Source organism: Pseudomonas sp. MCal1 (genome assembly GCF_026341415.1).
Taxonomy (GTDB): domain Bacteria; phylum Pseudomonadota; class Gammaproteobacteria; order Pseudomonadales; family Pseudomonadaceae; genus Aquipseudomonas.
The window spans coordinates 1-55,696 of the sequence record NZ_JAKUMP010000016.1 but is presented as its reverse complement, the minus strand read 5'-3'; the positions used below and the strand labels follow the sequence as shown (position 1 = coordinate 55,696).

The 55,696-nt window shown below is 61.9% G+C and carries 51 protein-coding genes and 1 pseudogene (1 of these 52 cut by a window edge); 17 read left to right on the top strand and 35 right to left on the bottom strand.

Features of this window, described 5'->3' with window-relative positions; all coding sequences use genetic code 11:
* On the bottom strand, window positions 1-1,701 hold the 5' portion of the coding sequence (locus tag MKZ87_RS24215) for an ATP-binding protein (RefSeq protein WP_266202069.1). The gene continues 1,059 nt to the left of window position 1, outside the view; only the first 1,701 of its 2,760 coding nucleotides appear in the window; its start codon is at window positions 1,699-1,701; the stop codon falls past the left edge of the window.
* Window positions 1,698-2,138 (bottom strand): TadE/TadG family type IV pilus assembly protein, encoded by a 441-nt coding sequence (locus tag MKZ87_RS24210; RefSeq protein WP_085703465.1) that lies wholly within the window; start codon window positions 2,136-2,138, stop codon window positions 1,698-1,700. The genes MKZ87_RS24215 and MKZ87_RS24210 overlap by 4 nt, the downstream gene beginning before the upstream one ends.
* A 75-nt stretch (window positions 2,139-2,213) precedes the next feature.
* Between MKZ87_RS24210 and MKZ87_RS24205 the strand changes: the two genes are divergently transcribed.
* Together MKZ87_RS24205 and MKZ87_RS24200 are read left to right on the top strand one after the other, a co-directional pair.
* Window positions 2,214-2,684 (top strand): A24 family peptidase, encoded by a 471-nt coding sequence (locus MKZ87_RS24205; RefSeq protein WP_085703466.1) that lies wholly within the window; start codon window positions 2,214-2,216, stop codon window positions 2,682-2,684.
* Window positions 2,685-2,808: 124 nt separating this feature from the next.
* Window positions 2,809-3,585, top strand: coding sequence for a response regulator transcription factor (locus MKZ87_RS24200; RefSeq protein WP_323873476.1), 777 nt, complete (start codon window positions 2,809-2,811; stop codon window positions 3,583-3,585).
* Window positions 3,586-4,099: 514 nt separating this feature from the next.
* Here MKZ87_RS24200 and MKZ87_RS24195 read toward each other — a convergent pair.
* From MKZ87_RS24195 to cpaB, 9 genes are all read right to left on the bottom strand, one after another.
* On the bottom strand, window positions 4,100-4,474 hold the full coding sequence (locus tag MKZ87_RS24195) for a DUF6124 family protein (RefSeq protein ID WP_266202067.1): 375 nt from the start codon (window positions 4,472-4,474) through the stop codon (window positions 4,100-4,102).
* Window positions 4,475-4,796: 322 nt separating this feature from the next.
* The gene (locus MKZ87_RS24190; RefSeq protein ID WP_266202066.1) at window positions 4,797-5,069 is read right to left on the bottom strand and encodes a DUF3613 domain-containing protein; all 273 of its coding nucleotides are present in this window, start codon (window positions 5,067-5,069) and stop codon (window positions 4,797-4,799) included.
* An 11-nt stretch (window positions 5,070-5,080) separates the two neighbouring features.
* Entirely contained in the window at window positions 5,081-5,770 is a 690-nt protein-coding gene (locus MKZ87_RS24185; protein ID WP_227234344.1) for a tetratricopeptide repeat protein, read from the bottom strand.
* Between the two features lie 10 nt (window positions 5,771-5,780).
* Window positions 5,781-6,671 (bottom strand): type II secretion system F family protein, encoded by an 891-nt coding sequence (locus MKZ87_RS24180; RefSeq protein WP_266202065.1) that lies wholly within the window; start codon window positions 6,669-6,671, stop codon window positions 5,781-5,783.
* Window positions 6,668-7,549, bottom strand: coding sequence for a type II secretion system F family protein (locus MKZ87_RS24175; RefSeq protein ID WP_085703471.1), 882 nt, complete (start codon window positions 7,547-7,549; stop codon window positions 6,668-6,670). Before MKZ87_RS24175 ends, MKZ87_RS24180 begins: the two co-directional genes overlap by 4 nt.
* A 10-nt stretch (window positions 7,550-7,559) precedes the next feature.
* On the bottom strand, window positions 7,560-8,831 hold the full coding sequence (locus MKZ87_RS24170) for a CpaF family protein (protein ID WP_085703472.1): 1,272 nt from the start codon (window positions 8,829-8,831) through the stop codon (window positions 7,560-7,562).
* Window positions 8,828-10,018: a pilus assembly protein gene (locus tag MKZ87_RS24165; RefSeq protein WP_085703473.1), complete on the bottom strand. Its 1,191-nt coding sequence runs from the start codon at window positions 10,016-10,018 to the stop codon at window positions 8,828-8,830. The genes MKZ87_RS24170 and MKZ87_RS24165 overlap by 4 nt, the downstream gene beginning before the upstream one ends.
* Window positions 10,015-11,283, bottom strand: a complete 1,269-nt coding sequence (locus MKZ87_RS24160; protein WP_085703474.1) for a type II and III secretion system protein family protein — start codon at window positions 11,281-11,283, stop codon at window positions 10,015-10,017. Before MKZ87_RS24160 ends, MKZ87_RS24165 begins: the two co-directional genes overlap by 4 nt.
* Before the next feature lie 21 nt (window positions 11,284-11,304).
* Window positions 11,305-12,243, bottom strand: a complete 939-nt coding sequence (gene cpaB, locus MKZ87_RS24155; protein WP_266202064.1) for a Flp pilus assembly protein CpaB — start codon at window positions 12,241-12,243, stop codon at window positions 11,305-11,307.
* A gap of 338 nt (window positions 12,244-12,581) precedes the next feature.
* On the opposite strand from cpaB, the gene MKZ87_RS24150 reads away from it, so the two are divergent.
* The 3 genes from MKZ87_RS24150 to MKZ87_RS24140 all read left to right on the top strand — a co-directional run bounded on the left by MKZ87_RS24150 (window position 12,582) and on the right by MKZ87_RS24140 (window position 16,007).
* Window positions 12,582-12,782 carry a Flp family type IVb pilin gene (locus tag MKZ87_RS24150; RefSeq protein ID WP_085703476.1) on the top strand — a complete coding sequence of 67 codons (201 nt, stop codon included), beginning with the start codon at window positions 12,582-12,584 and terminating at the stop codon, window positions 12,780-12,782.
* 89 nt (window positions 12,783-12,871) lie between these two features.
* Entirely contained in the window at window positions 12,872-13,279 is a 408-nt protein-coding gene (locus tag MKZ87_RS24145) for a response regulator (protein WP_085703477.1), read from the top strand.
* Between the two features lie 334 nt (window positions 13,280-13,613).
* A complete protein-coding gene (locus MKZ87_RS24140) occupies window positions 13,614-16,007 on the top strand; it encodes an autotransporter outer membrane beta-barrel domain-containing protein (RefSeq protein WP_085703478.1) in 2,394 nt (797 codons plus the stop codon).
* Between the two features lie 17 nt (window positions 16,008-16,024).
* On the opposite strand, the gene MKZ87_RS24135 is transcribed toward MKZ87_RS24140, so the two are convergent.
* From MKZ87_RS24135 to MKZ87_RS24120, 4 genes are all read right to left on the bottom strand, one after another.
* Complete coding sequence (locus MKZ87_RS24135; RefSeq protein ID WP_085700957.1) at window positions 16,025-17,695, bottom strand: ShlB/FhaC/HecB family hemolysin secretion/activation protein; 1,671 nt, start codon at window positions 17,693-17,695, stop codon at window positions 16,025-16,027.
* Between the two features lie 133 nt (window positions 17,696-17,828).
* Entirely contained in the window at window positions 17,829-19,376 is a 1,548-nt protein-coding gene (locus MKZ87_RS24130; RefSeq protein ID WP_266202063.1) for a collagen-like triple helix repeat-containing protein, read from the bottom strand.
* A 306-nt stretch (window positions 19,377-19,682) separates the two neighbouring features.
* Complete coding sequence (locus MKZ87_RS24125) at window positions 19,683-20,537, bottom strand: MaoC family dehydratase (RefSeq protein ID WP_234206371.1); 855 nt, start codon at window positions 20,535-20,537, stop codon at window positions 19,683-19,685.
* A gap of 2 nt (window positions 20,538-20,539) precedes the next feature.
* The gene (locus tag MKZ87_RS24120; RefSeq protein ID WP_085703480.1) at window positions 20,540-21,892 is read right to left on the bottom strand and encodes a 3-oxoacyl-ACP reductase; all 1,353 of its coding nucleotides are present in this window, start codon (window positions 21,890-21,892) and stop codon (window positions 20,540-20,542) included.
* 177 nt (window positions 21,893-22,069) lie between these two features.
* Between MKZ87_RS24120 and MKZ87_RS24115 the strand changes: the two genes are divergently transcribed.
* The gene (locus MKZ87_RS24115; protein WP_064379268.1) at window positions 22,070-23,347 is read left to right on the top strand and encodes an acetyl-CoA C-acetyltransferase; all 1,278 of its coding nucleotides are present in this window, start codon (window positions 22,070-22,072) and stop codon (window positions 23,345-23,347) included.
* Between the two features lie 47 nt (window positions 23,348-23,394).
* On the opposite strand, the gene MKZ87_RS29155 is transcribed toward MKZ87_RS24115, so the two are convergent.
* Window positions 23,395-24,123, bottom strand: a complete 729-nt coding sequence (locus MKZ87_RS29155; RefSeq protein ID WP_371320909.1) for a methyl-accepting chemotaxis protein — start codon at window positions 24,121-24,123, stop codon at window positions 23,395-23,397.
* Window positions 24,124-24,252: 129 nt separating this feature from the next.
* Window positions 24,253-25,185, bottom strand: a pseudogene (locus MKZ87_RS29150) (cache domain-containing protein); the annotation flags it as partial.
* Between the two features lie 598 nt (window positions 25,186-25,783).
* Between MKZ87_RS29150 and MKZ87_RS24105 the strand changes: the two are divergent.
* Together MKZ87_RS24105 and MKZ87_RS24100 are read left to right on the top strand one after the other, a co-directional pair.
* Window positions 25,784-26,680 (top strand): PA4780 family RIO1-like protein kinase, encoded by an 897-nt coding sequence (locus tag MKZ87_RS24105; protein ID WP_085700952.1) that lies wholly within the window; start codon window positions 25,784-25,786, stop codon window positions 26,678-26,680.
* A 56-nt stretch (window positions 26,681-26,736) separates the two neighbouring features.
* Entirely contained in the window at window positions 26,737-27,954 is a 1,218-nt protein-coding gene (locus MKZ87_RS24100) for an MFS transporter (protein WP_085703482.1), read from the top strand.
* Here the strand turns inward: MKZ87_RS24100 and cueR are convergent.
* The 3 genes from cueR to MKZ87_RS24085 all read right to left on the bottom strand — a co-directional run bounded on the left by cueR (window position 27,908) and on the right by MKZ87_RS24085 (window position 31,308).
* Complete coding sequence (gene cueR / locus MKZ87_RS24095; protein ID WP_085700950.1) at window positions 27,908-28,321, bottom strand: Cu(I)-responsive transcriptional regulator; 414 nt, start codon at window positions 28,319-28,321, stop codon at window positions 27,908-27,910. The genes MKZ87_RS24100 and cueR overlap by 47 nt on opposite strands.
* Entirely contained in the window at window positions 28,318-30,711 is a 2,394-nt protein-coding gene (locus MKZ87_RS24090) for a heavy metal translocating P-type ATPase (protein WP_266202062.1), read from the bottom strand. Before MKZ87_RS24090 ends, cueR begins: the two co-directional genes overlap by 4 nt.
* A gap of 213 nt (window positions 30,712-30,924) precedes the next feature.
* Window positions 30,925-31,308, bottom strand: coding sequence for a hypothetical protein (locus tag MKZ87_RS24085; RefSeq protein WP_085700948.1), 384 nt, complete (start codon window positions 31,306-31,308; stop codon window positions 30,925-30,927).
* A 148-nt stretch (window positions 31,309-31,456) separates the two neighbouring features.
* On the opposite strand from MKZ87_RS24085, the gene MKZ87_RS24080 reads away from it, so the two are divergent.
* Together MKZ87_RS24080 and MKZ87_RS24075 are read left to right on the top strand one after the other, a co-directional pair.
* The gene (locus MKZ87_RS24080) at window positions 31,457-31,654 is read left to right on the top strand and encodes a heavy-metal-associated domain-containing protein (RefSeq protein WP_085700947.1); all 198 of its coding nucleotides are present in this window, start codon (window positions 31,457-31,459) and stop codon (window positions 31,652-31,654) included.
* A gap of 117 nt (window positions 31,655-31,771) precedes the next feature.
* Window positions 31,772-32,974, top strand: coding sequence for a multidrug effflux MFS transporter (locus MKZ87_RS24075; RefSeq protein WP_266202061.1), 1,203 nt, complete (start codon window positions 31,772-31,774; stop codon window positions 32,972-32,974).
* Window positions 32,975-32,985: 11 nt separating this feature from the next.
* Here the strand turns inward: MKZ87_RS24075 and MKZ87_RS24070 are convergent, their stop codons facing one another.
* The 3 genes from MKZ87_RS24070 to MKZ87_RS24060 all read right to left on the bottom strand — a co-directional run bounded on the left by MKZ87_RS24070 (window position 32,986) and on the right by MKZ87_RS24060 (window position 34,665).
* Window positions 32,986-33,159, bottom strand: coding sequence for a hypothetical protein (locus MKZ87_RS24070; RefSeq protein ID WP_170929797.1), 174 nt, complete (start codon window positions 33,157-33,159; stop codon window positions 32,986-32,988).
* Window positions 33,160-33,325: 166 nt separating this feature from the next.
* Window positions 33,326-34,339, bottom strand: coding sequence for a zinc-binding alcohol dehydrogenase family protein (locus MKZ87_RS24065; RefSeq protein WP_234206376.1), 1,014 nt, complete (start codon window positions 34,337-34,339; stop codon window positions 33,326-33,328).
* Between the two features lie 32 nt (window positions 34,340-34,371).
* Window positions 34,372-34,665, bottom strand: a complete 294-nt coding sequence (locus tag MKZ87_RS24060; RefSeq protein WP_234206378.1) for a putative quinol monooxygenase — start codon at window positions 34,663-34,665, stop codon at window positions 34,372-34,374.
* A 117-nt stretch (window positions 34,666-34,782) separates the two neighbouring features.
* Here MKZ87_RS24060 and MKZ87_RS24055 point away from each other — a divergent pair, with 117 nt between their 5' ends.
* The 3 genes from MKZ87_RS24055 to MKZ87_RS24045 all read left to right on the top strand — a co-directional run bounded on the left by MKZ87_RS24055 (window position 34,783) and on the right by MKZ87_RS24045 (window position 38,258).
* Window positions 34,783-35,712 carry a LysR family transcriptional regulator gene (locus tag MKZ87_RS24055; RefSeq protein ID WP_085700943.1) on the top strand — a complete coding sequence of 310 codons (930 nt, stop codon included), beginning with the start codon at window positions 34,783-34,785 and terminating at the stop codon, window positions 35,710-35,712.
* A gap of 305 nt (window positions 35,713-36,017) precedes the next feature.
* Window positions 36,018-36,752 (top strand): ArsR/SmtB family transcription factor, encoded by a 735-nt coding sequence (locus tag MKZ87_RS24050; RefSeq protein ID WP_085700942.1) that lies wholly within the window; start codon window positions 36,018-36,020, stop codon window positions 36,750-36,752.
* Between the two features lie 126 nt (window positions 36,753-36,878).
* Window positions 36,879-38,258, top strand: coding sequence for an MFS transporter (locus tag MKZ87_RS24045; protein WP_234206380.1), 1,380 nt, complete (start codon window positions 36,879-36,881; stop codon window positions 38,256-38,258).
* Between the two features lie 49 nt (window positions 38,259-38,307).
* Here the strand turns inward: MKZ87_RS24045 and MKZ87_RS24040 are convergent, their stop codons facing one another.
* The 3 genes from MKZ87_RS24040 to MKZ87_RS24030 form a co-directional block, all read right to left on the bottom strand.
* Entirely contained in the window at window positions 38,308-39,261 is a 954-nt protein-coding gene (locus MKZ87_RS24040) for an adenosine deaminase (RefSeq protein ID WP_007958502.1), read from the bottom strand.
* A gap of 80 nt (window positions 39,262-39,341) precedes the next feature.
* A complete protein-coding gene (locus MKZ87_RS24035) occupies window positions 39,342-40,307 on the bottom strand; it encodes an isopenicillin N synthase family dioxygenase (protein ID WP_266202060.1) in 966 nt (321 codons plus the stop codon).
* A gap of 72 nt (window positions 40,308-40,379) precedes the next feature.
* Window positions 40,380-41,453, bottom strand: coding sequence for a BMP family ABC transporter substrate-binding protein (locus MKZ87_RS24030; protein ID WP_266202059.1), 1,074 nt, complete (start codon window positions 41,451-41,453; stop codon window positions 40,380-40,382).
* Window positions 41,454-41,740: 287 nt separating this feature from the next.
* Here MKZ87_RS24030 and MKZ87_RS24025 point away from each other — a divergent pair, with 287 nt between their 5' ends.
* On the top strand, window positions 41,741-42,832 hold the full coding sequence (locus MKZ87_RS24025; RefSeq protein WP_085700937.1) for a calcium:proton antiporter: 1,092 nt from the start codon (window positions 41,741-41,743) through the stop codon (window positions 42,830-42,832).
* 138 nt (window positions 42,833-42,970) lie between these two features.
* Here MKZ87_RS24025 and MKZ87_RS24020 read toward each other — a convergent pair whose 3' ends face one another.
* From MKZ87_RS24020 to MKZ87_RS24010, 3 genes are all read right to left on the bottom strand, one after another.
* Window positions 42,971-44,329: an 8-oxoguanine deaminase gene (locus tag MKZ87_RS24020; RefSeq protein WP_085703492.1), complete on the bottom strand. Its 1,359-nt coding sequence runs from the start codon at window positions 44,327-44,329 to the stop codon at window positions 42,971-42,973.
* A gap of 183 nt (window positions 44,330-44,512) precedes the next feature.
* Window positions 44,513-45,199, bottom strand: coding sequence for an SDR family oxidoreductase (locus MKZ87_RS24015; protein ID WP_085701019.1), 687 nt, complete (start codon window positions 45,197-45,199; stop codon window positions 44,513-44,515).
* Window positions 45,200-45,235: 36 nt separating this feature from the next.
* Window positions 45,236-45,586, bottom strand: coding sequence for a MerR family transcriptional regulator (locus MKZ87_RS24010; protein ID WP_085700934.1), 351 nt, complete (start codon window positions 45,584-45,586; stop codon window positions 45,236-45,238).
* An 83-nt stretch (window positions 45,587-45,669) separates the two neighbouring features.
* On the opposite strand from MKZ87_RS24010, the gene MKZ87_RS24005 reads away from it, so the two are divergent.
* The gene (locus MKZ87_RS24005) at window positions 45,670-46,086 is read left to right on the top strand and encodes a hypothetical protein (protein ID WP_085700933.1); all 417 of its coding nucleotides are present in this window, start codon (window positions 45,670-45,672) and stop codon (window positions 46,084-46,086) included.
* Here the strand turns inward: MKZ87_RS24005 and MKZ87_RS24000 are convergent.
* The 6 genes from MKZ87_RS24000 to MKZ87_RS23975 all read right to left on the bottom strand — a co-directional run bounded on the left by MKZ87_RS24000 (window position 46,083) and on the right by MKZ87_RS23975 (window position 52,471).
* Entirely contained in the window at window positions 46,083-47,009 is a 927-nt protein-coding gene (locus MKZ87_RS24000) for an ABC transporter permease (protein WP_085609257.1), read from the bottom strand. The two genes, MKZ87_RS24005 and MKZ87_RS24000, sit on opposite strands and share 4 nt — an antisense overlap.
* On the bottom strand, window positions 47,009-48,115 hold the full coding sequence (locus MKZ87_RS23995; protein ID WP_266202058.1) for an ABC transporter permease: 1,107 nt from the start codon (window positions 48,113-48,115) through the stop codon (window positions 47,009-47,011). Before MKZ87_RS23995 ends, MKZ87_RS24000 begins: the two co-directional genes overlap by 1 nt.
* Window positions 48,116-48,127: 12 nt before the next feature.
* Window positions 48,128-49,678, bottom strand: a complete 1,551-nt coding sequence (locus MKZ87_RS23990) for an ABC transporter ATP-binding protein (protein WP_266202057.1) — start codon at window positions 49,676-49,678, stop codon at window positions 48,128-48,130.
* 536 nt (window positions 49,679-50,214) lie between these two features.
* Window positions 50,215-50,796, bottom strand: coding sequence for an IMPACT family protein (locus MKZ87_RS23985; RefSeq protein WP_085700930.1), 582 nt, complete (start codon window positions 50,794-50,796; stop codon window positions 50,215-50,217).
* Between the two features lie 8 nt (window positions 50,797-50,804).
* Complete coding sequence (locus MKZ87_RS23980; RefSeq protein ID WP_085700929.1) at window positions 50,805-51,455, bottom strand: TetR/AcrR family transcriptional regulator; 651 nt, start codon at window positions 51,453-51,455, stop codon at window positions 50,805-50,807.
* Between the two features lie 95 nt (window positions 51,456-51,550).
* Entirely contained in the window at window positions 51,551-52,471 is a 921-nt protein-coding gene (locus MKZ87_RS23975) for a LysR family transcriptional regulator (protein WP_085690635.1), read from the bottom strand.
* Window positions 52,472-52,610: 139 nt separating this feature from the next.
* Here MKZ87_RS23975 and MKZ87_RS23970 point away from each other — a divergent pair, with 139 nt between their 5' ends.
* Entirely contained in the window at window positions 52,611-53,960 is a 1,350-nt protein-coding gene (locus tag MKZ87_RS23970; protein ID WP_085700928.1) for an aspartate aminotransferase family protein, read from the top strand.
* A gap of 76 nt (window positions 53,961-54,036) precedes the next feature.
* Complete coding sequence (locus MKZ87_RS23965) at window positions 54,037-55,530, top strand: CoA-acylating methylmalonate-semialdehyde dehydrogenase (protein WP_011332326.1); 1,494 nt, start codon at window positions 54,037-54,039, stop codon at window positions 55,528-55,530.
* The last annotated feature ends 166 nt before the right edge of the window (window positions 55,531-55,696 follow it).

Here is a 55,696-nt window from a genome sequence, read left to right as displayed (position 1 = left end):
GCGGCAGATCATCGCCGGCGAATCTTCGACGAGGATGCGGTAGCGTTCTTCGCTGGTCTTGATCCGCTCGGCAGCGAGGGTCGCGTCGGTGACATCCAGCCACAGTCCGACAGCTTCCACCGGCAGACCGAGGTCGTCGCGCAACAGTTTGGCTTCGTCGAGCAGCCAGTGGACGTTGCCTTGAGTATCGAGCATCCGGTAGCGGGTGCTCACCGAACCCTCGCGCAGCAACTGCCGGGTACGTTCGAAGTACGCCGCACGATCCTCGGGATGCACATGATTCACCAGCCCGCCATCGGCGCAATCGGCGAGGCCCCAGCCCAGCAGCGGTTGCAGGCTGGCGCTGAAAAATGTCGGCTGCAACGCACCTTCGACATAACGCTGCACATAGATCACAGCTGGCGCGCTGGCGATCAGGTTGTCCAGTCGCGCATGGGCGGCGGCGGCCTGTTGCTGCTGGTTCTTGATGTCGCTGATGTCGAGCATGAAGCCCACGAGACGCCGCTCGGCACCGATGCCCAGCGATTGGCCCTGCAAACGGAACCACTGCGGTTGCGCCTGATCGTCGGATTGCAGGCGCACGCAGAGTTCCAGCGGCTGACCTTCATCCTGCAACGCTTGCAGTCGGCTGCGCAGTTCTTCGCGGTCGGCCGGGTGTACACGGGCGAACCAGTCCTGGATCGGCAGGCGCCCGGCGCTCAATCCGAGGCAGGTGGCCAGTGCATCGGCCAGCAGCACTTCGGCGCTGTCGCTGAACACCTCCCACCAACCGGTTCCGAGCAGACTTTGCAGGATTTCCAGACGTTCCAGCTGCAAGTGGTGACGATGTTCACGCAGCCGTTCCAGCAGCGGCGCGGCCACGGCGGCGGCCAGTTGCAGCCAGTCGTGATCGTTCAAGTCCGCGGTGTGTGGCTGCACGCTGAAGCAGCCGAAGAGCAGCCACGCCGCCACGCCATGAGCATCGCGATAGGGCACCGCAAACCCTTCGGCGGGGCCGAACACACTGCTCAGGCGAGGATGCTCGGCGGGCAGCACACGTTGCGGTGCAGCGCCGTTGAGGCTGTCGAGGCCGGTGCCCAGGCGCTGATCGGTGTCCCATAACTGCGGAGCATCGGGCGCGCTGTAATGGTGACGGATCTGCCAGCTCCCGGTCTCTTCATCCAGCAGCGCCACGGCCAGGCTAGGCACCTGAAAACGCTGGCTCAGGCACTGCAACTGTTCGCCCAGCACTTGTGGCAGACGCGCCAGGCCGCAGAGCCGCAAGTGGTCGCGGATGTGTGCGGCGAGCCACTGGCACTGCTCGCGGCTGCGCGCCTGACGCCTTTCCCCCAACAGGTCGCCGATGTCCAGCAGTTGCAGAACCCAGCCATCCCCCTGCGGTTGCACCCAGCCGCGCAAATGCAGTGGCGGGCCGGCGAGGCTGAAAAAATCCAGATCGAGCATTTGTCCCTGCCAGTCCGCGGGCACGCCTTCGATCGAAAGCGCGCTGTGCGGCAGCAGGTAATCGAGCAAATGCAGCGTGTGGGTGGCGGACAGTTGTTGCGCCAGCAGATGGCGCAGCGGCCCGGTCAGGTGGGTGACCTGACCTTCGCCATCCAGATGCAGCTGCAAGCCGACGCCGGGCACCATGGGGTTGTCCACGGATGGTGTGGGCGTTTGACGATTGAGCAGGCGGTCGAACAGCTTGTCTCCGGAACTCAAAATTGCAGGCTCGAGCTGGCGGTCAGGTTGGCAGGCAGATTGGGCACCGCGCCGATACCGGGCAAGACCAGAAACGGTAACGCCTGGTTGAGCTTGTTGGTCGGGTAGTTGATGGTGACGGTCAGCAGGCCTCCCGCGTAGGTAACCGTGGCGTCGGTGGTTGCGTTGAAGTTCAGCGCCGGTGGCAGCCAGGTCAGGCGCCGGGCCAGTTCAGCGCGAGCGACGTTCTGGATCGCGGTGGCGTAGTTGGCGGTCGACGGATCCAGGGCCACGCCACGCCGCACGGCTTCGGACGTCGACTGGGTGAAGGCCTGCATCAGCAACATCGGCAGGCTGTAGCTCACGATCCCGTAAAACACTGCAAAGAAAATGACAAAGACCAAGGCAAATTCGATGGCGGCAGCGCCTTTTTGCTTGCGGGGGAGGCCGGTTTTCATGAGCGCGTCTACCCTGACAGTCACTACGTAGTATCAGCATAGAATCATTCAGCCAAAACGGACGATTTTTACCGGATGCACAGCTTTGCCCTACTGATCTGGCTGTCACTCTGCGCTGTGCAGGATGCCCGCGAACGCCATATCGGCAACGTCCTGACCCTCGGCGTCGGCGCGCTGGCGCTGGTCTGGTTGCTGGTCACCGGCAGCACCTGGCTCGGTGCCGATGCGGCGCAGGGCGGCTGGGCAGTGTTGCTGGCGCTGGCGCTTACGCTGCCGGGTTATCTGTTGGGGCGAATGGGCGGCGGCGATGTGAAACTAATGACAGCCCTAGCCCTTGCGACAGACGGTCAGCACCTGCTCGGCGCGTTTATCGGCGCCGCACTTTGCAGTGCGATCTGGATGCTTCTGGTGCCAAAAGTCTGGCTGCTTGCAAGTCAAGAGGTTAGGGGCCGCCTTCGATATTTGAGCCCAGAACCGTCAAAAAAGCTGCCATTTGCGCCTTTCGTGCTGGTTGGAACAATCCTGACTTTCTGTTGGATCCATTAGTCGCCATTCGCCACTACTGCGATGTACATAGTCGGAAAGTGCGTCTACTTTCAAATAAGGGTTTGTACAGCCACTGGCTGGCAGTACAGGAATGGTCAGCTTTGGCCCGGGCATGGAGTGGCACGTGAACAAGCTTACGTCGGCGGTAAAGGTTCTTGTGGTCGATGATCAGGCGCTGATTGTTGAAGAACTTTGCGAGTTTCTCGAGAGCAGCGGTTATCGCTGCGTTCCTTGTGGGTCCAGTCAGGAGGCGATTGCGCGGTTCAGTGACGATCTGGCGATCGGCCTGGTGCTGTGCGACCTGCACATGCCGGACATGGACGGCATCGAGCTGGTGCAGGCGCTGCAGCGGTTGGCCGGTAAGAGTCGCGCGTTCGAAGCGATCATGCTCACCGGTCGCGCCGACAAGCAGGATGTGATCAAGGCGTTGCGCGCGGGGATTGCCGATTACTACCAGAAGCCGGTGGATCTGGATGAGTTGCTGGACGGCCTGCGGCGTCAGGAAGCAGTGCTGCAGGAGCGGCATAAAACGCTGCAACTGGGGCACCTGAATCAGAAGCTGCAGGATCTTTCTTCGTCGATCGATGATTTGTATCAGGATCTGGACAAGGCGCGGCGCGGGCCTGGGCCGGCAGCCCAGTCATTGCCTGAGGGTGACAGTGTGGAGATGCCGGCGATTTTCGAGCAGTTGTCGCCACGACAGCTCGATGTGGCCCGGCTGGTAGGCAAGGGGCAGACCAATTATCAGATTGCCTGTGAGTTGGGGATTACCGAGAACACGGTGAAGTTGTATGTGTCGCAGGTTTTGCGGTTGACGCATATGCATAATCGGACGCAGCTTGCATTGGCTTTGGCACCGGGGAGTTCTTTATCTGTTCGGCGGGGGGTTACGGCGCATTGACCTTGGCGGCCTTTGGGCCGGCCAGGCTTTGGGTTGGTTTGGGTGAATATCCGTTTTTGCGGGTGCCTCTGCTGGCGGTTTCGCCCTTACGGCGAGTCACTTTTGCAGACGCCCAAAAGTAACCAAAACGCTGGGCCCCTGCGTTCGGCACCTCGCCTGGGCTCGGTGTTCCTTCGTTCCGGGATTGATCCGGGGGCATCGCCTACGGTTTGCTTCGCTGCACCTCCTCTCGATGTGTTTGGCTTCGCCAAACGGTCGCTTCGCTCCCACCCCCGGATCAATCCCTCCACTCAGCCTTCCGATGGGGCCGGCAAGTCAAAAGCGGTACTCGAGCTAACGCTCATCGTGGTGAGTGGTGAGTGGTGAGATGTGGAGGGTGGAGGGCGAAAGGCGAACTGTTTTTGCTTGATCGTTCCCACGCTCCGCGTGGGAATGCAGCCCGGGACGCTCTGCGTCCCAATCGATCTGCCAGCGAATGCAGCCGGCGCTGGCAGGTCGGTTTTGTCGGAACGGCTTAGCAGGGGGTCGGGTAACGCTGTACTTCGACGTTATCCAGCACGCGGTTCACCGCCAGTTCGGCGAGCATGATGACTTGTTGTATCCCCAGGATCCGGTGCCGTTGCGGTGAGTCGACATAGGCTGCCACGTCACTGGCCATGACGCTGGCCGAGGCCAGGGATTCGCAGGCGTGGGCCAGCAGGCTTTCATCGTCCATGTCCGGTGAAATCTGGAACATTTCGCTCGGTTTACGGCCGGGGCATTTTTTCGGGAGGGGGTTCAGGTAGTGATCGAGGGCGCGCTCGGCGGCGTCGTGGAGTTTCTTTGAATCGGTAGATTCGTAGGGCGAGGTGTTGTCGGTTTCGGGTGGATTCGGCGTTGGTTTTTTCATGGTGAAGCTCCATTCGGAATATGGAGTTCGCCGCGCTCTGCGACCAAGCAGTCGGGTGGCGAACCGTACGCGGGTTGGTCGACCAGGGAATGGAAACCCGGCAGGGCCGGAGCCCTCCCACGCACAGTTCGCCATTAAGCATGCTGAAAAGTGCGCCATTCTAAACCCGGACGACCAAGCCCGTTCGCTGAATTTGCAGCGACCCCCAAAGCCTATCCACCCCGTTTCCGAGGGACAACCGACGCGAGGTGTCGGAAACATCCTCCAGAATCACGCCATCTGTAGGAACAAACACGTTTGGAAGTGTGTGCTTGCGCCCCGATTACCCTCCCGACCCACTGTCCACAGTTCCTCCCTGCTTCTGATCAAAAAATTCCGGAATCTCGTGTGTGTAGCTCTTCAACCAGCGTTGCATGCTCAGTTCGCGTTCGGTGGGGGTGCTGGTCTGGGGGCTGGCGGAGGCGGCTTTGTTGCGGCTTTGCAGGAGCAGCCAGCCTTCGGTTTCCTGTTGTTGCGCCGAGGAGGGGCCGGGGTCGATGGCGTGGGTGGTCAGAGGCAAGGCGAGGAGGGTGAGGCAGAGCGCGGTGGCTTTCATGGCGGGGCTCCTTATTTGAGCATCGCGGTGGTGGCTGCGGTGACGGGGCTTGGGGTCTTGAGTTTCTGGGCGCGGGCCTGGGCTTCGCTGAATTGTTCGGGGCTGAGGTTCAGGCGGCTGACGAGTTCAGCGGCCCGGGTCCAGTCGTCCTGGTAGAGCAGCAGCGTGACCAGGTTCAGGGCGGCCAGCGAGTCGCTTTGCTTGAGTTCCATGGCGGTGAGGAATTCGAAGCGAGCGTCTTCGATGCGCAGTTGGTTGAGGTACACCACGCCCAGGTCGTTGCGGATTTTTTCATCAGTGGGGGCCAGGCGCGCGGCGCGTTGCAGGTGGGCCTGGGCCTGGCCGTAGTCGGCGCGGGCGGCGGCGAGTTGGCCGAGGCCGTGTTCGGCTTCGGCGGCCAGGCAACTGCCGAGCAGGCCGCGATACAACGGCTCGGCTTCGTTGCGCCCCAGCAGGCGATAGACCTTGGCCTTGCGCAGGCGGACCTCGGCGAGGTTGTCCGGCAGGCTTTGCAGGTTGGCCAGGCTGGCATGCAGTTTGCCGTCTTTGGCCATGTCGTCGGCCAGGGTCATCGACAGTTGTTGTTCCTGGCTCAATGGGCCGCAACCGGCGTTTTGTGTCAGGGCGTTCCAGGACGCCTGGCCATTGCTGGCGCAGCCGCCGAGCATCAATAGGGTCAAACAGGCAATCATTGCTTTCATGGCGATTCCTTTATGAGCCCAGCGCCCGTGCCAGGGCACTGAAGCCCGGGCCGGCGAGGACGATCAACAGCGCCGGGAAGAGAAACATCATCATCACGACGGACATTTTGGCGGACATTTTCGAGATGTATTCCTGCAGCCTTGTCAGGCGCCGGTCATCGAGCAGTTGCTTGAGCGCCAGCAGCGATTTCATCGCGCCGCCGCCCTGTTGCAGCAGTTGCTGAAGGATCACGCAGGTGTCGGTGAATTCGTCCACCGCCAGCAGGCGCGTGGCCTTGTTCAGTTCTTCGCCCAGTTCCAGGCCCGAATCGACCCGGGCCAGCACCAGGCGCAATTCCTGGGTCAGCACCGGCAGCAGCGTCTGACCTTCGTGGCTGAGCACGCGCAACGCCTGCTCGACGGCCATGCCGGCTTCGAACAGGATGCGCAGCAAAGGGATGAAGGTGGAGATTTCCGTGGCCAGTTGTTTTTGCCGGCGGGTGGCGGCCATCGCCAGCAGGCGTTTGGGCAACAGGTAGCCGATGCCGAGGGCGAACATCGGGGCGATCCATGGCCTTTCGATATGAGGAAACAACACGCCTTGCAGCAATACCGCAATAGTCAGCAAGAGCAGCGGCGAGGCGATCTGGCAGGCGGCGAACAGCGAGCGCTGGCGGGCGCTGCGCCAGCCGAGGCGGTTGAGCAGGGTCTGGGTTTCGTTGTCGAGTTTGACCGCGCGCTGGCCGAGGGCACTGCCGCCGAGCACTTGCAGCAGGTTGTCGAAACGATTGTCGCGCAGCAGCGCACCTTCCAGCCGCCGCGTGACCTGACGGGCGCGACGACGGCGCTCAAGCAGGGCGCTGATCAGTAACAGTGCGGCGCCCAGCATTAACAGGGCGCTAATCATCAGGGGCATTGTCATAGGCTGCGCAACATCCGCCAGAGCAACAGGCTGCCTATCACCTGCAGGCCGAAGGCGCTGGCGAGCATCATCTGGCCGGAATGGTCGTTCCACATGGCGATCAGGTACTTGGGATTGGACAGCAGAAAGTACCCGGCCAGCCCCACCGGCAGCAGGCCGAGCACCCAGGCGGTGATGCGGGTTTCGCCGGTCATGGCGCGCAACTGGCGGGACGCCTGGTCGCGTTCGCGGATCATCCGGATCAGGTTTTCCAGCAGTTCGCTGGCGTTGCCGCCGTAGCGGTGATTGACCTTGAGGCCGACGGCGAACAGGCGCAGTTCGTCCTTTTCATACAGCTCGGCCACATCGCCCACAGCCTCCGGCAGGCTTACCCCCAATTGCACGTTGCGCTGCACCCGGCCCATGGCGTTTTTCAACGGGTCTTCGCTGGCGTCAATGGCGCCCAGTACCGCGTCGGCCAAAGTGCGTCCGGATTTCAGGCTGCGCACCGTGTGATCGAGCAGTTGCGGCAGTTGTTCGATCATTCGCCGCAGGCGTCGCTGATAGCGCCAGCTGACGTAGAGACGCAACGCCAGCAATGGCAATACCAGCAGCAACAGAAAGCCGATCCAGCCACCGATTGCCAGGCCGATTACGCTGCCGAAGGCCCACAGCAGCAACCACAATTCGAGGCGATCCGGGCGGCCAAGACCGGCGCGCAAAAAGGTTCGTTCCAGTCCGGCCCAGCGCGGTTTCTCAGCCAATAGCTGTGGTTGTCCCTGATTCAAGCGATCCAGCACCCGTTCCGTGCCACCCTGGCGCCAGCCGTTATAGAACAGGCGCAGCGACAGCCCGAGCAGCGCCAGACAGATGAGGATCAGCACCAGGGGTTTGAGCATGCCGTGATCCTCACTGTGGCAGCGCCGGTTCACGGCGCAATTTGTCACCGGCCGGGTTGACCGCTTCGCGCAGAAAACCGAAACCGGTGCGGCGGTCGAGACGGAACAGAGTGTTGGTGACGTAAACGTCGTCGCGTACCCCGACCACTTCCACCACTTCGCTGACGCAGCGGCGGCCGTCGGGCATGCGCGTCAGTTGAATGATCACGTCGAGTGCCGCGCAGATCATCTGGCGCAGGGTGCGTTCAGCAATGGTACGGCCGGTCAGGCCAACCAGGGTTTCCAGGCGCAGCAGCGCGTCCTGGGCATTGTTGGCGTGGACCGTGCTCATCGAACCGTCGTGGCCGGTGTTCATTGCAGTCAGCACGTCGACCACTTCGACCCCGCGAATCTCGCCGAGGATGATCCGGTCAGGACGCATCCGCAGGGCGTTGCGGATCAGGTCGCTGGCCTTCACTTCGCCGTGACCCTCGGCATTCGGCGGGCGGGTTTCCAGGCGCACCACGTGAGGATGGCCGAGTTGCAGTTCGGCGACATCTTCGATGGTTACCAGACGTTCATGGGGGTTGATCAGCTGGCTGAGGATGTTCAGCAGGGTGGTCTTGCCGGTGCCGGTGCCGCCGCTGATGAGGATGTTGCAGCGCTTGCCGACGGCCTCGGCGATGAAGTCGAAAATCGCCTGATCGATGGTCTGCATCGCCATCAGATCGGTGCTTTTGAGCATGTCCTTGCGGAATTTTCGGATCGACAGGCACGGGCCGTCGAGGGCGATCGGCGGGATGATCGCGTTGACCCGGCTGCCATCGGGCAGGCGCGCATCGACCATCGGCGACGACTCGTCGAGGCGCCGGCCTAGCGGGGCGAGGATGCGTTGCATCACCCGTTCGACGTGGTGCGCGTCGATGAAACGCAAGTCGCTCAAATGCAGCATGCCATCGCGTTCGATGAACACCCGGTGCGGGCCGTTGACCAGAATCTCGGTCACCGCGCTGTCGCGCAGCAGCACTTCCAGCGGGCCGAAGCCGGTCAGTTCATCGACGATTTCTTCAGCCAGACGCTCCATTTCATAGCGGGAAATCGCCAGGTGCAGGCGGGCGATGTACTCAGCGACCTTGTCGATGACGAACTGCGACAGCACTTGCCGCGAGCCTTCCAGCAGGTTTTTCCCCGATTCTTCGATGGCGTCGATGATGTAGCGATGCAGCACCAGCTTCAGGCCGTCGTGGTCGGTGTTGCCGGTGGCGTTGCGCTGTGGCCCGCCGAACAATTGCTCGCTGCTCATGAGCTGCCTCGCAAGCGATCGAACCAGGTGACTTTGGGTTTGGCCAGGCCTTCGGAGCGCTTGGCCAGCCGTTCGCCGAGGGTGCGCAGGCTCTGGCTGATGGCTTCGCGCGGTGCCAGTTCGAACAGGGTTACGCCCTGGTTTTTGGCGTTGAGGCGCAGTTCCGGGCTGTACGCGAGCACCGCAATGACTTCCAGGCCGAAGGTCCGGCCGAGGGTGTCGGAGTCCGGCGCGACATTGCGCAGATAGCGATCCACCAGCAGCCGGCCGTGGTCGAGCTTCATGCCTTTTTCGCGCCACAGATTGAGTATTGCGAGGTTGCGCCGGCAGTCGAGCACATTCTGGTCGGTGTACCACAGCAACTTGTCGCAATGGCTGACGAAGGTGCGCAGCGCTTCGCTGTCGGGCTGGCCGGTGAGGTTCACCACGATGTGCTGGAAGTGCTGGCGCAAGGCGCTGAGTAACATGTAAAGCTCGGCGGCGCTGGTGCGTTCCAGCGGTTCGTCGCCGGGGGCGTAGGCGAGGATGCGCAACCCGGCCTCGGCGCTGGTGAAGGCGCTGTCGATCAGGGTCGCGTCGAGGCGGCGCAAGTGGCGCAAGGCGTCGCCGAAATGAAAAGAACTCTCCAGCCCCAGCAGGGCGAGGCTGTCGCCGCGCGGCAGGCCGAGGTCGAGCAGCAAGGTCTGCTGACCGCTCTTCTGCACCACCAGCGCCATGTGATTGGCCAGCAGCGCACCGTCAGCGTTGCTCTGGACTCCGTACAGTACGGTCAAACCGCCGAGTTGGGCGTTCGGCGTTACCGCCGGCAGGCGTTTGCTCAGCCGTCGCACCAGACCGGCGACCTCGCTGGAACGCGACCCATAGGCCACGAAATCCCTTGCGCCGGCACGCATCGCATTGAGCACCAACTGATTGTCCATGCCGTCGCCGAGAGCGACGATCGCCAGCATCGGTTTGGCTTCGAGCACGCCTTCGATCAACGCACTCTGGGCCACCAGATGTTCACGGTCGAGGCCGACGAACACCAGGCTGGCGAAGGTCACGTCGACCAGCGCCAGCAGTTCGTCGAGACTGCCGCCTCCGGCGCTGACCACCTGGCCCAAGGGCGCCAGCGCGCCTTGCAGCCACTCGAGATCAGTGGTGTTGCGGGTGATGGCGAGGAACGTCTGGCTCAGGCTCTGGCTCATTGCGATAACCCGCTGCGTTTATCGAAGTTGCCGTTTTCCAGGAAGTACAGGCGATACCAGTTCGGATCGTAGTTGCGCAGTTTCTCGCCGGGCAACGACGGCAATGGCGCGTTGACGGCCAGCGGTTGCACCAGGTGCGGGGTGACGATCATCAGCAGTTCGCGTTCCTCGCGGTTGATTGACGAGTTGCGGAAAAACGCGCCAAGCACCGGGATGTCGCCCAGCCCCGGAAACTTGTTCACCTCCGAGGCATTGCGGGTGCTGATCAAGCCGCTGATGACGAAGCTTTCGCCGTCGGCCAGGGAGATGCTGGTGTCGGTACGTCGAATGGTGAACGCCGGTACTTTGGTACCGCCGATGGTCACGCCGTTGTTGTAGTCCAGCTCGCTGACTTCCGGGGCGACCTTGATGGCGATCCGGTCGTTGCTGACCACGGTCGGGGTCAGGGTCAGGCGGATGCCGAACTCCTTGTACTCGATGGAATAGCTGTTGCTGTTGGCGCTGGGTACCGGGATCGGAACCTCGCCACCGGCCAGGAAACTTGCACTCTGACCGCTCAGCGCAACCAGACTCGGCCGCGCCAGAGTGTAGGCAAAACCGCTGCCTTCCAGTGCGTTGACGATGCCGAGGAACTTGCTGCTGCCACCGCCCCAGACGATGTTGAACATGTCGTTGGCCAACGGGATGCTTGGCGAGGCAATACGAGGATCAATGTTCAGCAGCGGCACCACACCCGGCGTGACCCCGGTGTTCGGCACGGTGCCCGGCGCACCGAACAGAAAGTTGTTGGAGCCCTTGCCGTAGATCGACGTACCGGCCTCCTTGAGTTTGGTGCGGCTGACTTCGACGAAACGGATGTCGGTCTGCACCTGCGAGGGCAGGTTCGGTTCGCTGCTGGACGGCAGCGCCGCCGCGCTCATCGCCGCGCTGGCCTTGCCCTGCACGAACACCATGCTCTGACGCGGTGTGCTGGCGCAGGCCGTCCAGATCATCAACGTGGTGGCGCCGGGGCCGACGCCGGTGAGCAGCACGCCCTGATCGCCGGTCACGCGCACGTCGGCGATCTTCGGATCGCCCACTGCCACCCGGGTGATCGCCACCGGTGATTGCACGGCCTGTTGCAGGCCTTCGCCGATTTCCAGCACGGCCGGCAGCGGCGCGAGCGCGGCGCAATTGCCGGTGGCGGCGGCCGCGCTGCCGATCGAAGCCACGCTCAGCAAGATAAACCGCAGCCAGTGGAACAGGGGCGTAAAGCGTTTGCGCATGAATGTGCGTCCTTGCTCGATTCAGGGGTTGGGTTCGGCGGATTCGGTGCCGCGAATCACTTCCACGGCCGGCTTTCTGGGGGCCGTCTGACTGGCGATCGCCAGGGGTTTGGGTGGTGGCGTCAATGACAGTTGGCTGAAATCGATCAATTCGCGCCGAGGGCTGTCGAGGCCGGCGGCAACGTTGTTGTCGCCGGCCCAATAGCGGGCCAGTTGCTGCTCGTCGGCACTGCGCACGGCCAGCCGCAAGACGCCGGCGCTGGAGGCCAGCATCAGGCGGTTGAGCAACGGTTCAGGCACCGCGAGCACCACGCTGCGGGCGGCGGCGCGCAGTTGTTCCTGTTTGAGTTTTTCTTCTTCGCTGTGAGCTGGACTCGCGGGCTGGCCGCTGTTGGTCAGGCCCATCTGATTACCCACGCCCAGCACCCGCACGGCAGGCACCACCAGTTGGGCGGTCGGCTGCGGGTTGTTTTCATCCTTGCGCAAGAACAGCAGCACATCGACGTAATCCCCCGGCGCCAGTTGGCCGCCGGCATTGATCACTTCATCCACGGCCACTGCGAGTGCACGTTCGCCGGGACGGATCATCCGCGCCAGCGGGCTGCCGGCCTCAAAGCTTTCCTGGGTCAGCCAGGTTCCGGCGGACAGGGCACGCCATGGCGTGCGGCCGACCACCTGATCGACGCTGGCCAGGCTGCCGGCGGGGGCGGTGCGCAGTTTTTCCACGGCGACATCGGCGGCGGTGATGGTTACGAACGGAGCGATGTCGCGCACTAGCACCACCACCGGTTGGCGAGTCGGATCTTCCACCGGTACCGGGGTGGCGGCGGGGGTATCAGGGGCGGCAACCACGGGTTCGGAGGCCGGGGTCTGACGACTCAATGTGAGCCCCCAGTAACCGGCGATGATGGCACCTAGCAGCAAGATGCTGGCCAAGCCCAGGGTGACGCGACTGTTCATGACGGCTCTCCCTTTCCCGCTGCGCTATGTCTCTTGCAACAACCCGTGACTTTCGACGAGATAAATTCGCAAACAGGCAGCTATGAACCAGTAACTATTTCGCTATTTGACGGTAGCGCAGCCAAAACAAAACGCCATTACGCGGGCCGAAATATCTACCGAAAGTAGGGGTCTAAAGCGCCAAAAATGGTTTTTTGCCGTTATTCGGGCCGTTACTACTTTGGTGTTAATTCGTTCTTACAGTTGTAGGTCCGGGCATTGCCGACAATGCTGATGCTGGCACGGGGGAATCATGTTGCGAACGCCGCAACACCCCATGCCTTCAAGGAGAATCAGTCATGTCCTTTGCAAAAAAAGCGGTGCAGACAATCAAATCCCAGGTCGCCTTCTACAAAGGCTTGGCCAGGGACACCGAAGGGGCATCCGGTATCGAATATGCGATCATCGCCGGGATGGTGGCGGTGGCGCTGGCGGCATTCGTGACTCCCATTTCCGGTGCTATTACCACGATGTTCAACACCATTCAGGCTGCACTCTGAGAGAAGGTTGAAGATCCGTGGACGGCAACTTGCGAATGCGCCCAAGGGGTTCTAACGTCAGCGCTCAGTCCATCGCAAGGTAATGCCTTATGTCTTCCTCCCCGACTCCCCGCCAACAATTGCTTCTGGTCGATGACGAGGAGGACGCGTTGTTGGAGCTGGCGGAGTTGCTGGAGGGAGAGGGCTTTGTCTGTCATACCGCGACGTCGGTGAAGCTGGCCCTGCATCATCTGACCCGGCATCCGGACATTGCGCTGGTGATTACCGATCTGCGCATGCCGGAGGAAAGTGGCATGTCGTTGATCAAGCGGCTACGGGAACATACTTCGCGTCAGCATTTGCCGGTGATTGTGACTTCCGGACATGCGGACATGGAGGATGTGAGTGACATGCTGCGGTTGCAGGTGCTGGATTTGTTTCGCAAGCCGATTTATCACGTTCGGTTGCTTGAGACTTTGGATAATCTGTTTCCCAAACCTCGGGTGAATGTTTCCTGATTTTTTTGGTGGAGCGCCGCTGCACCTCCTCTCGATGTGTTTGGCTTCGCCAAACGGTCGCTGCGCTCCCACCCCCGGATGAATCCCTCTACTCAGCCTGCCGACGTCTCCCGAAGATCCAAAGCGTTACTCGAGCTAACGCTCATTATTTGATTTGAGGTGGTGGGAGTGCGTGTTTTTATTTGGCGTCAGTGGTTTGACTTTTGGGTGGTGTCGAAATGATGGCTCGTGTAAATTCCGCGCGCCCGGTCAGTTGCTGACGGGTCGGTAGGGAGGCCTGTTTCGAGTGTAGAGCCCTGCTGGAACAATTTTGTGTTTTGGAAGGGACTCTGGTTTGAACATTTCCTGCGTGCGCCGCTCGTTGCTGGCGCTGTCTGTTGCTGCCGCCTCTTTGCAGGCGTCTTCTGTCTTTGCTGCCAATCTGAATTACGACCTGAGTGGCGGGCCGTTGAGCAGTAATCTGCAAACCTGGAATCTGGTCGATTTGAGTGGCAACGGGACATTTGCGCCAGTTACGCCGTCGACGGTGACTTATGGCGTTCAGTTCATGGGGCTGACAGCGGATCAGTTGCGCAACAACGGCACGATCAGGATTGATGGAGCCAGTTCGGGCGTGGGCCTTATGCTGGGTTCCTCAGGTGTGACGCCCAGCAAGATTGCCTACAGCCTGATCAACAAGGGCTCGATCACGGTCAACGGTCTGGCCGGTTCGGGCAGTTCCAGTGGTATTGCCGATATCGGCAGCACGCTGGGCGGTTCGTTGATCAACGAAGGCCTTATTGAGGTCAGCGGGGCGCGGGCTGCCGGCGTGTCGCTGGTGCATACCACGCTGAACGGGGTATCCAACGATGGCACGATCAGTGTCAGTGGGACCGACGCGTTGGGGTTGTTTCTGGATGGTACGACGCTCAAGGGAGTACTGAACAACAACGGCACGATTCGCGTAACCGGGGCAAATGCCGAGGCTTTGACGCTGGAGGGTGTGAAATACAGTGCCTCGGCAGGAGCGGGTACTTTCGCGCTGTTCAACCAGGGTACGATTTCCGGTGAATCCATCGGCGTGCATGTCAGCGATCAGCCGGCCGGTGGCCTGCCGTTTGTGATCTATCAGCAGCAAGGTCTGATCGAGGGTGGTCAGGCGGCGATTCAGGTGGATGACGGAGTCAGCTACTTTCATTTCTATGGCGGCGAGGTCAAAGGTGATCTGCTCGGGTTGTCCGGCGTGATCATCGACGGTGACGCAATCTTCGACGGTTCGACCATCAAGTCCGGTTACGTGACCATCGAGGACGGGACGCTGACGCTGGTGAAACCGCACACCACGATCATCGGTGACTTCGACATGGAAGAGTCCGATTCGGTGCTGGAAATGTACCTGGGCAATGACACCAATCCGGCGTTGCCGGTGTTGAAAGTCACGGGCACTGCCGATATCGCGCCGGGTGCGACGTTGCGGCTGCTGGCGCGCTCCAGTGATTTCCGGGTTACGCCGGGTGGTACGAAATACACCCTGATCAGCTCGGGCAGTCTCGTCGGTGGCAATAACCTCAACGTGACGTCTTCGTCTGCGTTGCTGGATGTGAAGAGCTTCGGGGTCGTGGGCAACGACATTACGTCGGTGGTGACCAACAAATCCGATGAGGTGTTGGCGCAGAACACCCTTGTGGCGGGCGGCAGTCGCAATGCGGCAACGGCGGTGGGCCGTGTGTCGAGTCTGTTGTCGCGGCTCGATGAGCAGGATCCGGTGTTCCAGGCGTTCGCTAACGCCAGCACCGATGCACAACTGGCCAGGTTGTCCGAAACACTCAGTCCGGATGTTAGCCGTGGCGTGATTCACGCGGCCATCAACAGTCAGACGTTGGTGTCGGATGTCATCAATGAGCGCTCCAGTCGCGTCCGTACCGGAGGCGTTGGCGCGGGCAAAGGTGTCTGGCTGCAAGCCTTGAGCAGCGATGCCAGCCAGGATGAGCGTCACGGTGTCAGTGGTTATGACGCCGACAGTCACGGTATCGCGGTAGGTGCCGATGGTCAGTTTAATGCCGATACCGCAATCGGGCTGGCGTACAGCTACCTCGACACCAATGTGAAGTCTGATCGCGGCAGCAAGACTCAGGTCACCGTCCATGCGCTGACCTTTTACGGCAACTGGACCCATGAAAACTGGTTCGTCGATTCGTCGCTGATGTATGGCTGGAACGACAACGAGTCCCGCCGTTACATCGCCGGCACTCGGGCCAAGGGGGATTACGACAGCAACGTGTTCGGCGTCAGCGCGCTGGCTGGTTACACCGCGCACCTGATGACGGATGTGGTGCTTGAGCCGCAGGTCGGGGCGCGTTACGCCAACGTAGGCATGGACAGCTATCGCGAGAAGGGCAGTTCGGCCTCGTTGAATGTCGGCAGCCAACGCTACGAGGTCGGCGAAGTAGGTGTGGGGGCACGTCTGGCCGCCGCGTTCGATGTGGGCACCGGGAGCCTGGAACCTGAAGCGAAGTTGATGGCCTGGCATGACGCCATTGGCGATAAGACCGGTACCACGTCGTCGTTTGTGCTGGGGGGCGATTCGTTCACCAGCCGTGGTACCACACCCGTTCGCGACAGCTATGAGCTGCGCCTGGGTGCCAACTACCGGTTCGGCGCGTGGAGTGTTGGCGGGTCGTACAACTACGTGACCGCCAGCGGTTTTGACGCTGACGGGTTCACGGCAAAAGTCCGCTACGCCTTCTGATTCATCGGCCGGTCGAGCTACAACTGATAGCTGAAACTGATGCTGTAGCGCGGCCGGCGATTGAAGGTGTCCAGCGCTTCATCCGACATCGCCTTGGCCGCTTCCAGGGCAATGTTGTAGTACTTCGCATCGCCGAATCGCAGGCCGACCGCCGCCGATGACAGGTTGTTGGCCTGCACCGGCAATTCGTTGAACCAGCTGCGCGAGCGGTCGAGCACGAAGTACGGTTGCAGGATGCGCACCCAGTTGCCGTCGCGGTTGAAGCTGTAGTTGATCTCGTAAGCCACGCCCCAGCCCTTGTCGCCCGACGCCTGATCGTCGGGATAACCGCGGCCGAAATTCTGCCCGCCGAACACCGCACGTTCGCTGTCGGGCAGGGTGTCGCGGCTCCAGTACAACGCAGCCGACAGCACCCCTTGCCAATTGTCGAAGAACTTGTCGCTCTGCACCCCCGACAGACGCACCCGAAAGAAGTCGAGGTCGATGGCGTTGTTGTTGGTGTGTGCTCCCATGCTGTCGAAGCCCTGGTACACGCCACCACTGAGAATGCGCAGTTGTCGGGCATCGACCTTGCGCCAGTCGCTTTCGAAGGCGAGGGCGCGGATGTCGGTGCGTTCTTCGACGCTCAGGGGGTAGCCGATCACCTTGTAGCGGGTCTTGTCGTTGACGGCGTACAAGCGCGATCCGGCAGTCAGCAGTTCATCCGAAGCGGCAATCAGCGGCAGGGTGAAACCGAGCGAATAACGGTCGTTTTCACGGTGCGGCTTGAGCTCCAGTCCATTGCTCAACTGCACATTGGTGCCGGGATCGGCCCGGTAGCGCGAGGCCGAAAGGTTCAATTGCGCACCTTCGTCATTGATGAACTGGTTGTAGTCCAGCCGGTAGTAATGCTCGTGATCATCTCCCGGCGGAAACAACCCGCTGAGGCTCAGCTGTTCGCCCATCGACGTTTGTGAATTGCTGCTGACGCCGAGCAATGCCTGGGTGCCGTTGCGGTTGTCTTCGGTGGTGCTCAGGGTGCTGGTGAACGGTTTGCGGCTGGCCTGGGCCACCAGCGTCGTTGCGCCGTCGGTGGTGCCGGGTGGTGGCACCTGGGCCTGGATCGTCACGCCGGGAATGCGGGTCATCAGCGTGGTGTAGCGCTCGAACGTCTTGCGCGTCAGCGGGCGTTCGGCCTGGAGCTTGGCGGCCAGTCGCTCGAGCAGGGCTTTGACCCGTCCGACGTCGCCCGCGATCTGCACGTCGCGGACGTAGCCTTCCACCAGCACCACGCGCGCCACACCGTCATCGAAAGTCTGCTGTGGCAGGAAAGCGTAGGACAGCAGATAACCGTCCTGTTGATAACGACGGGTGATGTTGCGAGTGGCCTCGATCAGGTCGGCGAGACTGCTCTGGCGGCCGATCAGGGGTTTGTAGATTTCGGCCAGTTCGTTCAGCGGATAAAGCGTGCCGCCTTCGATCTGCACGGTCCTGAGGTTGATCCTGGTACTCATCAGCAACGGCTGGGCGGCCGTGGCGCCGGGCTCCGGCACTTGCAGCGGCGCGGCGTTCGGCCGGTAGGCGTCGGCGGGCAGGTTCGGCACCGGCAGATTGCGTATGGTTTCGTTGCTGTTGAGAAAGCTGGGCAGGGTATCGGCGAGGGCTGTGGAACTGAGACTGACAAACAGCAGGGATGCCATAACGCGCATAGGACACTCCATGTTCAACCCCCAGCACCGGGCGGGTTTCTCCTAAGAAAAAAGCGGAAGACTCGTGGGAATCTTCCGCCCTCAACCAAGCGTAGGCGCTGTAGGTTCGGCCGTCGAATCGGCCAGGTGCAAATCAGCGTTTGTTGCCGCCCAGGGCACCGGTCAGGCCGCCGAGGACGCCACCCAGTCCGCCGCCGGTTCCGGTGGTGGTACCGCCGTTGACCAGCCCGCCCACCGCAGTGACGGTGTTGCCCACTGTGGTGACGGTGTTGCCGACCGCCGCCACTACCGGGTTGCTGTTGGTGCCGGCAATCGTGTTGCCGAGGTTGCCGACGGCACCTCCGACCTGGCCGGTGAGGCCGGCGACCGGGGTACCCAGCCCGGTGGCGGCGCCGACATTCTGGGTCAGGCTGGTGACCGCCGTGGTGACCGGAGCAAGTCCGGCACCCACGTTGTTGCCCAGAGTGGCCAGGGGAGTGGTCGGGCTGGTGATCGGCGTGCCCGAACCGCCGAGCACAGTGTTGAGCGAGGCCACGGTATTACCCGCCGCCGCCAGTACACCACCCGGTGCGGCGAGGCTGCCGTTGCCGCTGCTCAACCCGGCGCCGACATTCACGACCGCGCCACCAACGGTTTGCAGCAAGCCATTGTTGACCAGACCGCCACCGACGCCGGTTCCCGAACCGGTCCCGTTGTCCACCAGTCCGCCAGCCTTGCCGACAGCGGTGCCGACGTTGCTCAAGGCCCCGCCGACCGTGTTGGTCAGTGCATTGCCGTTGCCGGCGCCAGTGACTTTGTCGCCCACGCCATCGACCGTGGTGCCGACTTTCTGCAGCAGGCCGTTCACGGGAGCACCCAGCCCCGTGGCACTGCCGAGTTTGTCCGTGGTGCTTTCGACCATGGCGATCACCGGCACCAGTTTGCTGCCGACCTCTTTGGTCACCGAGCCGAGTGGGCCGGTGGTGGTAGCGGTGCTGAGGGTGTCGCCGAGCATGGTGACTTTTTCGCCGACGCCATTGAGCACCGGTGCCACACGGGTGACGACGCCGCCGACCACCGGAACGCTGCCCGTGGCCGTCGCCAGTTTGCCGCTCAGGTCGGACACGCCGTTGCCCACATCCTGCACCACGCCGCCGACTGCCGAAGCGGTGACGCCCAGGCCATTGTCGGTGGTCGCCAGTTTGCCGATGCCGTTGGCTACGCCGTCACCCAGCGTGGTCACTACGTTGCCGGCAGTCCGGGCCGCGCTTTGCACCACGCCGCCAACCACCGGCACGCCGCTCAGGGAATCACCGACCTGACCGACACCATCACCCACTCCGCTGACGGTATTGCCGACGTCCTGCACCAGCGTGGTGGTGACCAAAGGCGTCGGTGTACTCGGATTGGTGGGGTCGGTTGGATTGGTCGGATTGGTCGGATTGGTAGGATTGGTAGGATCGGTCGGCGTCGTCGTGCCGCCAGTTCCGCCGGTACCGCCCGTGCCCGCCGTGCCTCCAGAGCCTGCGGTACCGCCCGTGCCGCCGGTGCCCGCCGTCGAACTGTCGGGGGACGAACTGCCGGAGCTGCTGTGATGACCGCCGCCGCCACTGCTGCAACCGGCCAGACCGAGGGAGAGAATGAGGGCGAGTGCTGTTGCCGATTTGCACCAAGACGCTTGAACTTTCATCTGAGTTTTCATGAGCGTTATTCCTTGCACCTGTCACAACGTTCGTTGTCTTCGACGGCTTGCCGGTTCTGTTGCCGGCAATGCCTTCGTCCGTTGTGCTCATATCAGTCGCAAGGCTGGATCGACGCCATTCTCCAGTTGGTATTAACGCCTTTATGCAGGCGGCCGCGAATGCCGCCTAACGACTAATACCGAGGATATAGGCGCGCAAAAAAAAGCCTTGAAAATCAAGGCTGGAAATTCGGCGACGTCGCGTGTGCGGCGCGGGAAAACTTAAGTGATATATACACAATTAATCAGGTTTTCCCGCCCTCGATGTCAGGCAACCGGCTGCCAATTGCCCACCATGTGCTCCAGATCCGTGGCGCCGATCAGACGCAACTCACCGCTGGAACCGGCAGCGCTGGCGAACAGGCTCACCTCGCTCGGCAGGCGCACCGGTTTGCGAAAGTGCACGGTGACTTCAAGGTTGGCCTTGGGCAGATGATCCGCCAGCGCTGCCAGGGTGCGGGCCTTGTTCCACAAACCGTGAGCGATGGCTGTCGGGAACCCGAACAGTTTGGCGCTGGCGGCACTCAGGTGAATCGGGTTGTAGTCGCCGGATACTTTCGCATACTGCCGGCCGATGTCCGCCGGCGCCTTCCACTGCGCCACTTGAGCGAGGGGCAGTGCCGGCTCCCAGCTTTTCTCCACCGGTTCGCCTTCCAGCTTCACGCCGCGACAGAGCATCCGGCTTTCGGCTTCCCACAACGGGCCGAGTTGATCGTCCAGGGTGGTCAGCAGATCGAAGGTCGCGCCTTTGGGATGCGGTTGCAGGTTATGCCCCCGGACACTGACTTGCGCGCGACTGATCCCGCCCATTGGCCGCAATACGCGGATGCGGTTGCTCAGATGAATCAGCCCCAGCAAAGGGAACGGAAACTCTTTGGCCGTCAGCAGTTGCATCTGCAAGGCGAACGCCAGGATATGCGGATAGGTCGGCGGCAGCAGGCCGTCATCGGCGAACCCGCAGACTTTGCGATAGGCTGCCAGACGTTTGCCATCCACCTCGACGGCGCAACGCAAACCTTTGTCAGGCAGGGTGGTGCCGGTGATTTTGCGTCGGGTCGCCGCCCGGGCGTACAGCCCCGGCAGGCTCGGTTCGTGGTGCAGCGTTTGCCATTCGATGGTCATGTTCAGGCCCCCAGAACGCTTTGGCCGCAGACCCGCAACGCTTGCCCGGTGAACGCGCCGGTGCCCGGTTGTGCCAGCCACGCCACGGCTTCGGCGACGTCTTGCGGCAGGCCGCCCTGGCCCAGCGAACTCATGCGCCGCCCGGCTTCGCGCAAGCCGAACGGAATGTGCGCGGTCATCTGGGTCTCGATGAAACCCGGCGCCACGGCATTGATGCTGATGCCGCGTTCCAGCAGGGTCGGCGCCCAGGCCTGAGCCAGCCCGATCAACCCGGCCTTGCTCGCCGCGTAATTGGTCTGCCCGCGATTGCCGGCAATGCCGCTGATCGACGCCAGCAGAATCACCCGCGCGTTGTCGTGCAGGGTGCCGCTGTCGAGCAGGGCCTTGGTCAGCACTTGCGGCGCGTTGAGATTGACGGCCAGCACTGCGTCCCAGAACTCGGGTGTCATGTTGGCCAGGGTCTTGTCGCGGGTGATGCCGGCGTTGTGCACCAGAATGTCGAGGCCGTCCGGCAGCTGTTTGGTCAGTTGCGCGGCGGCGTCTTCGGCGCAGATGTCGAGGGTGATGGCGCGCCCGCCGAGGCGGGCGGCCAGGGCTTCGAGATCGGTTTTTGCGGGCGGCACGTCGAGCAGGATCACCTCGGCACCGTCACGGGCCAGGGTTTCGGCGATGGAGGCACCGATGCCGCGCGCTGCCCCGGTGACCAGCGCCTTGCGCCCGGCCAATGGGCGCGTCCAGTCGGTGACTTGAGTGGCGCAGGCCGTCAGCCGGATCACTTGTCCGGAGACGAACGCGCTTTTCGGCGAGAGGAAAAAACGCAGCGGCCCTTCGAGCTGATCCTCGGCACCTTCGCCGACGTAGATCAGTTGCAAGGTGCCGCCGCTGCGCAGTTCCTTGGCCAGCGAGCGCGAGAAGCCTTCAAGTGCTCGCTGCGCGCTGGCGGCAAACGGTTCACGCAGGGTTTCCGGGGCGCGGCCGAGGATCACCAGGTGCGCGCTGCTGTCGAGGTTCTTCATCAGCGGCTGGAAGAACTCGCGCAGTTGCTTGAGCTGGTCGGTGTGCTGCAAATCGCTGGCGTCGAACACCACGGCCTTGAGTTTCGGGCCATGGCCGGGAATCCATTGGGTGGCGGCCGCAGGCTGGTCGCCGTAGCGGTAGATCGCGTCGGTCAGGCGGTTGGCAAATACACTGACCCGCTCGGCCAGTGGCCCGCCGCCGATCAGCAGTGCACCGTCCACCGGCCGCAGGCGCCCGGCCTGCCAGCGTTCCAGCCGCACCGGCGACGGCAGGCCCAGGGCCCCGACCAGACGGTGGCCGATGGACGAGTTGGCGAAGTCGATATAGCGGTCAGACATGGAACGCTCTCCAGAAGATGGGGTTCAAAGTGTGGACTGCGAAGGGCAATCAATCGTTCGATCCACGCAATAAGGCCTACGCTAGAACAGCAGAGTAGTTTGCCCTCGGCGCTTTTGTGGCCCGACGGGATTTTCAGTGCCCGATTTTCAGACTGGATATTTCACAAGGAGCATTTCATGAGTCAGCTGCGCCGCGTCGCGATCATTGGTGGCAACCGCATTCCGTTCGCCCGCTCCAACGGGCCCTATGCCACCGCGAGCAATCAGGTGATGCTCACCGCCGCCCTCGAAGGCCTGATCGAACGCTACAACCTGCACGGCCAGCGCATCGGCGAAGTGGTCGCAGGCGCGGTGCTGAAATTGTCACGGGATATGAATCTGACCCGCGAATGCGTGCTCGGCTCGCGCCTGTCACCGGCCACCCCGGCCTATGACATCCAGCAGGCCTGCGGCACCGGTCTGGAAGCCGCGCTGCTGGTGGCGAACAAGATCGCCCTCGGCCAGATCGACTGCGGCATTGCCGGCGGCGTCGACACCACGTCGGACGCGCCGATCAGCGTCAGCGAAGGCCTGCGCAAAATCCTTCTGCAAGCCAACCGCGCCAAGACCACCGGCGACAAGCTCAAGACCTTTCTGCAACTGCGTCCGAAACACCTGATCCCCGAATTCCCGCGCAACGGCGAACCGCGCACCGGCCTGTCGATGGGCGAGCACTGCGAGTTGATGGCGCAGACCTGGAACATCCCCCGCGAAGAACAGGATCAACTGGCCTTCGAAAGCCACCACAAACTGGCGGCGTCCTACAGCGAAGGCTGGCATAACGACCTGATGACCCCGTTCCTCGGCCTGACCCGCGACAACAACCTGCGTCCGGACCTGACCCTGGAAAAACTTGCGACCCTGAAACCGGCGTTCGAGAAAAGCGCCAAGGGCACCCTGACCGCCGGCAACTCCACGCCGCTGACCGATGGCGCCTCGGTGGTGTTGCTGGGCAGCGAAGAATGGGCGAAGGAGCGCGGCTTGCCGATCCTTGCGTATCTGCGCGACGGCGAGGCGGCGGCGGTGGATTTCGTCAACGGTGCCGAAGGACTTTTGATGGCGCCGGTGTACGCGGTGCCGCGGCTGTTGGCGCGCAACGGCCTGACCTTGCAGGACTTCGACTACTACGAAATCCACGAAGCATTTGCCGCACAAGTCTTGTGCACGTTGAAGGCCTGGGAAGATCCGGAGTACTGCAAGACGCGGCTGGGGCTGGACGCTCCGCTGGGATCGATTGATCGCAGCCGCTTGAACGTCAAGGGCAGCTCCCTGGCGGCGGGGCATCCGTTTGCCGCGACAGGCGGGCGGATCGTGGCGAACCTGGCGAAGTTGCTGGATGCGGCGGGGCAGGGGCGGGGGTTGATTTCGATTTGTGCGGCCGGGGGGCAAGGTGTGACGGCGATCATCGAACGCTGACAAAACAACAATCCCCTCTCCTGAAGAGAGGGGATTGCAAAGGTTACTCAGGTACGGAACCTGCGCACCAACCCATCCAGCTCATTCGACAACCCCGCCAGACTCTGCGAATCCAGCCGCGCCGAATTCGCCAGCTCCGCCACCAACTGCGCATCACCATGAATCTGGCTGATGTGCCGATTGATGTCCTCCGCCACCTGATGCTGCTCTTCCGCCGCAGTCGCGATCTGAGTGTTCATGTCACGAATCACATCCACCGACTCACGAATCTGCCCAAAGCTCTCCCGCGCCTCACCAATCCGTGCCACCGATTGCTGCGACACATCAAGACTGGCGCGCATCTGCTGGGTCACCGCGCTGGTGCGCTTCGCCAGATTGCCCAGCAGCCCGTCGATCTCAGCCGTCGAATCCGCCGTGCGTTTGGCCAATGCGCGAACCTCATCGGCGACCACCGCAAATCCGCGCCCCTGCTCACCGGCCCGCGCTGCTTCGATAGCCGCGTTGAGCGCCAGCAGGTTGGTCTGTTCGGCGATGGAGCGGATGGTGCCGAGGATCGACTGGATGTCGTTGCTGTCGCGTTCCAGTTGCTGCATCGACTGCGCCGATTGCTCCAGTTCCTGGCTCAGTTGGTCGACGCTGTGCACCGCCGCATCGATCTGCTGCTGACCTTCGCGGGCCTGGCGCTGGCCGCTGTCGGCCGACTCGGCTGCCTGGCTGCACGAGCGGGCGACTTCGTTGGCGGTGGCGACCATTTCATGGAACGCGGTCGAGACCATGTCCACCGCTTCGCGCTGGCGTCCGGCGGCTTCGGCCATATCGCCGGAGACCCGGGTCGAGCTCTGCGAAGTGGCGAGGATTTTTCCGGCCGCGCCGCCGATGTGCTGGATCAGGCTGCGGATTGCGGTGAGGAACTGGTTGAACCAGTTGGCCAGTTGCGCGGTTTCGTCGCTGCCACGGATGTCGAGGCTCTTGGTCAGGTCGCCTTCGCCCTGGGCGATACCTTCCAGACCGCTGGCCACGCTGCGGATCGGCCGCACGATAAGGCTGGCGAAACTGGCGCCGACGACCGCGAAAAATGCTGCCAGCACCGCCGCGATGATCGCGATCAGCCAGGTCAGTTGAGTGGCGGAACTCATCACTTCGTTCTGTTTGATCAGGCCGATGAAGGTCCAGCCCAATTGCTCCGACGGCCAGACGTTGGCCATGTAGCGTTCGCCGTTGAGCTCGACCTCCACCAGGCCTTTGCCGGCCTTGGCCAGTTGCGCGTAACCGTCGCCGAGGCTGTCGAGCTTCTTGAAGTTATGCTCCGGTTGCTTCGGATCGACCAGCACCGTGCCGGTGTTTTCCATCAGCATCAGGTAACCGCTTTCACCGAGCTTGATCTGTTTGACGATCTCGGTCAGTTGCTTGAGCGACACGTCAATGTTGACCACGCCACCCTGGGCGCCCAACTGGTTGGCCACTGCGCGCACGGTGCTGACCAGTACCGCGTCATCGCCGGCCCAGTAATAGGCTTCGGTGCGCAGGGTCTTGCCCGGGTTGGCCATGGCGGTCTTGTACCACGGGCGGGTACGCGGGTCGTAGTTGGCCATTTTCGGGTCGCCCGGCCAGAACGCGTAGCCGCCGCTGCTCAGTCCATAGGAAACGTAGGAGTAGGCCGGGTGGGATTTCGCCAGCCCTTCGAACAGGGCAAACAGCTGCTTGTCGATCTCGCCATCCGAGGTATCGGAGGCATTGGCGCTCATGCGACTGCGCACACTGCCGTCGGCGTTCTTGACCAAAGGCTGCGCCGCCAGGTAATCGACGTTCTGGCTGATGCCGTCGAAAAACAGCTGCATGGCGTTGCTGACCTGACGGATCTCGCGCCCGCTGCTGTCGACAAAATCGTCCCGGGCATCGCTGCGCAGGTTCAGTACCACCAGGGTGGCGACCAGCACCACGGGCAAGCAGGCGATGATTGCAAACGCCCAGGTCAACTTCTGTTTGATGTTCATCCGCGCTCCAGATTTTCTTGTAGGCCCACGCAGTGCAGATGACTCGCGGTTATTGGCAGCCGAAAAACGTATTTCTCACCCGTTTCCTTGAGTGCGACATCGAAGATTTTTTTTGAAACGATTGTCGGACAAATTCCTCTGCCTCAAAGGAATTCGGCCGCGCGCGAGGGAAATTGAGGCTGCAAAAGAAAATTAATGTGAGCGGTGTTCGGCGGGATGTCAGATTCTGTCGCAAATGCCCTCAAGGCCTGTCGCCAACAACTCCGACAGCCTCGGCTATGATTCGCAGCGGTCGATAAAGAGGCGGATCGGCCCGGTTTATCCGGCACAGTGTGTGCATCCACAGGTTCACAGGTCGGCAACCCCTCCCCGTGATGCGAGTATTGCCGTATAACGAGTGACATTCGCGTGTTTGGTAATAAAGGACCCACAATAAAAGCTGATGAAGACTCCAAAACGCATTGAACCCCTGATCGAGGACGGTCTGGTCGACGAAGTGCTGCGTCCACTCATGAGTGGCAAAGAAGCAGCTGTTTATGTGGTGCGCTGCGGCAATCAGTTACGTTGCGCAAAGGTCTACAAGGAGGCGAACAAACGCAGTTTCCGCCAGGCGGCCGAGTATCAGGAAGGCCGCAAGGTGCGCAACAGCCGACAGGCCAGGGCGATGGCCAAGGGTTCCAAATTCGGGCGCAAGGAAGCCGAGGACGCCTGGCAGAATGCCGAAGTCGCGGCGCTGTTCCGCCTGGCCAACGCCGGGGTGCGAGTGCCCAAGCCGTACGACTTCCTCGAAGGCGTGCTGCTGATGGAGCTGGTGGCCGACGAATACGGCGACGCCGCACCGCGTCTGAATGATGTGGTGCTGGAGCCGGATCAGGCTCGCGAATATCACGCGTTCCTGATTTCGCAGATCGTGCTGATGTTGTGTACCGGTCTGGTGCACGGTGACCTCTCGGAGTTCAACGTGCTGCTGACCCCGACCGGGCCGGTCATCATCGACCTGCCGCAAGCGGTGGACGCCGCCGGCAACAACCACGCGTTCAGCATGCTCGAACGTGACGTCGGCAACATGGCGGCGTACTTCGGCCGCTTCGCTCCGGAGTTGAAGAAGACCCGATACGCCAAGGAAATGTGGGCGTTGTACGAAGCCGGTACGTTGCACCCGGCCAGCGTGCTGACCGGCGAGTTCGACGATCCCGAGGACCTGGCCGATGTCGGCGGGGTGCTGCGCGAGATCGAAGCGGCGCGTCTGGATGAGGAGCGCAAGCGAGCCATCCGCGCGGCGGACGACGAGCCCAAGGGCAAGTCCGACGAACCGCCTCCGCCACCGTGGATGCAGTGAGCATCTGAAATGGGAAACCCGGCTTCGGCCGGGTTTTACACATTCAAGGATTGATTGTGAGCACCACTTCGCGCAATGCCCGGCTGATCATCACCGCGCGGCTGATTTCCGATTTCGGCGCGTTCCTCAACATGGTCGCGCTGGCCACGTATGTCTACCTGCTGAGCAACAGCGCGGTGAGCGTGGGGATCTTTCTCGCCAGTCGGGTGGGCGGGGGAATTTTCGCCAGCCTGATCGGCACCGCGTTTTATCGTCGATGCAGCGGTCGCCGGCCGTTGATTGCCTTCGATCTGCTGCGCGCCGCTGTGCTCGGTTTATTGCTGATCGTGCCGGTCAGTCAACAGGCGTTGTTGCTGCCGCTGATTGCGTTCGGTCTGGGTTTTGGCAATTCGATGTTCGCCATCGGCCTCAACAGCCAGCTTGCGCGATTGATCGAGCCTGCGCAGTTGCTCAAGACCAATGCCTGGATCACGTCCGCCTCCTCCATGGCGATGGTCGTCGGCAGTCTGGTGTCCGGGTTGCTGGTTGCAGGGTTTGGCTTTGAAACGGTGTTTGCGCTGAACGCGCTGACCTATCTGTTGGCGGCGCTGTTGATTGCGCCATTGCGGTTCAGCGCACCGGAGCCGGTGGCCGAATCCAGCGCCAGACAGGGTGAGTGGTCGGCGTTGTTGCAAGGCCTGCGCAGTGCCCCGGTGGTGGCCGCGATGCTGGCGGTGACCATGGCCGACACCCTTGGCAGCGCTGCGCACAACGTCGGTTTTCCGATCATTTCCAGACTGCTGACACCGGACGCGGCGAGCACCACGCTGGGCCTGATGCTCGCGGTGTGGGCCGCCGGCAAACTGCTCGGTGCGCGGATTGCCAGTCGCCTGAACGGCTCGGAAAACATCCATCTGGAGCGTCGCTATTTCGGCGGCGTGTTGTTGATGTCCTGCGGCTTCATCCTGATGTTCCAGCAGCACAGCGTCATCGGTCTGTTGCTGTTTTCGCTGCCGGCCGGATTGGGTGACGGGTTCTCGGAAGTCTGCCTGATGTCACGGCTGCAACGGGAGCCGGAGCCTTTGCGCCTGCCGATCTTCAGTTTCCTGACACTGTTGCAGATGACCGGGTTCGGCGTCGGCATGCTGATCGCCGCACCGTTCTATGAGTGGTGGGCGCCGGGGGCCGTGGTGTTGCTGTTCCACGGCATTCCCCTCGCCACGGTGCTGTCGATGAAAGCCCTGATGCTCAGGCGCGAGCGGGTTGCGCGCAGCAGCCCGACGCGAGTTCCTTGAGGATCGGGCAGTCCGGGCGGTGGTCGCCGTGGCAGTGTTCGACCAGATCCTGCAGGGTGTCGCGCAGTTCGCCGAGTTCGCGGATCTTTTGATTCAGCTCGTCGATGTGCTGGCGGGCCAGAGCCTTCACATCGGCGCTGGCGCGCTGGCGGTCCTGCCAGAGCATCAGCAACTTGCCGACTTCCTCCAGCGAAAATCCCAGGTCCCGCGAGCGCTTGATGAACGCCAGCGTGTGCAGGTCATCGTCGCCGTAGATGCGATAGCCACTGTCGGTGCGATGGGCAGCCTTGAGCAGACCGATCGACTCGTAATACCGGATCATTTTCGCGCTCAGGCCACTGTGGCGGGCCGCTTGGCCGATGTTCATCGGTTGTCCTCCAGATCCTCGGGTTTCCAGGTTTTCAACAGTAGCGCATTGCTCACCACGCTGACGCTCGACAGGGCCATCGCCGCACCGGCCAGCACCGGATTGAGAAAGCCGAACGCCGCCAGCGGGATGCCGATCAGGTTATAGACGAAGGCCCAGAACAGGTTCTGGCGGATCTTCGCGTAAGTCTTGCGGCTGATTTCCAGCGCCGCCGGCACCAGTCGCGGATCGCCGCGCATCAGGGTGATGCCGGCGGCGTGCATGGCCACGTCGGTGCCGCCGCCCATGGCGATGCCGATATCGGCAGCGGCCAGCGCGGGGGCGTCGTTGATGCCGTCGCCGACCATGGCCACGACCCCGTTTTTTTTCAGCTCGGCGACGGTGGCGGCTTTTTCCGCCGGCAGCACTTCGGCGTGGACGTTTTCGATGCCCAGCGCTTCGGCAACGACGCGAGCGCTGCCACGGTTGTCGCCGGTCAGCAGGTGGCTGTGGATGTGCTGCGCCGCCAGTTGTTGCACCGCGTGCAGCGCGCCGGGCTTGAGGGTGTCGCCGAAGGCGAACAGACCGAGCACGCGGGGCTCGGGGCTTTGCTCGATCAGCCAGGACAGTGTGCGGCCTTCGGTTTCCCAGGCCTTCGCGGGCTCGCTCAGGTTTCCGGCGTTCAGACCGCTTTCCTCCAGCAAGCGACGGTTGCCCAGCGCCAGGCGTCGGCCGTCGAGGCTGCCGGCGATGCCGCGTCCGGTCAGGGACTGGCTGTCGCTCACGTCCGGTACGTTCAGGCTGCGTTCGGCGCAGGCATCCAGCACCGCTTTGGCCAGCGGATGTTCGCTGCCGCGTTGCAGCGCGCCGGCCGCTGTCAGCAGGGCGTTTTCGTTACCGTCGATTGCACTGAAATGCGCAATGCGCGGCGTGCCGGAGGTCAGAGTTCCAGTCTTGTCGAACACCACGGCGCTGACTTCATGGGCGCGCTCCAGAGCTTCGGCGTCCTTGATCAAAATCCCGTGCCGCGCGGCCACGCCAGTGCCGGCCATGATGGCGGTCGGTGTCGCCAGGCCGAGGGCGCAAGGACAGGCGATAACCAGTACCGCGACGGCGTTGATCAGCGCGGTTTCCAGTGGTGCGCCATACAACCACCAGCCGATCAACGTGGCCAGGGCCAGCAGCAGAACCGTCGGCACAAACACCTGGCTGACTTTATCCACCAGTTTCTGGATCGGTGCTTTCGCGGCCTGGGCGTCCTCCACCAGACGGATGATCCGCGCCAGTACGCTTTCCGCGCCGAGCGCCGTGGTGCTTACCAGCAAGCGGCCTTCGCCGTTGATCGCACCGCCGGTGACCTTGTCGCCCGGTTGCTTGGGCACCGGCAGGCTTTCGCCGCTGATCAGCGCTTCGTCGGCGTGGCTCTGGCCTTCCAGCACTTCGCCGTCCACCGGGAAACGTTCGCCGGGTTTGACCAATACCCGATCGCCAAGGCGTAGAGCGCTGATGGCAACGTCCTGTTCACGGCCATCGATGATTTGAATCGCCCGTTCTGGCCGCAACGCTTCCAGTGCGCGGATGGCGCTGGCGGTCTGGCGTTTGGCGCGGCTTTCCAGGTATTTGCCGAGCAGTACCAGCGCGATGACCACTGCCGAGGCCTCGAAATACAGATGCGGCATGCGCCCGGCAGCGTTTGCCCATTCATAGAGACTCAGGCCATAACCGGCGCTGGTGCCCAGCGCTACCAGCAAGTCCATGTTGCCGGCTCCGGCGCGCACGGCTTTCCAAGCGGCCACATAGAACCGCGCACCGAAGATGAACTGCACCGGGGTCGCGAGGGCGAACTGCGCCCAGGCCGGCAGCATCCAGTGAATGCCGAACGGTTGCAGCAACATCGGCAGCACCAGCGGCAAGGCGAGGGCGATGGCGCAGATCAGCGCCCAGCGCTCATGGTTCAGGCGTTGCTGGCGATTATCAGATTGAGGGTGTTCAAGTTCGAAGAGGCTGGCCGAATAACCGGCCTTGTTCACGGCGGCGATCAGGGTTTGCGGGTCGACCGCGCCGAGCAATTCAAGATGAGCGCGCTCATTGGCGAGGTTGACGCTGACGCTTTTCACCCCCGCAACCTTGTTCAGGGCGCGTTCGACACGACCCACGCAGGACGCGCAGGTCATGCCGTCGATGTTCAATTCCACGGTGTGCTGCGGCACGCTGTAACCGGCGCGTTCGACTGCCTCGACCAGCGCCGGCAGACTGTCGCCGGGGGCCTGCACCCTGGCCTGCTCGGTGGCGAGGTTGACGCTGACGGCACTGGCGCCGCTGACTTTGCTCAGCGCCCGCTCGACACGGCCGGCGCAACTGGCGCAGGTCATGCCGCTGATGGGCAGATCAAACGTGATGGAATCGGACATCGGTCGTACTCCCTGTAGTGGATGACTACAGGATCAACCTTGCCATGCTGGCAAGGTCAAGCACCAGTTTCCGCTACCGGCTGCTCGCTTGTTCGCCTGATCGTTCCCACGCTCCGCGTGGGAATGCAGCCGGGGACGCTCTGCGTCCCAAAGCGTGACGCAGAGCGTCACAAGAGGCATTCCCACGCAGAGCGTGGGAACGAGCGGCAGGCCTTAGTAACCGAGGCCGGTCGGCTTGAGGTACATGCCTTCCGCATTCATCGCGATGCGGAATTTCAGGATGTCGCCGGCATGCAGTTTGATCTCCTGCGAACCTGGCGCGAGCATGCCCGGGTTGCAACCCGGCATTTGCCCCGGCAGCAGTTTCAGGCGCAGCGAAACGTTGCCCGGCGGCAAGTTGAACGAGGTGCTTTGCTCCTGGAACAGGCGCGCCGACAGTTGATCCTGGATGTACACGCCGATTTCGCACGAGGTCGCAACTTCCAGGCGCTCGCGGGAAATGATCAGCACCCCGTAATCTTCCCCGGCGGCATGCACCGAAGGGATCGCGGCAAAGAGGCTGAGTAAGCCAAACAGGCTGAAAGCTGACCAGCGCATGGCTGAATCTCCTGAATTCATGTCATTGATGCACGCAGCTTGGCCGAGCGCGGCGCCGATTGCCAGCCCGGCAGTTTTTTGCAGAACTTGACCTTGCCATTGTGGCAAGCCCGAGACTGCCGGCAACCTCACTCAAAGGAGTCATTCCATGCAAGTGTTCACTGTTGAAGGCATGTCCTGCGGTCACTGTGTCAAAGCTGTCACCCAGGCGGTGCAGAGCAAGGATCCGACCGCCAGCGTGCGGGTCGATCTGGCGGCGAAGGAAGTCGGCGTCGAAAGTGCGCTGAGCGCCGAGCAAGTGATCGAGGCGATCAGCGAAGAAGGTTATGCGATCAAACTCGCCTGATCTTTTTAATAGTTAGCGAGCTACCGGAATGTTCAAGGCGTCCTCGCGCGGCTAGACTGTCGGGCTGCATAGTCAGTCCGACTGCCCAACCCAACCGCCGCCCGAACTGGACGCCTGATGAACTTCCGTACCCTTCTGATTCTCGGTGCCCTGACCGCTTTCGGTCCGTTGGCGATCGACTTCTATCTACCCGCCTTTCCAACCATGGCGCTGGCGTTCGGCACGGATGAGAAACACGTCCAGCTGACGCTGTCGGCTTACTTTTTCGGCCTGTCCATCGGCCAACTGGCTTACGGGCCGTTGGCGGATCGCTTCGGTCGGCGGATTCCGCTGCTCATTGGTCTGACGCTGTTCACGCTGGCGTCAGTGGCCTGCGCCTACGCACCGAATCTGGAATGGCTGATCGGCGCGCGGCTCTTGCAGGCGCTGGGCGGCTGTGCGGGGATGGTGATTGCCCGAGCGGTGGTCAGCGACAAATGCGATGCGGTGGGCTCGGCGAAAGTCTTCTCGCAACTGATGCTGGTGATGGGGCTGGCACCGATTCTGGCGCCGATGCTCGGCGGCCTGCTGGTGAACACGTCGGGATGGCAGTCGATCTTCCTGGTGCTGACCGGTTTCAGTGCCTTGGCCGGACTGGCGGTAGCCCTCGGCCTGCCGGAAAGTCTGCCGGCGCATGTTCCGCGTCAGCCGTTGTCTGGCGCCCTGCGTCAGTACGGCCGGTTGCTGACCGATCCGGTCTACATGGGCCATGCCCTGACCGGCGGCATCGCCATCGCCGGGATGTTTGCCTACATCGCCGGTTCCCCGTTCATTTTCATCAAATTGTATGGCGTTCCCGCCGAGCACTTCGGCTGGCTGTTCGGTACCAACGCGGCCGGGTTCATTCTGGTGGCGCAGGTCAATGCGCGGCTGCTGGCCAAACGTGGCCCGGCCTTCCTGCTGTCGCGGGCGGTCTGGGTTTACCTGTGTGCCGGGCTGACGCTGCTTGCGGTCAGCGCCTTGCACGCCGAGGCGCTGTGGCCATTGCTGATTCCGTTGTTCATCTGCGTGGCCAGCCTTGGTTGCATCAGCCCCAATGCGGCAGCGTGTGCAATGAACGGGCAGGGTGGTCGCGCCGGCAGTGCTTCAGCCTTGCTCGGCAGCCTGCAATTCAGTGTCGCCGCCGGGGCTTCGGCGCTGGTGGGGATCCTGCACGATGGCACCGCGGTGCCGATGGCCACTGTCATCAGCCTGTGTGGTCTGCTGGTGGTGTGTGCAGCGATGCTTACCCGGCGCATACAGAATGCCCGGGCGCTGGCAAAGGCGCAGGCTGAAATCTGAAGTCGAAAGCCTCAGCCGACAGCGCGCTGCTGGTCGGGGTCGGGAATCTGATGGGGCGCGCGCAGACGCGCTTCGAGGGTGCGAGTGAAGGCGCGAGCTTCGGCCTCACTGCGGAAGGTCACGGCGTGCTGGTCGAGACGAACTTGCCACTGGGACTTTGCCACTTCTTTTATCAGGATCTTCATTGCTGACCTCCCGTACGTAAAAGATTGCATCGCAGAGGACTCGAGTGTAGTCCTGAATACGATCGCAATTGTGACAAGGGTCAAGCATCTGACTGACGGCAAAAAAACACCGCAGCCCCCGAGCCAGCCACATCAGAGGCTGAAGAAGGCTGCGGTCTTCCGAGTTTTAGAAACCTTCTAAAACAATTTTCCCCTTGGCCTTGCCGCTTTCCAGCAACTCATGGGCGCGGCGCAGGTTGCTTGCGTTGATCGTGCCGAAGTGCTCGCCGACCGTGGTTTTCAAGGTCCCGCTGTCGATCAGCCCGGCCACCCGGTTGAGCAGTTTGTGCTGCTCGATCATGTCCGCGGTTTCGAACAGCGAGCGGGTGTACATGAACTCCCAGTGCAGCGACAGGCTCTTGCGCTTGAGCTTGGTCACGTCCAGCGCCTTCGGATCATCGATCAGCGCCAGCTTGCCTTGCGGTGCCAGGGCTTCGACCAGCTGGTCCAGGTGCTGGTCGGTCTGGGTCAGGCTGGCGACGTGGGTCACGTGGGCGACACCGGCGCGTTTCAGCTCTTCGCTCAACGGCTGGCTGTGATCGATCACCCGATCAGCGCCCAGTTCGGTCACCCAGTCGCGGGTCTCCGGGCGGGAGGCGGTGCCGATCACCTTGAGCCCGGTCAACTGGCTGGCGAGTTGGGTGAGGATCGAACCGACGCCGCCGGCCGCGCCGACGATCAGCAGGCTCTGGCCTTCATCGGTATTGCCTTCGCGAATCTGCAGGCGTTCAAACAACAACTCCCAAGCCGTGATCGCCGTCAGCGGCAGGGCAGCAGCTTCGGCGAAACCGAGGGTTTTCGGCATATGGCCGACGATCCGCTCATCCACCACGTGCAGTTCGCTGTTGCCACCGGCCCGGGCGATGGAACCGGCGTAGAACACCTTGTCGCCGGCCTTGAACAGGGTCACTTCACTGCCGACGGCCTTGACCACACCGGCCACGTCCCAGCCCAGTACCTTGGCGGCGCCGCCTTCGGGCGCGACGTTCTGGCGAACCTTGGTGTCGACCGGGTTGACCGAAATCGCTTTGACTTCTACCAGCAGGTCGCGGGGGCCCGCTACCGGTTCCGGCAATTCGATGTCTTGCAGGGATTTTTCGTCGCTGATCGGGAGCGAGGCGTAATAGGCGATGGCTTTCATGGAAATCTCCAACATTGAATATAAGGAAGGCTTCAGGCGATGACGCGCAGGCGCTTGAGTTCGAAGTGTTCGAGGAACGCCTCGGCCTGGCTGCGAAAGTGCTGGATATGGGCGCTGGCATCGTGAGCCTGCAGGGCTTCGTCGCTGGCCCACTGCTCGATCATGTAGAAGGCCAGCGGATTGGCCAGGTCCTGGTGCAGTTCGTATTGACCGCAACCGGCTTCGGCGCGGGTCGGCTCGATCAGAGCGCGCAGGTGCTGTTCGAGGGCCTCCTGCTGGCCAGGTCGGGCGATCAGGGTGGCGATGGCGGTGAAAGGCTGGGACATGTTCGACTCCGGGACAGGATGAATTCGATGGATGGCATGATTGGCTATTTCTGCGGGAGATAAAACCGGCTAAAAGAGCAGTCTCTTTCAATATTTTTTTGATAATCGGGGCTGAGGATGCTGCGTTTCGATGACTTGCAGTTGTTTGTTCGGGCGGCGGATCTGGGCAGCCTGTCGGCGGCGGCGCGGGTGATGGACATGTCCGCCGCCGTGGCCAGTGCTGCGCTCAAACGGATCGAGCAGCAATTGGGCGCGCGGCTGTTGGCGCGCTCCACTCGTAGCCTGCGGCTGACGGCCGAAGGTGAAGGGTTTCTCGAATACGCCCGGGCGGCGCTGAGCAATCTCGATGAAGGCCGCCGCCTGCTGGCCAGCGGGCAGGATCAGGTCAGCGGGATTCTGCAGCTGTCGGCGCCCTCCGACTTCGGGCGCAATCTGCTGTTGCCGTGGCTCGATGATTTTCAGCGTGAACACCCGAAGCTGACGGTGCGCCTGTTGCTGGGCGACCGCATCGCTGACCTGTTTCGCCAGCCGGTGGACATCGCCTTGCGCTATGGCGAGCCGGAGGATTCGAGCCTGGTGGCGTTGCCGATTGCCCCGCACAACCGACGGGTGCTGTGCGCATCGCCCGCCTACCTGGCCCGGCACGGCGAGCCGCTGCATCTGGAACAGCTCGCTCAGCACAACTGCCTGCTTTATATGCTCGGTGGCCGGGTGCACGACCATTGGAGTTTCCACGACGGCAAGCGTGAAGTCGGCCTGACGGTCAGTGGCGACCGCTTCAGTGACGATGCCGATGTGGTACGCCTGTGGGCGGTGGCGGGAGCCGGCATCGCCTACAAGTCGTGGCTCGATGTGGCCGGTGATGTGCTGGCGGGGCGGCTGAAAGTGCTGCTGCCGGAGCTGCTCTGCGAACGCGCTCCGCTGAATCTGCTGTGCGCCCATCGCGCACAATTGAGTAAGCCAGTGAACCTTCTGAGGGAAATGCTCGCCAGCCGTTGCGCCGAATTGGGTAGCCGTTTTCCCGTTTTCCAGAAGTCTGACCATTAGTCGCAGGTAAATAGCGAAATTTCTCTCAGGAACAATCACCAGCCACGGGCACTCCGGCGCAGGACGCCGCGAGCAACCCGCTTATACTAACGGCCGCCTGATGCCCGCACCAAAAGGCCGATGCGAGAACGATCAGACCGCAACCGGCCGGGTAGGGGCGAGGGTCGCGACAGTGCTGCGGTTTCCTTGCTGCGGCGCGCTGCCTCGCTTCGGCTCAAGGTATTTTGCGCGCCTTGGCCGACGACTGATTACTGGTCAAGATGTCTATGAGCTGTAGACGATACGATTCAACAGGGAGTGAATAGATGGAACATGCACCTTGCATCAGCCAGATCGCCACGTTGCTGGCCGATCCCAAACGCAGCGCAATGATGTGGGCGCTCATGGATGGCTCGGCGCGGCAGACCGAGGAACTGGCGTTGCTGGCGGGGCTTTCGCCGTCATCGGCCAGTGCGCATCTGGGGCGCTTGTCCGCTGGCGGTCTGTTGAAGGTCGAGGCGCGCGGTCGCAAACGCTTCTTCCGCCTGGCGGCTCCCGAAATCGGCGCGGCCATCGAAGCGCTCGCCAGCGCCACGTTGGCCAGCGCTCCGCGAGAAATCCCCGAAGTGTTCAAGCGTGCCTCGCCGGTCGTCAGACCCCAGGCGGCTCCTTCATCACTGCTGCGCGCACGGTTTTGTGACGACCATCTGGGCGGAACGCTGGCCGCCGACCTGTACCAGCGCCTGCTTGATGCCGGATGGATCGAACAGCTTGAGCATCGAGTGGTAGTCACGCATAAAGGCTCGACACAATTGGCCGGGCGCGGCGTTTATATCCAGGCGCTGGCCCACCGCAATGCCCAGGTGGCGTGCGCCTGTCCGGACTGGAGCGAACGTCGCCCGCACATGGGTGGCTCGCTGGGAGCGGCGTTGCTGCAGTTGTTCATGCAGTCGGGCTGGCTGGTGCTGCCCAACGATTCCCGCGCCTTGCAACTGACGGCGGCGGGCCAGCGGGAAATTCATCGATTTGCCTGTGAAACCGAGCTGGAAATGGCGTTGTAGAGCGCTTTCCTCCACTGATTTGCTAGCAAACGTCGCCAGCGGCTGCGAACACGTCGCATCTGGCACAGGCGCGTCACCGCTATCGCGCACACTCGATCCGGGGACTTTTCGGATTGAGGAGGTGGCATGGACACGGGAAACTTCAGCGCGGCAGATCGACTGGAGCGTCTGCCAGTCAGCGGTTATCACCGGATCATCTTCATCATCATCGCCCTGGCGTTTTTCTTCGACTCCATGGATCTGGCGATGATGACCTTCCTGCTCGGCTCGATCAAAGCCGAGTTCGGCCTGAGCAGTGCGCAGGCTGGTCTACTGGCCAGTTCGAGTTTTTTCGGCATGGTGCTGGGGGCGTCGCTGTCCGGACTGCTGGCTGATCGGTTCGGTCGCAAACCGGTGTTCCAATGGAGCATCGTCTTGTGGGGGCTGGCCAGTTACCTGTGTTCCACGGCGCAGACGGTCGAGAGCCTGACGCTGTTTCGCATTCTGCTGGGGATAGGCATGGGCATGGAGTTTCCGATTGCCCAGTCCATGTTGTCGGAGTTGATCCCCGCGCAGCGTCGGGGTCGTTACATTGCCTTGATGGACGGTTTCTGGCCGCTCGGTTTCGTGGCTGCCGGGGTACTGTCGTATTTCCTGCTGCCGTTGATTGGCTGGCGCGACATCTTCCTGGTGTTGGCGGTGCCGGCGGTGTTCGTGCTGGCGATCCGCTTTTTCATTCCCGAGTCGCCGCGCTGGCTGGAACAGGCCGGCAAGCATGACGCGGCGGACAAGGTTTTGCGCGGGATCGAAGCGCGGGTACAGGCCTCACTCGGCGGTGCTGCATTGCCGGAGCCGGTTCGTCTGCCACGAAGCATGACCCCTCCGGGCCATTTCCTTTCGGCGCTCAAGCAGATCTGGTCACCGTTGTATCGCCAGCGCACGACGATGATCTGGAGCCTGTGGTTCTTCGCGTTGCTCGGCTTCTACGGCCTGACCTCGTGGCTCAGTGCGTTGTTGCAACAATCGGGTTTTGCCGTGACCCAGTCGGTGTATTACACGGTGCTGATTTCCCTCGGCGGGATTCCTGGCTTCCTGATGGCCGCCTGGCTGGTGGAGCGTTGGGGGCGCAAGCCGGTGTGCATCGTCACGTTGCTCGGCGGCGGGGTGATGGCGTTTCTTTACGGACAAAGCGCGGTATTTGGCGGCAACGTGGCGCTGCTGATCGGCACGGGCCTGTTGATGCAGTTTTTCCTGTTCGGCATGTGGGCGGTGCTCTACACCTACACACCGGAACTCTATCCGACCTCGGCGCGGGCAACGGGCTCGGGGTTTGCTTCGGCCATCGGACGCGTCGGTTCGCTGCTCGGGCCGTTGGTCACCGGGCTGGTGTTCCCGATCACCGGGCAGGGCGGGGTGTTTGCGCTGGGTGCGTTGTGCTTTGCGATCGCGGCGGCAGTGGTGTGGCTGTTCGGGATGGAGACCCGCGGCAAGACGCTGGAAGAGCTGACCGAAGCGGTCGTGCGCTGAGAACTGAAAAGCCGTTCGAACACGGGCATGTTCGAACGGCTTTGTGCCTTTACGGTTTTACCAATCGCGCATCCAGACTGTTCTGCGCCAGGCGTTTGGCCTGATCCTGGGTCATGCCCAGGTGGGTGTGCAGCGCATGGAAGTTCTCGGTCACGTAACCACCGAAGTACGCCGGGTCATCGGAATTCACCGTGACCTTCACGCCGCGCTCGAGCATGTCGAGGATGTTGTGCTGCGACATGTGATCGAACACGCAGAGCTTGGTGTTCGACAGCGGGCACACGGTCAGCGGGATCTGCTCGTCGATGATTCGCTGCATCAGGCGCTCGTCTTCGATGGCGCGTACGCCGTGGTCGATGCGCTGGATTTTCAGCAGGTCGATGGCTTCCCAGATGTACTCCGGCGGGCCTTCCTCACCGGCATGGGCGACGGTGAGGAAGCCTTCGTGACGGGCACGGTCGAACACGCGCTGGAACTTGCTCGGCGGGTGACCCATCTCGGAACTGTCCAGGCCCACCGCAACGAATGCATCGCGGAACGGCAGCGCCTGGTCGAGGGTTTTCTGTGCTTCGTCTTCGCTCAGGTGGCGCAGGAAACTCAGGATCAAGCCGCTGGTGATGCCCAGCTGCTGCTCGCCATCCTTCAGCGCGGCGGCGATGCCGTTGAGCACCACTTCGAACGGGATGCCGCGGTCGGTGTGGGTCTGCGGATCGAAGAACGGCTCGGTGTGAATCACGTTCTGTTCTTTGCAGCGCAGCAGATAGGCCCAGGTCAGGTCGTAGAAATCCTGGGAGGTGCGCAGCACGTCGGCGCCCTGGTAATACAGGTCGAGAAATTCCTGCAGGTTGTTGAAGGCGTAAGCCTTGCGCAGGGTTTCAACGTCGCTCCACGGCAGGGCGATCTTGTTGCGTTCGGCCAGGGCGAACAGCAGCTCGGGCTCCAGCGAGCCTTCGAGGTGCAGGTGCAGTTCGGCTTTGGGCAGGGCGTTGAGCCAGTCGTACATATTCTTTTCTCATCAGGTGCAATGACGGCATTCTACAGATGCGCGCCGAAACAATTGGCAAAACCTGACCAACCGATCCATCACACCGCTTCCTGCTCCCGTCGATAGGCGTAGGTATCGGCGAAGCGCGACAGCAGGAACTCGGCGCAGGTGGTGGTCGGATATTTCGCCGGATGCTGTGCGTCCTGGCAACCGGGCAGGCACTCGATGCGGGTATCCGGATGCGGCTCGGCGAAGAACGGCATCGAGTAGCGATCCACGCCGAGCGGGCTGACGACCCGGTGCGGGGTCGAGCGATAACGGTCGTTGCTCCAGCGCGCCATCATGTCGCCGAGGTTGACCACAAAGGTACCTTCGATGGGCGGTGCGTCGATCCACTGGCCTTTGACGTTTTTCACCTGCAAGCCACCGGCCGCGTCCTGATACAACAAAGTGATGCAGCCGTAATCGGTGTGCGCGCCGGCACCTTGCTGCTCGGCGGAACTGGCGGTGTGGCGCGGCGGGTAGTGGATCATTCGCAGCACGCTGACCGGTTCATTGAAGCGAGTGTCGAAGAAGTCGCGCTCGATGCCCAGCGCCAGAGTCATGGCCCGCAACAGGGTTTGCGCGAGTGCCTGCATGTCGAGGTAGTGCTGCTCCATCAGCGCTTCCCAGCCGGGCATCGCTGGATGACGGTTGGGGCCGCGCAAGGGTTTTTCCGCCAGCACCTCGGGATGATCGGCCGGCAGGTGCAGGCCCATGTCGAAGGTTTCCTTGAGGTCGCTGGGTTTGTCCGGGTTGAGTTGTTCGGTGGCAATGGCGCCGTAGCCGCGATGATGGACGGTCCGGGTGATGTCGATCTTGAGTTTTTCTTCTGCCGGTTGCGCAAAGAAGCGCTGCGCGTAATCAAGCAGGGCGGCGATGCGCTGCGCAGAAATCGGATGACCCTTGATGTAGAAAAAGCCCCATTCGCGGCAGGCGTGGTCGATCTGTTCGGCGACGGCGGGCCAGGCGTTCTGGTCGTTGGAGTAAAGCGGCGAGATATCGATGATCGGGAGTTGGTTCATTTCGAATGCTCTTTATTGATCGTTCCGACGCAGAGCGTGGGAACGATCAGGGTCAGGTCGGCGTCAGGTTGGTTACTTCGGCATCTCGGCCTTCATGCCTTCGACGTAGTAATTCATCGACGCCAGTTCGGCGTTGGTCGCGCTCACGCCCGCCGGGATTTTCTCGACGCCGGCCTGATCCTTGATCGGCCCGGTGAACGGTTGCAGGGCGCCGCTCTTGATGTCGGCGATGATCTGCTCGGCTTCGGCCTTTACCGGTGCCGGCACCAGATCGCTGATCGGCAGTTCGACCGTGCCTTCCTTCAACCCGCCCCAGTAGTCCTGGGATTTCCAGGTGTGGTCGATCACGCTCTGGGTCGCCTGAATGTAGTGCGGCGCCCAGTCGTTGACGATCGAGGTCAGCACCGCTTTCGGCCCGAAGTGCGCCATGTCCGAAGCGTAGCCCACGGCATACACACCGCGCCGTTCGGCGGCCTGGATCGGCGCCGGACTGTCGGTGTGCTGGAACACCACGTCCACGCCCTGATCGATCAGCGCGTTGGCGGCGTCAGCCTCTTTGCCCGGATCGAACCAGGAGTTGACCCACACCACTTTGATCTCCGTGCCGGGGTTGTATTTGTTCAGGGCCAGCTGGATGGCGTTGATGTCGCGGATCACTTCCGGGATCGGGAACGAGGCTACGTAGCCGATCTTTTTGGTCTTGGTCATTTTCGCGGCCAGGAAACCGCCGACATAACGGCCCTCGTAGGTACGCGCGAGGTAGGTGCCGAGGTTTTTGTCCTGCTTGTAGCCGGTGGCGTGTTCGAAGGTCACCTTGGGAAACTGTTTGGCCACTTTCACCGTCGGGTTCATGTAGCCGAAAGAGGTGGTGAAGATCAGGTCGTAATTGTCCTTGGCCATGTTGCGGATCACCCGCTCGGCATCGGCGCCTTCGGCGACGTTTTCCACATAGTTGGTGGTGATCTGCGAGCCGAGTTTTTCCGCCAGCGCCTTGCGCCCCTGCTCATGCTGATACGTCCAGCCATGGTCGCCGATGGGGCCGATGTAGACGAAGCCGACTTTCAGTGGATCGGCGGCACTGGCGCTCAGGCTGAGGCCAAGGCCCATGGCGATGCACAGCAGTGTTTGCAGTGGACGTTTATGCATGAACGCGAACTCCCTTTTGTTGTGTGTGGGGAGGGCAATGCAAAAGGCTGACCAATCGGACAACAAATCGATTCGAAATCGCGGCGAGGCCTTTGCGGGCAAGCCCGCTCCCACAAAAAACCGCGATCCCCGTGGGAGCGAGCTTGCTCGCGATGAGGCCGGCCGGGCCGAAAAAAGTGCATGGCCGTACAGGGACGCCATCCACTGGTGCGCTAAGGTGTAACGAAACGTTAGCGCCGCCCCGCAGTCAGTAGCTCATTCGCACTCTTCGGCAAAAAAGGCCCGTCATGTTCACCATCCTCAAGCAAGAAAGCTTTCTGCTGTTGGCCGTCATCGCCGCCTGTGTTGCCTATCCGCTGGAGCACTGGTTGCTGCACAGCGGCCAGATCGTTGCCCTGACGGCCGGGCTGGTGCTGATCGCGTTCATCGTCGCCGCCTCGATGCGCGTCGCCCATCAGGCTGAACTGCTCGCGGAAAAAGTCGGCGACCCGTACGGCACGATGATCCTGACGCTCGCCGCCGTGCTGGTGGAAGTGGTGATCCTGGCGATCATGATGAGCAACGAAGCCTCGCCGACCCTGGTACGCGACACGATCTATTCGGCGGTGATGCTCGACATCAACGGCATCCTCGGTCTCGCCGCGCTGATGGGCGGGATCAAGCATGGCGAACAGTCCTACAACGATGATTCGGCCCGCAGTTACAGCGTGATGATCCTCACCGCCATGGGCGTGTCGATGGTGGTGCCGGAGTTCATTCCCAAGGCCAACTGGAAACTCTATTCGGCGTTCACCATCGGCGCGATGGTGTTGCTTTATGCGTTGTTCCTGCGCATGCAGGTCGGGCCGCACAGCTACTTTTTCAGCTACAGCTACCCGGACAAACGCCGCAAGAAAGAGCCGGTGGAGCAGGAGCCGAAACCGGTCAGCCTGGCGCTGTCGATCGGCATTCTGGTGTTCGGTGTGGTGGTGATTGGCGCACTGGCGGAAGTGATGTCCAAGACCCTCGATCTGGGCCTGGAAGGGACGGGCGCACCGCCGGTGATCACGGCGATTCTGGTGGCGGCGATTTCGGCAGCGCCGGAGATTCTGACTGCGTTGCGCGCAGCGTTGGCCAACCGTATGCAGTCGGTTGTCAACATCGCGATGGGGGCTTCGTTGTCGACGGTGATCCTGACGGTGCCGGTGATGGAAGCAATGGCGCTTTACACGGGGCAGCCGTTTCAGATGGCGATGACGCCGGTGCAGACGGTGATGATCTTCATCACGCTGATCGTCAGCGCGATCAACCTTAATGACGGTGAGACCAATGCCATCGAAGGCATGACCCACTTTGTGCTGTTTGCGACGTTCATCATGTTGTCGCTGCTGGGCCTCTGAGAGCGACCAGCACCGACAGATCGTTCCCACGCTCTGCGTGGGAATGCCGCAAAGGACGCTCCGCGTCCTACGCTGGGACGCAGAGCGTCCCGGTATGCATTCCCACGCGGAGCGTGGGAATGATCAGAGGGGGGGAGATCAGGTGCCGGCGATCAACTGCCGGGCCGCCTGGCTGTGATCGGCAATCAGGCCTTTGAGATCCAGGCCTTCAACCTGCCCGTCAACCACACGCCACTTGCCGCCGACCATCACCCGATCCGCACGATCCGCGCCGCACAACAGCAGCGCCGAGATCGGGTCATGGCTGCCGGAGAAGCGCAGTTCATCCAGCTTGAACAACGCCAGATCCGCCTGCTTGCCCACCGCCAGTTCACCGATATCGGTGCGGCCCAGCAGGCTCGCCGAACCCTTGGTCGCCCAGCCCAGCACACGTTCCGGGGTAATCTTCTCGGCGCCATAACGCAGGCGCTGGATGTACAGCGCCTGACGCGCTTCGAGGATCATGTTCGACGCATCGTTGGACGCCGAACCATCCACACCGATACCGAACAACGCGCCGGCATCGGTCAGTTCGATGCTCGGGCAAATGCCGGACGCCAGGCGCATGTTCGAGCTCGGGCAGTGGCAGATACCGGTGCCGGCCGCGCCGAGACGGGCGATTTCGTCGGGGTTGAAATGGATGCCGTGGGCCAGCCAGGTGCGCGGGCCGAGCCAGCCGACGCTGTCCAGATAATCCACGGTGCGCAGGCCGAAGCGTTGCAGGCAGAAATCTTCTTCGTCGAGGGTTTCGGCGAGGTGAGTGTGCAGGCGTACATCAAGCTTGTTCGCCAGTTCGGCGCTGGCGGACATGATTTCCGGGGTCACCGAGAACGGCGAGCACGGCGCCAGAGCGATCTGGATTTGCGCACCGTCGCCACGTTCGTGGTACTCGTGAATCAGCCGCTGACTGTCGTCGAGAATCACCTGGCCTTCCTGCACGGTCTGCTGCGGCGGCAGGCCGCCGTCCTTCTCGCCGAGGCTCATCGAGCCACGGGTGAGCATGGCGCGCATGCCCAGTTCGCGCACGGTTTCGACTTGCACGTCGATGGCGTTTTCCAGGCCATCCGGGAACAGGTAATGGTGGTCGGCAGCGGTGGTGCAACCCGACAACAGCAACTCGGCCAGCGCGACTTTGGTGGCGAGGGCGAGTTTTTCAGGCGTCAGGCGCGCCCACACCGGGTAGAGGGTTTTCAGCCACGGGAACAACGGCTGATTGACCACCGGCGCCCAGGCGCGGGTGAGGGTCTGATAGAAGTGGTGGTGGGTGTTGATCAGGCCCGGCAGGATCACGTGTTCACGGGCGTCGAACACTTCATTGCAGGGGGCGGAGGGTTGCTGGCCAGCGCCGAGCACTTCGGTGATCACACCGTCTTGCAGCACCAGGCCGCCACGGGCATCGAGACCGTTGGCCGTGAAAATGGCGAGGGGATTTTTTAACCAGATACGGGTCGCAGGCATTGTGGCCGGCTCCTCTGAAAGTTGGGTTCAGGGTTGCCAGCTCAGTGTTGCCCTGTCTGCTGATCCAGGGTCGCCGCGAAGGACGAGGTGCGGAGTTTCGAACAAAATGTTGCGACGGGCAAGCCCGATCCGACCAGACACCGGGATAACCCTGTGGGAGCAAACCCCCACAGGGTCCAGCGGTTACCAGGGAATGGTTTCACCCTTGTAGTTCACGAAGTGATGGCCGCCCTTGCCGGCAAACGCGCCCACTTGATCCACCAGGCCACGGGTGCTGGTCTCCACGTCGATGTCGGCGCCTTCGCCGCCCATGTCGGTCTTCACCCAGCCCGGATGCAGCGACAACACCGTGAGCTTCTGCTCGCCCAACTGAGTGACGAAGCTGTTGGTCATCGAGTTCAGCGCCGCCTTGCTGGCCTTGTACAGCGCCAGTTCCGGCGCGTCGGGCATGGTCACGCTGCCCAGCACCGAACTCATGAACGCCAGCACGCCGCTGCCGTCGCGAATCTGCCCGACGAAGCGCTGGGCCAGATTGATCGGCGCCACGGCGTTGGTGAAGAACAGCTGACCGACTTCCGCCAGCGTCGCGCCGCCCGGCGTCTGGACTTCAGGCCCCTTGACCCCGGCGTTGACGAACAACAGGTCGAAGGTCTCGCCCTTGAGCTTCTGGCTCAGGGCGATTACCGCTTGCTGGTCATCCATGTCGAGTTTTTCGATCTGTACGTTACCCAGTGCTTTGAGCGCCTCGGCGTTGGAAGGATTGCGAACCGTGGCGGTGACTTGCCAGCCGTCGGCCAGCAGGGTTTTCACCAGTCCCAGGCCCAGGCCCCGGGAGGCGCCGATGATCAGTGCGTGCTTGGCAGAATTCAATGCGGACATGATGGGCTTTCCTCGAAAGTTGAAAGATCACGGGTTCAATGGACAGCGTTGACCGAGCCGATGCTGCAATTCGTGGCGCAGCTCGCCGAGCTCGGCGATGCGGGTTTCGACCAGCTTGAGTTTGTCTTGCAGCAGTTGCGTGACGGTGGTGTCGGGATTTGGCGATTGCCACAACGCGCCAACGCTGCTGCCGATCTCGCCGAGGGTAAAGCCCAGACGCTGCGCCGTTTTGATGTAGAGCACCAATTGCACCATCTCCGGCGGATAGTCGCGATAACCGTTGGCGCTACGTTGCGCCGCGATCAATCCGCGCTCCTCGTAAAAACGCAGCGTGTCACGGCTGACATCGCAGGCCTGGGCCAATTCACCGATGCGCATCTTGCAGGTCTCGAAAGTGTTTGACCCTGGAGCATACTCCAGGCTTTACCGTGGTTGCTCCCTGAATTTTCGGAGCAAGGATGATGTGGACTTCAACGCAGTATCGGCAGTTGGTGCGCGGCAGCGCCTGGTATGACTTGATCGTGACGGCGGCGTTTGTCACACCGTGGAGTTTTGCTGTGTTGCATGGGTTGCTGACGGCACTGAGTCAGGCGCTGGAGCTGCCCGGCGAGCTGCCGCCGTTCGAACCGGCGCATCTGCTGATAGCCAATCTGTTTGGTTCGGTAGTGTGCTTGTGGGCGGTGCTGCGGATTCGTGATCCGCAGCCGGTTTATGGGCGCTATGACGCGGTGGCCCGGTTTCTGTTCGCCGCGTGGATGACGTATGCCCTGGCCCACGGCGCCAGTTCTTTGGTGGTGGGTTTCCTGGTGCTCGAACTGGCGTGGGGCATCGCTCAGGCGTTGCCGGTTCGGCCGCTGTCGCGAGCCGTCACGGTTTAATGCCCGGCCTGCCACGGCTGCCCCAGTGACACCGGCGCATACAGCCGCGTACGCACTGCATCCCGCGACAACAACACCAGCACCAGAATGGTCGCGACATACGGCAGCATCGCCAGCAAACTCGAAGGAATCGCCAGCCCCAACCCCTGCGCCACCAGGTGCAGGATGCTGGCGAGTCCGAACAGATACGCGCCGAGCAACAGTCGCCACACCCGCCAACTGGCGAACACCACCAGCGCCAGCGCAATCCAGCCGCGTCCGGCGGTCATGTTCTCGGCCCACATCGGCGTGTACGCCAGCGACAGATAAGCCCCGGCCAGTCCGGCCATCGCCCCGCCGAACAATACGGCCAGGGTACGCACGGTCAGTACCGGCAAACCCATGGCACTCGCTGCGTCGGGATTCTCGCCGACCGCTTGAATGATCAGCCCGACACGGCTCTTCACGATCACCCAGGCTACCAGCGCAAACAGCGCGAACGACAGGTACACCAGCAGATCCTGGGCAAACAGCATGCGGCCGATCAGCGGGATTTCGCTCAAGTAAGGAATGGCCAGCGGCTCGAAACCGGCCAGCGGTTTGCCGACCCACGCTGCGCCGACAAAGGTCGACAGGCCCACGCCAAAAATTGTCAGTGCCAGCCCGGTCGCCACCTGATTGGCGTTGAACACCAGTGCCACCAGGGCAAACAGCGACGACAGCAACATCCCGGCAAGCATCGCCAACACAACGCCCAACCAGAGGTTGCCGCTGTTGAACGCGACGATGAAACCGATCACCGCGCCAAACAGCATCATGCCTTCCTGACCAAGGTTGAGTACGCCGCTCTTCTCGCAGATCAATTCGCCCAATGCCACCAGCAGCAGTGGCGTACCGCAGCGCACCATGGCGTAGAAAATATTGCTCAGCAGATCGATATCCATCACAGCGCTCCGGCAGTTACGGCGGTGGTAGAAGTGCGCCGCACCCAGCGCAGGTTCAGGCGTGGCCGATAGAGGATCAGCACGTCACAGGCCAGCAGGAAAAACAGCATCATTCCCTGGAACAGCTGGGTGATCGCCTGTGGCAGATTCAACGTCATCTGTGCGCTCTCGCCACCGATGTACAGCAGCGCCATCAACAGGCTGGAAAACAGAATCCCGATCGGATTCAGCCTGCCGAGAAACGCCACAGTGATCGCTGCATATCCATAACCCGGCGAGACCTGCGGCACCAGTTGGCCGATCGGTCCGGTGACTTCGCAGACACCGGCAAGCCCCGCCAACCCGCCACTGATCAGCAATGCGAGCCAGATCAGACGTTTCTCGCGAAACCCGACAAATCCTGCTGCACGCTTGTCCAGCCCCAACACCTTGATCTGGAAACCGATAAAGCTTTTCTGCAACAACACCCACACCGCGACCAGCGCGAGCAAGGCGAAATACACGCCGATATGCGCGCGACCGTCCTCCATCAACAGCGGCAGGCGACTGGCGTCGCTGAACATTGCCGACTCGGGAAAATTGAATCCGGCCGGGTCTTTCAGCGGCCCGTGCACGCAGAACAGCAACAGGTTCAGCGCGATGTAATTGAGCATGATGCTGGTAAGGATTTCGTTGGCGTTGAAGCGAGTGCGCAACCAGGCGGTGAGCCCGGCCCACGCGGCGCCGGCGAGGGTGCCGGTGAGCAGGATCAGCACCAGCGCCCAGTGGCTTTGCATATCAATGATGTTCACCGCCAGCGCACTGCCGGCCAGAGCGCCGAGCAGCAACTGGCCTTCGGCGCCGATGTTCCAGATCCGCGCCTGATAGGCCACTGCGAGGCCGAGTGCGCACAACAGGATCGGCAGGGTTTTGACCAAGAGTTCGGAAACGCCATACAGGTCACTGACCGGAGCGATCAGCAACGTGTGCAGAGTCTTCAGTGGATCATGGCCAAGGGCGACGAACAGCAACGACCCGCAGACCAGCGTCAGCGCCGCCGCCAGCACTGGCGAGCACCACAGCATCAGGCGCGATTGCCGGCCTCGGGGTTCAAGGGAAAGCAACATGGGAAAACTCCGTTAAACCGTGGCCGGTTGTGATTTAGGGGTGTCGAATTGGCCGGCCATCCAGCCGCCGACGTCGCTGAGGCGGGTCAGCGCGGTGTCCTGCAACGCCGACAGACGCCCGCCGCACAGCGCGCCGAGGCGATCGCTGATCTGGAACAGTTCGTCGAGGTCTTCGGAAATCACCAGAATCGCCGCCCCGGCATCGCGCAGGGCAATCAGAGCGCGGTGGATGGTGGCCGCCGCGCCGACATCCACGCCCCAGGTCGGATGCGCGGCGATCAGCAGTTTCGGTTGCTGGAGGATTTCCCGGCCAAGGATGAATTTCTGCAGATTGCCGCCGGACAGGCTGCGGGCAGCGGTTTGGGTGCCCGGGGTTTTCACGCCGAAGCGCTGGATGATCGTTTCGGCGAGGGCTTCGACCTTGCCGCGCTCGATCAAGCCGTGGCTGACCAGGCCTTGTTGGAAGGCGGTAAGCAGGGCGTTGTCCGCCAGGCTCATGTCCGGCACCGCGCCATGCCCGAGGCGCTCGGCGGGGACGAACGCCAGACCGAGTTTGCGTCGCGCATCCGGGCGCAGATCGGCGACAGCGTGTTCTCGGAAGCGGATGGTTGACGCTGCGTTGTTGGGCAATGTCTGTTCGCCGCTGAGCAAGGCCAGTAACTCGTTCTGACCATTGCCTGCCACGCCAGCGATGCCGACGATTTCACCGCTGCGCACCTGCAGGTCGATGTCGCTCAGTGAACAGCCAAACGGATCCGGGTTGTGCCAGTTCAATCCGCTGACCTGCAAAAACGCCGCGCCGCCGGTGGCTTTCGTGAACTCGCCGATCAATGTCGCGGCGTCGCCCACCATCAATTGCGCCAGTTGCCGATCGCTGCAATCGGCCGGCACGCAATGCCCGGCAACCCGCCCGCTACGCAGCACCGTGGCGCTGTGGCACAAGGCGCGCACCTCACCGAGTTTGTGGCTGATGAACAGAATGCTGCAGCCCTCGGCCGCCAGCCGGCGCAGGGTGATGAACAACTCGTCGGCTTCCTGCGGCGTGAGCACCGAGGTCGGTTCATCGAGAATCAACAGGCGAATGTCTTGCATCAGGCAACGAACGATCTCGACCCGTTGCCGCTCGCCGATTGACAGGCTGTGGACAAGTCGCTGGGGCTCCAGCGCCATGCCGTATCGGCGCGACACTTCACGGATTTTCGCTTCAAGCTGTTTCGGCGAACCGGCCGCCGGACCCATCGCCAGTGCGATGTTTTGCGCAACGCTCAGAGTCTCGAACAGCGAGAAATGCTGAAACACCATGCCGATCCCCAACTGCCGCGCCTGAGCGGGGTTGCGCATGGTCACCGGTTGACCCTGCCACAGCATCTCCCCCGAATCGGCGTGGGTGACGCCGTAGATGATTTTCATCAACGTACTTTTACCGGCACCGTTTTCACCGAGCAGCGCGTGGATTTCACCGGGGGCGATGCTCAGGTCGATGGCGTCATTGGCGAGGCAACCGGGATAACGCTTGCTGATGTGGCGCAGTTGCAGGCGCGGTGGGGACGTGGGATTTGGCATGACAGGCTCGGGTTGCTTGGAGTTGTGCCTGTGGATAAAGCAATTTCCTGGCCATTGAGTCAGGAACGCGGGCGGCCGCTGTTTGCCAGCCTTTGGCGCAGAGCCTGTGAAGTAAGTTCGACGTCTTGTGCGGCACCACATGAGGGCAAAGCCGTTGATCAGGCTCCAGTTTTGCCCGCGCCTGGCTGATCAAAAAACGAGCAACCCCGTCCAAGCCATACAGAACCGGCGACTGCGCCAGCCATGAACGGCTTATCCACAGGTTGCTCCACAGTATTTGTGCGCAAGACAGAATCCCGGGCATAAGCACTGCCGGGCTTTCTTCTAAAGGCGATAAACAACGCTAAGCGATTGTTTTTACGTGAAATTGTTCGCCGGGTCAGCCGTTTGGACGAAAAGTGAGCAAATCCCGCAAAGCCACGTGACAGAAGGGTTACAGCAGCCTGTGCTCAGGTTATCCACAGCCGGGTGCACAGCGGATGTGGGCAAGTCACGGGCATAAGCAAACGGCTTGTGCCCCAAAACAGGACGAGGGCTCAACGCTGCAGCAGGATTCGTCCACGGCTCAGATCGGCCAACTGTTTCTGCAGCAGCTCGATGTGCGCTTCGCCCACGGCCAGTTGCAACTCGACACCATTGGCGGTGAAGTTTTCTTCCACCACCAATCCGCCCAGATCCGCAACCCGCAGCTTCACCAGCGCCAGTTCGCCAAAGGCGCAGGCGCAACGCACGGGCACACGACTGATCAATTCGATCTTCGGCGCTGCTTGCAGGCATTTGTTGGCGCCGCCGCCATAGGCCCGGGCCAGACCGCCGGTGCCCAGTTGAATGCCGCCGTACCAGCGGATCACCAGCACCGCGACCTGATCGCAGTCCTGCGCTTCGATGGCCGCGAGAATCGGTCGACCTGCTGTGCCACCGGGTTCGCCGTCGTCGTTGCTGCGGTACTGATCGCCAAGTTTCCACGCCCAGCAATTGTGCGAGGCATTCAAGTCGCTGTGTTGCTCGATGAAGGCTTGCGCCTCAGTGGGGCTTGCGATCGGCGCGGCGAAGGTGATGAAACGGCTTTTGCGAATCTCTTCGCGAAATTCGCAGAAGCCGCTGAGGGTGAATGGCATAAAACGACTTATATGGAAGAAGTGAGGCCGCAGCCTTTGAGGATGATGCGGATCAGATTGTTGCCGGCGTCTTCCATGTCTTGCTTGGTCAACTTGCTGCGTCCGGTCACCCGGCAGATCTGGGTGGCGAAGTCGGCGTAATGCTGGGTGCTGCCCCACAACAGGAAGATCAGGTGCACCGGGTCGACCGGGTCCATTTTGCCCGCGTCGATCCAGGCCTGAAATACACTGGCGCGGCCCTGGAACCAGGCGCGGTAATCCTGGTTGAAGTATTCGGTCAGGCATTCGCCGCCGCTGATCACTTCCATCGCAAATATTCGCGACGCTTGCGGCTGGCGCCGGGAAAATTCCATTTTCGCGCGGATGTAGCGGGTCAGCGCTTCGGCCGGATCGTCTTCGGCTGTCAGGGTGTTGAAGGTGCTGTCCCACAATTGAAGGATGTTGCTCAGCACGGCCACGTACAGACCCAACTTGTTGGTGAAGTAGTAATGCAGGTTCGCCTTGGGCAGCCCGGCCTTGGTGGCGATGGTGTTCATGCTCGTGCCTTTGTACCCGTGACGGGCAAACTCGTCTTCGGCGGCTTTGATGATGGTCTCTTCGTTCTTCTGACGAATGCGGCTGGCGGGTTTGCCGCCGTGAGCGGGGACTTCAAAGGTCATAGGCACTTCCGGGTTTGTCTGTGGGGTGCAACCAGTTGCGTTGATAGCGCAACCGTCGGCGCGGGACAAGCCCCGGTCGAATAAAACCCCGGTCATCAGCGGGTGGCGGCCAGGCTTTCGAGAAAGCTTTCCAGTACCAGATGCGGGCGACGGCCCTTGCGGGTGACCGAGGCCAGGCTCAAGTCGTAGAACCGCGTACTGGCCTTGAGCGCGCGCAAGCGACCTTGTTGCACCCAGAGGCTGGCGTAGTGATCCGGCAGGTAGCCGATGTAGCGCCCGGTCAGAATCAGGAACGCCATGCCTTCACGGTCGGAAGCGCTGGCGGTGCAATTGAGGGCCTGATAGTGCGCCTGGATCTCCGCCGGCAAACGGAAGGTCGGGGCAATGGCGTCCTGACTGTTGAGGCGCTTGTCATCCAGCTGTTTATCGTCGACATAAAACAGCGGATGACCCACTGCGCAGTAGAGAAGCGAACGTTCGCTGTACAGCGGCTGATATTCCAGTCCCGACAACGCACTGGCCTGCGGCACCACGCCGACATGCAGGCGTCCGTCGAGCACGCCTTGCTCGACTTCGTTGGGGGCGATCATGCGAATCTGGATCTGCACGTCCGGCCCGCGCTCTTTCAACTGCGCGAGCGCGTGGGTGATGCGCATGTGGGGCAGGGTGACGAGGTTGTCGGTCAGGCCGATGATCAATTCGCCTCGCAAATGCTGGTGCAGGCCGTTGACCTCGGTGCGGAAACTTTCCAGCGCACTTAAAAGCTGCAGCGCCGATTGATAGACCTCGCGACCCTCCTCGGTCAGCGAGAAACCCGCGCGCCCGCGTTGGCACAGACGCAGTCCGAGACGCTGCTCCAGATCGCTCATCTGCTGGCTGATCGCCGAGCGACCGATGCCGAGCACGGTTTCCGCCGCCGAGAAGCCGCCGCACTCCACCACGCTGCGAAAAATCCGCAGCAGACGAATGTCGAAGTCACTGACCTGGGCCAGTGGATCGGGGCGGCGGCTGCTCATGCTGTTGTTCTCATTGTTTAGCAGAGTTCTAACTGAAGGTTAGAAGAGTTGAATTTCACCGACTTTATCCGCGTGGCAATTTAGCTGCAACAACGCTTTTTATCTCTCTGAAGCTTATTGCCCTGCGAGGTTTTGCCCGATGAACATGCCTGAAAACGCGTCGTCGCCACTGGCCAGCCAACTGAAGCTGGACGCGCACTGGATGCCGTACACCGCCAACCGCAACTTCCAGCGCGACCCGCGTTTGATCGTCGGAGCTGAAGGCAGCTGGCTGATCGACGACAAGGGCCGCAAGGTGTACGACTCGCTGTCCGGTCTGTGGACCTGCGGTGCAGGGCATACCCGCAAGGAAATTCAGGAAGCGGTGGCCAAGCAGTTGGGCACCCTCGATTACTCGCCGGGCTTCCAGTACGGCCACCCGCTGTCGTTCCAGCTGGCGGAAAAAATCACCGACCTGACGCCGGGCAACCTGAATCACGTGTTCTTCACCGACTCCGGTTCCGAGTGCGCCGATACCGCGGTGAAAATGGTCCGTGCCTACTGGCGCCTGAAAGGCCAGTCGACCAAAACCAAGATGATCGGCCGTGCCCGTGGCTATCACGGCGTGAACATCGCCGGCACCAGCCTCGGCGGCGTCAACGGCAACCGCAAACTGTTCGGTCAGGCAATGATGGATGTCGATCACCTGCCGCACACCTTGCTGGCGAGCAATGCGTTCTCCCGTGGCATGCCGGAGCAGGGCGGTATCGCGTTGGCCGATGAACTGCTGAAGCTGATCGAACTGCACGATGCGTCTAACATCGCAGCTGTGTTCGTCGAGCCTATGGCCGGTTCCGCTGGCGTACTGGTTCCGCCACAGGGCTACCTCAAGCGTCTGCGTGAAATTTGCGATCAGCACAACATCCTGCTGGTGTTCGACGAAGTGATCACAGGTTTCGGCCGTACCGGCACCATGTTCGGTGCAACGACTTTCGGTGTGACTCCGGACCTGATGTGCATCGCCAAGCAAGTCACCAACGGCGCGATCCCGATGGGCGCGGTGATTGCCAGCTCCGAGATCTACCAGACTTTCATGAACCAGCCGACCCCGGAATACGCTGTGGAATTCCCGCACGGCTACACCTACTCGGCGCACCCGGTGGCTTGCGCCGCGGGCCTGGCGGCACTCGACCTGCTGCAAAAGGAAAACCTGGTGCAGAGCGTGGCCGAAATCGCACCGCATTTCGAAAACGCCCTGCATGGTCTGAAAGGCGCGAAGAACGTCATCGACATTCGTAACTTTGGTCTGGCCGGTGCGATCCAGATCGCGGGTCGTGACGGCGACGCCATCGTGCGTCCGTTCGAAGCCGGTATGGCGTTGTGGAAAGCCGGGTTCTATGTGCGCTTCGGCGGCGACACGCTGCAGTTCGGCCCAACTTTCAACAGCAAGCCGCAAGACCTTGATCGTCTGTTCGACGCGGTCGGCGAAGTGCTGAACAAGCTCGACTGATTTTCCTTCTATATAGCTACGCCAATGGCAGGCGCCTCTTGCGGGCGTCTGCGCACAAGAATTCAGGAGTTCCCCGATGAGCGTTATCCCGCATTTGATCAATGGCGAACTGGTGACCGAGAACGGTCGCGCGGTCGATGTATTCAACCCGTCCACCGGTCAGGCAATCCACAAGCTGCCGCTGGCCAGCCGCGAAACCATCCAGCACGCCATCGATGCCGCCAAGGCTGCATTCCCGGCCTGGCGCAACACGCCACCGGCCAAGCGTGCTCAGGTGATGTTCCGTTTCAAGCAACTGCTGGAGCAGAACGAAGCGCGCATCGCACAGTTGATCAGCGAAGAACACGGCAAGACTCTGGAAGACGCTGCCGGTGAATTGAAACGTGGTATCGAGAACGTCGAGTTCGCCTGCGCAGCGCCGGAAATCCTCAAGGGCGAGTACAGCCGCAACGTCGGCCCGAACATCGATGCCTGGTCCGATTTCCAGCCGCTGGGCGTAGTGGCCGGCATCACCCCGTTCAACTTCCCGGCGATGGTGCCGCTGTGGATGTATCCGTTGGCGATCGTCTGCGGCAACTGCTTCATCCTCAAGCCATCCGAGCGTGATCCAAGCTCGACCCTGCTGATCGCGCAACTGCTGCTGGAAGCCGGTTTGCCGAAGGGTGTGCTGAGTGTCGTGCATGGTGACAAGACTGCGGTGGACGCGCTGATCGAAGCGCCGGAAGTCAAAGCGCTGAGCTTTGTGGGTTCGACGCCGATTGCCGAATACATCTATGCCGAAGGCACCAAACGCGGCAAGCGCGTTCAGGCGCTGGGCGGGGCGAAGAACCACGCGGTGTTGATGCCGGATGCGGATCTGGACAACGCGGTCAGCGCCCTGATGGGCGCGGCTTACGGTTCTTGCGGCGAGCGCTGCATGGCGATTTCTGTAGCCGTGTGTGTGGGCGATCAGGTGGCGGACGCACTGGTGGCCAAACTGGTTCCACAGATCAAGGCGCTGAAAATCGGTGCCGGCACTTCTTGCGGTCTGGACATGGGGCCGCTGGTTACCGGTCAGGCACGCGACAAGGTCAGCGGTTACGTCGAAGATGGCGTGGCGGCGGGCGCGACCCTGGTAGTCGACGGTCGCGGGCTGAGCGTTGCCGGTCATGAAGAAGGTTTCTTCCTGGGTGGCTGCCTGTTCGACAATGTCACTCCTGAGATGCGCATCTATAAAGAAGAGATCTTCGGGCCGGTTCTGTGTGTCGTCCGGGTGAACAGCCTGGAAGAGGCGATGCAACTGATCAACGATCATGAATACGGCAACGGTACTTGCATCTTCACTCGTGATGGTGAAGCAGCGCGTCTGTTCTGCGACGAGATCGAAGTCGGCATGGTCGGCGTCAACGTTCCATTGCCGGTGCCGGTGGCTTACCACAGCTTTGGCGGCTGGAAGCGTTCGCTGTTCGGCGACCTGCATGCTTATGGTCCGGATGGCGTGCGCTTCTATACCCGTCGCAAGGCGATCACCCAGCGCTGGCCGCAGCGTGCGAGCCATGAAGCTTCGCAATTCGCTTTCCCTAGCTTGTAAGTAGAAGGGCAGTGCAAAGAAGGCCGACCTATTAAGGTCGGCCTTCGCGTTTCGGGGCTTTTTTGACCGATATGACAGGTTTGTGAAAATAAGTGTTGACGGCAGATTCTGAGTCTCTATAATTCGCCCCACTTCCGGCGCAGTCGAAGCGGAAAACTCCTTGAGA

What these genes read in the sequence shown, in the direction of transcription:
- MKZ87_RS24210 (WP_085703465.1), bottom strand. Translation starts at nt 2,138, where the DNA reads ATGAAAACCGGCCTCCCCCGCAAGCAAAAAGGCGCTGCCGCCATCGAA.
- MKZ87_RS24205 (WP_085703466.1), top strand. Translation starts at nt 2,214, where the DNA reads ATGCACAGCTTTGCCCTACTGATCTGGCTGTCACTCTGCGCTGTGCAG.
- MKZ87_RS24195 (WP_266202067.1), bottom strand. Translation starts at nt 4,474, where the DNA reads ATGAAAAAACCAACGCCGAATCCACCCGAAACCGACAACACCTCGCCC.
- MKZ87_RS24190 (WP_266202066.1), bottom strand. Translation starts at nt 5,069, where the DNA reads ATGAAAGCCACCGCGCTCTGCCTCACCCTCCTCGCCTTGCCTCTGACC.
- MKZ87_RS24185 (WP_227234344.1), bottom strand. Translation starts at nt 5,770, where the DNA reads ATGAAAGCAATGATTGCCTGTTTGACCCTATTGATGCTCGGCGGCTGC.
- MKZ87_RS24180 (WP_266202065.1), bottom strand. Translation starts at nt 6,671, where the DNA reads ATGACAATGCCCCTGATGATTAGCGCCCTGTTAATGCTGGGCGCCGCA.
- MKZ87_RS24175 (WP_085703471.1), bottom strand. Translation starts at nt 7,549, where the DNA reads ATGCTCAAACCCCTGGTGCTGATCCTCATCTGTCTGGCGCTGCTCGGG.
- MKZ87_RS24170 (WP_085703472.1), bottom strand. Translation starts at nt 8,831, where the DNA reads ATGAGCAGCGAGCAATTGTTCGGCGGGCCACAGCGCAACGCCACCGGC.
- MKZ87_RS24165 (WP_085703473.1), bottom strand. Translation starts at nt 10,018, where the DNA reads ATGAGCCAGAGCCTGAGCCAGACGTTCCTCGCCATCACCCGCAACACC.
- MKZ87_RS24160 (WP_085703474.1), bottom strand. Translation starts at nt 11,283, where the DNA reads ATGCGCAAACGCTTTACGCCCCTGTTCCACTGGCTGCGGTTTATCTTG.
- cpaB (WP_266202064.1), bottom strand. Translation starts at nt 12,243, where the DNA reads ATGAACAGTCGCGTCACCCTGGGCTTGGCCAGCATCTTGCTGCTAGGT.
- MKZ87_RS24150 (WP_085703476.1), top strand. Translation starts at nt 12,582, where the DNA reads ATGTCCTTTGCAAAAAAAGCGGTGCAGACAATCAAATCCCAGGTCGCC.
- MKZ87_RS24145 (WP_085703477.1), top strand. Translation starts at nt 12,872, where the DNA reads ATGTCTTCCTCCCCGACTCCCCGCCAACAATTGCTTCTGGTCGATGAC.
- MKZ87_RS24135 (WP_085700957.1), bottom strand. Translation starts at nt 17,695, where the DNA reads ATGCGCGTTATGGCATCCCTGCTGTTTGTCAGTCTCAGTTCCACAGCC.
- MKZ87_RS24130 (WP_266202063.1), bottom strand. Translation starts at nt 19,376, where the DNA reads ATGAAAACTCAGATGAAAGTTCAAGCGTCTTGGTGCAAATCGGCAACA.
- MKZ87_RS24125 (WP_234206371.1), bottom strand. Translation starts at nt 20,537, where the DNA reads ATGACCATCGAATGGCAAACGCTGCACCACGAACCGAGCCTGCCGGGG.
- MKZ87_RS24120 (WP_085703480.1), bottom strand. Translation starts at nt 21,892, where the DNA reads ATGTCTGACCGCTATATCGACTTCGCCAACTCGTCCATCGGCCACCGT.
- MKZ87_RS24115 (WP_064379268.1), top strand. Translation starts at nt 22,070, where the DNA reads ATGAGTCAGCTGCGCCGCGTCGCGATCATTGGTGGCAACCGCATTCCG.
- MKZ87_RS29155 (WP_371320909.1), bottom strand. Translation starts at nt 24,123, where the DNA reads ATGGTCTCGACCGCGTTCCATGAAATGGTCGCCACCGCCAACGAAGTC.
- MKZ87_RS24105 (WP_085700952.1), top strand. Translation starts at nt 25,784, where the DNA reads ATGAAGACTCCAAAACGCATTGAACCCCTGATCGAGGACGGTCTGGTC.
- cueR (WP_085700950.1), bottom strand. Translation starts at nt 28,321, where the DNA reads ATGAACATCGGCCAAGCGGCCCGCCACAGTGGCCTGAGCGCGAAAATG.
- MKZ87_RS24090 (WP_266202062.1), bottom strand. Translation starts at nt 30,711, where the DNA reads ATGTCCGATTCCATCACGTTTGATCTGCCCATCAGCGGCATGACCTGC.
- MKZ87_RS24085 (WP_085700948.1), bottom strand. Translation starts at nt 31,308, where the DNA reads ATGCGCTGGTCAGCTTTCAGCCTGTTTGGCTTACTCAGCCTCTTTGCC.
- MKZ87_RS24080 (WP_085700947.1), top strand. Translation starts at nt 31,457, where the DNA reads ATGCAAGTGTTCACTGTTGAAGGCATGTCCTGCGGTCACTGTGTCAAA.
- MKZ87_RS24075 (WP_266202061.1), top strand. Translation starts at nt 31,772, where the DNA reads ATGAACTTCCGTACCCTTCTGATTCTCGGTGCCCTGACCGCTTTCGGT.
- MKZ87_RS24070 (WP_170929797.1), bottom strand. Translation starts at nt 33,159, where the DNA reads ATGAAGATCCTGATAAAAGAAGTGGCAAAGTCCCAGTGGCAAGTTCGT.
- MKZ87_RS24065 (WP_234206376.1), bottom strand. Translation starts at nt 34,339, where the DNA reads ATGAAAGCCATCGCCTATTACGCCTCGCTCCCGATCAGCGACGAAAAA.
- MKZ87_RS24060 (WP_234206378.1), bottom strand. Translation starts at nt 34,665, where the DNA reads ATGTCCCAGCCTTTCACCGCCATCGCCACCCTGATCGCCCGACCTGGC.
- MKZ87_RS24055 (WP_085700943.1), top strand. Translation starts at nt 34,783, where the DNA reads ATGCTGCGTTTCGATGACTTGCAGTTGTTTGTTCGGGCGGCGGATCTG.
- MKZ87_RS24050 (WP_085700942.1), top strand. Translation starts at nt 36,018, where the DNA reads ATGGAACATGCACCTTGCATCAGCCAGATCGCCACGTTGCTGGCCGAT.
- MKZ87_RS24045 (WP_234206380.1), top strand. Translation starts at nt 36,879, where the DNA reads ATGGACACGGGAAACTTCAGCGCGGCAGATCGACTGGAGCGTCTGCCA.
- MKZ87_RS24040 (WP_007958502.1), bottom strand. Translation starts at nt 39,261, where the DNA reads ATGTACGACTGGCTCAACGCCCTGCCCAAAGCCGAACTGCACCTGCAC.
- MKZ87_RS24035 (WP_266202060.1), bottom strand. Translation starts at nt 40,307, where the DNA reads ATGAACCAACTCCCGATCATCGATATCTCGCCGCTTTACTCCAACGAC.
- MKZ87_RS24030 (WP_266202059.1), bottom strand. Translation starts at nt 41,453, where the DNA reads ATGCATAAACGTCCACTGCAAACACTGCTGTGCATCGCCATGGGCCTT.
- MKZ87_RS24025 (WP_085700937.1), top strand. Translation starts at nt 41,741, where the DNA reads ATGTTCACCATCCTCAAGCAAGAAAGCTTTCTGCTGTTGGCCGTCATC.
- MKZ87_RS24020 (WP_085703492.1), bottom strand. Translation starts at nt 44,329, where the DNA reads ATGCCTGCGACCCGTATCTGGTTAAAAAATCCCCTCGCCATTTTCACG.
- MKZ87_RS24010 (WP_085700934.1), bottom strand. Translation starts at nt 45,586, where the DNA reads ATGCGCATCGGTGAATTGGCCCAGGCCTGCGATGTCAGCCGTGACACG.
- MKZ87_RS24005 (WP_085700933.1), top strand. Translation starts at nt 45,670, where the DNA reads ATGTGGACTTCAACGCAGTATCGGCAGTTGGTGCGCGGCAGCGCCTGG.
- MKZ87_RS24000 (WP_085609257.1), bottom strand. Translation starts at nt 47,009, where the DNA reads ATGGATATCGATCTGCTGAGCAATATTTTCTACGCCATGGTGCGCTGC.
- MKZ87_RS23995 (WP_266202058.1), bottom strand. Translation starts at nt 48,115, where the DNA reads ATGTTGCTTTCCCTTGAACCCCGAGGCCGGCAATCGCGCCTGATGCTG.
- MKZ87_RS23990 (WP_266202057.1), bottom strand. Translation starts at nt 49,678, where the DNA reads ATGCCAAATCCCACGTCCCCACCGCGCCTGCAACTGCGCCACATCAGC.
- MKZ87_RS23985 (WP_085700930.1), bottom strand. Translation starts at nt 50,796, where the DNA reads ATGCCATTCACCCTCAGCGGCTTCTGCGAATTTCGCGAAGAGATTCGC.
- MKZ87_RS23980 (WP_085700929.1), bottom strand. Translation starts at nt 51,455, where the DNA reads ATGACCTTTGAAGTCCCCGCTCACGGCGGCAAACCCGCCAGCCGCATT.
- MKZ87_RS23975 (WP_085690635.1), bottom strand. Translation starts at nt 52,471, where the DNA reads ATGAGCAGCCGCCGCCCCGATCCACTGGCCCAGGTCAGTGACTTCGAC.
- MKZ87_RS23970 (WP_085700928.1), top strand. Translation starts at nt 52,611, where the DNA reads ATGAACATGCCTGAAAACGCGTCGTCGCCACTGGCCAGCCAACTGAAG.
- MKZ87_RS23965 (WP_011332326.1), top strand. Translation starts at nt 54,037, where the DNA reads ATGAGCGTTATCCCGCATTTGATCAATGGCGAACTGGTGACCGAGAAC.